Below are 55,454 nucleotides of genomic sequence, written 5' to 3'. Positions count from 1 at the left end.
AAGCGCGGAAGAGACCAGCGCGGAGGTCATCGCCATCAACGCCTATCAGAAGGCCCTCGGCGTAGCGAACTGAGCGAGGGGGGTGATCGCGTGGCGGCTGCCCCCTTGACCGCTGAGGAGATCGACCTCCTCGACCCGATCTACCTCGGCCCGACCTGGAAGCGCAACGAGGACGGCTCCTGGCACCTGCCGGAGAAGACGCTCGGCTGGCAGATCCTCGGCTGGATCTCGAAGTACCTTCGCAACGACGAGGGCACCGGCCCCTGGATCGCTACGCCGGAGCAGGCCCGCTTCCTGCTGTGGTGGTACGCGGTCGACAAGAACGGCCGCTTCATCTACCGCAAGGGCGTCTTCCAGCGCCTCAAGGGACACGGCAAGGACCCACTCGTCGCGGTGATGTGCCTGATCGAAATGGTCGGGCCGAGCCGATTCTCGCACTGGGACGCCGACGGGGCTCCGGTCGGAAAGCCGCACCCACAGGCATGGGTCCAGGTCGCCGCCGTGAGCCGCGATCAGACGCGCAACACCATGACGCTGTTTCCCTCGCTAATGAGCGACAAGTTCATCGCCGACTACGGCGTCAAGGCCGGCGCGGAACTGATCCGGGCGAATGGTGGAAAGGTCCGCCTCGAGGCGGTCACATCAAACTTCCGGTCGCTCGAAGGTGGCCGCGTCACATTCGTGGTCCTGAATGAAACGCACCACTGGATCAGTGGTAACCAGGGCCACCAGATGTACGAAACGATCGACGGTAACGCGACCAAGAAGGACTCGCGTTACCTGGCGATCACCAACGCTTATATGCCCGGGGAAGACTCGGTGGCAGAGCGAATGCGGAACGGCTACGACAAGATCGTCGAGGGCAAGTCGGTAGGCATCGGCTTCCTCTACGACAGCGTCGAGGCCGACCCGCGTACGCCGCTCACCGAGCAGGCACTGCGCATCGTCATCCCGAAGATCCGGGGCGACGCGGTCTGGCTGAACGTCGATGCCATCTTGGCCTCGGTGATGGACTCCACCATCGCCCCGTCCAGGTCACGGCGCATGTGGCTCAACCAGATCGTCGCCGACGAGGACGCGCTCTACGGCCCCGAGCAGTGGAAGCCTCTCGAACTCGAGGGTGCCCAGCTCCGTCCTGGAGACCAGATCGCTCTGGGCTTCGACGGTGGCAAGACGGACGACGACAGCGGCCTCGTGGCGATTCGCCTCGACGACAACGTGGTCTTTGTCCTGGGGCACTGGTCGAAGCCTGACGGGCCGGAAGGCGACCACTGGGAAGTGAACAAGGAGGCGGTCGATTCGGCCGTCAGGGACGCGATGGCGGCCTTCGACGTTGTCGGCTTCTACGCCGACGTCGCGCTGTGGGAATCGTACATCGCGGACTGGGAGAAGGACTTCTCCGAAAAGCTGGCCGTGAAGGCGAGCGAGCGTTCCTCCATCGGATGGGACATGCGGCAGAGCCTTCGGAAAGTCACCCTCGCCCACGAGCGAATGGTGCAGACGATCTTCGACGGGAAGCTGTTCCACGACGGAGATCCCGCGCTGCGCCGGCACGTGCTGAATGTCTATCGGCGCGTCAACAACTACGGAGTGAGCTTCGGGAAACAGTCCCGAGAATCGCCCCGAAAAGTGGACCTCTACGCCGCGATGATGCTGGCTTTCGAGGCTGCCCACGACTTCCGCACGCGCGGCAAGAAGAAGCCGGTGAAGACCGGCCGCTCCTATTGGCTCTGAAAGTGGGTGAGGCCCTGTGGCGATTTCGCCTCGCGCCTACGCGCAGCAGCTCCTCGGCACTCTTCATCGGGACCTGGACCGGCTGCAGCGCATCGACGACTACGTCTCCGGCAAGCACGACGACCCGTACATGCCGGCCAACTCCGACACGGAGTACAAGCTGCTGGCCCGCCGGTCGGTGTCGAACTGGATGCCCCTGCTCCTGAACACGCCGGCCCAGGCGATGTACGTGGACAGCGTCCGCGTGCCCGGCCTGCAACTGGCGATCGGCGAGCAGCCCCCGGTCTGGAAGCACTGGCAGCGCAGCCGGATGGACGCGCGCCAGCTCGCGGTGCACAAGGGCGCGCTGAAGTTCGGCCACGCCTTCACGCTGACCGAGAAGACCAAGAAGGGCGTCATCACCAAGGGTCTGAGCGCGCTGCGGACCGCCGCGTTGTTCGAGGACCCGGCGAACGACGACACCCCGGTGGTCGCCATCACGGTCGTGAAGTTCGCCAAGGACGACACCCCGGGGCAGGCCCGGATGTGGGACTCGGCCTACGAGTACCTGGTCACCTTCAAGACGCTCGGTGATGCCGACAGCGTCAAGGTGATCAGCCGTAAGCGGCACGGCGCGAGCGAGTGCCCGGTCACCCGCTTCGCTGCAGCGGTCGATCTCGAGGGCCGCACGCTCGGCGTCATCGAGCCGATGATCGAGCTGCAGAACCGCATCAACCAGACGGTCTTCGACCTGCTGGTCCTGCAGACCTACCAGTCCCACGAGGTGCGCACCGTGACGGGCATGGCCCCGCCGGTCAAGCGCGACCCGGAGACCGGTGAGGTCATGCTCGACGCGGACGGCCAGCCGATCCCGCTGCCGATCAACTACAACGCCCGGCGCTTCCTGTTCGCCGAGGACGAGAACGTCAAGTTCAGCTCGCTCCCGCCGTCGCCGCTCGACGGCCTGATCGCGTCGCTGGACATGAGCATCCGCCACCTCAGCGCGATCTCACAGACGCCGCCGCATCACCTGCTGGGCCAGGTCGCCAACCTCTCCGCCGAGGCGCTGACCGCAGCCGAGCAGGCCCTGCTGCGCAAGGTACAGGAGTTCAAGAACTCCTTCGGCGAGAGCTGGGAGCGCGTCTTCCGGCTGGCTGCCGAGCTGGAGGGCGACGGCGTCGAGGTCGACGACTGGGTGATCGAGGTGCTCTGGCGCGACGTCGAGATGAAGTCGCTGGCGCAGAGCGCGGACGGCCTGGGCAAGATGGCCGACCAGCTCGGCATCCCAGTACGCGGCCTGTGGCCGCGCGTCCCCGGCGTCACGCGCAACGAGCTGGACGAGTGGGAACGCCTCCGCGAGGAGGACGACGCCGAGGTGCAGCTCGCCCAGTCCATCCGGCGGGCGACGCCCGGCACCCGTAACCAGGCGGTCGCTGACGCGGCGGCCCCGGTCCCGGCATGACGACGGAGCAGCGCCAGCAGGAGGCCACCCAGGCATCGGTGGCCTACCAGTTGGCGCTGACCTACATCGGCGTCAAGACGATCCAGGAAGCCCTCGCCATGTGGGGCGAGGTGCCGACGAACCTCAAGGCCGGCCAGGGCGCGCAGTGGCTCGCCAAGGCCGTGAGCCTGATCATGACGCGCCGCTCCCGCAGCCGGGAGCTGGCGGTCGCGTACTTCCGGCTGGCCCGCGCGCTGCGGACCGGCCGGACCATCGACGACCCCCTCAAGCCGACGCCGCGCGTCGTCACCCTCGACATGCTCCGCGCCGAGTTCGCGGCGCTGATCGCCCCCGAGGCCGGCCTGGAGCCGGCATACCGGCCGGGCGCATCGGCTGCCCGGATCGCGGCCGGCGAGCTGGACGACGAGGACGACGAGCCGGCGCAGCGCCCGCAGTACGACCCGCCGGCTGACGGCGAGGACGACGACGAGATCCCGGTCGAGCGACTCGACGGCTTCACCACCGAGCTGGCCCGCCAGGAGCGGGACGCCGAGGCCGAAGCCGAGGAGTATCTCGAGTGGTTGGGTCTTCGCAACCTCCTCGCCAAGCTCGACGCGGTCGACGACACGCGGCCTGCTCAGGAGGTCGATGCGGCCCGCGACGAGGCGCACCTGCACGCCGGCACCCGCCAGGCTGCGGAGGCCGAGCGGATCGTGATGGACGGCGCGCGAGCCACCACCTGGGCCGCCTCGGACAAGGACGGCCGGGTCAAGGGCTACGCCCGGGTGAGCACCACCGGCACCCCGTGCGGCTTCTGCGCCATGTTGATCAGCCGGGGCGCGGTCTACAAGAGCGCGGCCGGCGCGCAGTACAGCGACGGCGACGCCTACCACCCCAACTGCCACTGCATCGCCGTCGAGCTGTTCGACGAGCAGCAGTTCGCGGCCGATCCCCGCACAGCGCTGAACCGTGAGTACGGCCAGCTCTGGCAGGACGAGATCGCCAAGAAGTACAGCGGCAAGGACGCGGTCAACGCCTGGCGGCGACTGCTCCGAGCCAGAGCCAAAGCCTCTGCCCTGGCGGCGAGGTCCACCACTCCCGCCCTGGAGGCGACCCCCCGTGAGCGACAAGCAGACCAGCAACGAGAACGAGAACGCGAGCGAGTCCGAGTCCGCTGAGGTCGAGACCACGACCGAGCCGGCCGGCGAGTCCACCGAGTCCCAGAAGGACGAGGAGACCCGCGAGAAGGACGAGCTGGACGAGCTGCCCGAGTGGGCGCGTAAGCGGCTGACCAAGGCCAACACCGAGGCCGGGAAGTACCGCACGCAGCTCCGCGAGGTCGAGCAGAAGCTGGCGCAGGCCAAGTCTCCCGAGGAGTACGAGGCTGCGACCAAGGCGCTGCGCGAGGCGAACGCCAAGCTCGAGCGTGACCTGCTGGTAGAGCGGGTCGCCCGCAAGGCCAAGCTCCCCGAGGAGCTGGCCGAGCTGCTTCAGGGCAGCACCGAGGAGGAGCTTCAGGCCCACGCCAAGAAGCTCTCCAAGTTCGCGCCGGCCGACGACGAGCCGGGCGAACTGCGAGGTGGCCTCGATCCGAATGACGAGGACGACTTCGACCCGGTCAAGGTGGCCCACGCCGCCAGGCGCACGCGCTACTGACCGGCTTTCCCCGTAGGCCCGCACCGCTTCTGGTGCGGGCTTTCTTCATGCCCGGAGGCATTCACCAGTGGCACAGCACCAGGTCATCAAGCCCGAGAAGATCGTCGCCACGGCGGCGGTCCTGCTCGAGGAGCAGCTCGTCATCCCCGCCGTCTTCCGGCGCGAGGGCATCGACGCCTACAAGGGCGCGGACAACGACGCCATCAACGTCACGGTCGAGGGCGTCCTGCCCTTCCGGACCTACGGCTGGCGCAACGACCGCTCGGCGGAGATCCAGTTCGACGAGTACAAGGAACGCAAGATCCAGGTCACCTTCGGCGGCGACATCTACAACGCCGTCAAGCTGACCGACGAGCAGAACGAGTTCGACCTGCCCGGCTGGGCGAAGCTCGCCCGCAAGCAGACCGAGGCGATCTCGGCCGGTCTCGAGGCGCAGGCGACCGACTACCTGGTCGACGCCCCGTACGCCGTCACCCTCGGCGTCTCCAGCACCCAGCTCCGCAAGGGCCTCATCCGCGCCCGCGCCACGCTGAACAAGCTGCGCGTGCCGAAGGCGGCCCGGACCCTGCTGGTCGGCACCGACTGGGAGGCCGCGCTGCTCGAGGACGAGAAGCTCAACCTGGCCCAGAACGTGGGCGAGGGCGAGGCGGTGGCCGCGCTGCGCGAGGCGACCATCGGCCGGCGCTACGGCTTCAACATCGTGGTGGCGCAGGATCTGCCCCCGACGATGGCGGTGGCGATGGTCGACTCGGCCTTCATCTTCCTCAACGGTGCGCCGGCCGTGCCGCAGTCCGTGCCGTTCGGCGCGACCTCCTCGCACAACGGCGTGGCCCTGCGCTGGATTCGGGACTACGACTCCCTGCGCTTCCAGGACCGCTCGATCTTCAACACCTGGAAGGGCTTCCAGCACGTCAAGGACATCCTCCTGGGCAAGGACGAGGCCACCAACTTCCAGTACGTCGGCCAGTACGAGCACTTCGTGCGGGCCATCCAGCTCGACCTGGACGGCGAGGACTCGCTGCCCGACGGTGTCGCCGGCCGCCCGGACGAGGGCTTCTCGGCCGCGCAGGACGACGAGCTGGCGAACATGACCGGCCTGGGCACCCCGAAGCCGTGACCCTGATGCGGGCCGCTGTGACAGATCACGTCCAGCGGCCCGCACCGCTTCGTCTGCAAGGAGAACCGCATGGCTTACGCCTCCCTGGACGAGCTGACGGAGCGCCTGGGTCGCACGCTCGACGAGGCCGAGGAGTTGATGGCCGAGGCCGCGCTCGAGGACGCCACCGCGCTGGCGATGGAGTACGGCCGCGAGTGGCCGGAGGACGACCCGCCCCGGCTGGTCAAGACCCTCGTGCTGCGATCGGTCCGGCGCTACATGGAGAACCCGGACGGCTTCACCACCAGCCGGGCCGGTGACGAGACGGTGCAGTGGAGCGACGCCCACGGGCGCGACGCCGGCAGCGTCTACTTCACCCGCGACGAGCAGGCCCTGCTGAAGGGTCTCGCCGGCCGGACACCCGGCCTGATGTCCGCATCGGTCTCCGCCTGGGGGCCGCAGCGCCCGCTGCCGCGTGACGTCACCGCCGGCTACGTGCCGGCCGCCGGCATGCCGCACTCGGAGATCCCGTACTTCGCCCACCCGACGGAGCCCTGGTGAGCTGGCAGCGCAGGCGCGGTGACACCGCGAAGGTGTGGCCGACCACCAAGAAGACCGACGGGCGCGGCAACGACATCTACGTCGTCGACATGGAGGCCCCGCCACACCTCGTGCGCGCCGTCTTCATCCCGCAGCGCAGCGCCCGCGCCGAGGTGCCCGGCCAGCAGCAGATCAACGTGGTCCGCATGCTGGTCGCCGCCGACCTCAAAGGCGTCGACCTGTGGTCGCGCGTCGAGTGGCGCGGCGTCTTCTGGGACGTCGTGACGCCGCCCTCGCTGCACGTCGGCACCCGGCACACCCGGCACTGGTCGATCGACCTGCGGGAGCGTCCCTGATGCCGGTCGAGTGGACGGTCTCGCACCAGCGGATCAACGACGTCGCGTCGAAGCACATCGCGGTCAAGACGCACATGGACCGGCTGACCTTCGCCATGATGGCCCAGGCCGACGCCAACCTCGTGGCGCACCGCCATGACGGGCACGCCCGGGTCTACCGGCTCTACACGCGGGTCGACTGGTACATCATCCTCGAAGACTCCACGACCGGCCGGGGCACGCTCGGCGCGATGTCGATCGAGTACGGCCACGGCGAGTACACCCGGGTGATCAAGCGGGCCGACGGCTCGTCCTTCGAGATCACCGTCGGCGCGTCAGCCCCGACGTACATCCTGACGAACGCCACCAAGATCAAGCGCAAGGGCCGCCCGGTCAAGGTCTCGAAGGCTGCAGCCAAGAGCACCTACAAGGGCCGGATGCCGGACAGCGCGATAGCCAAGATCAACAAGATCAGGGCGATCACCGAGGGGAGGCGCTGATGGCCGGCCTTCCCCCGCACATCCGCGCGCTCGCCGAGCTGAGCCCCGTCGAGGACGTGCTGCTCTACGTGCTGCGCCAGGGCCTGCCCGGCATCGCCGTGCAGTCGCTGGTCGGCTTCGATCAGAAGTTCCCGATGGTGCTGGTGCGCCGGCTCCCCCAGTTCGGCGACTGGGCCGGCGACGACCGGTTCACCGACATCGCCGACATCAGCATCAACGCGTTCTGCGAGGACCCCGACGGGGACACCGACGCAGCCCTGCTCTCCGAAGCCGTGCGTGTGGTTCTCCGCAACGCCTGGCTCGGCTCGATGGTGGTCCCCGGCCGGGGCCACATCACCAAGGTCAACATGACCTCCGCTCCGCGCCGTGCCACTGACTGGGCCACGGCGACCGGACCGGTGCAGTACGCCGACCTGCCGACCGGGGTCACCCGGTACGAGTCGCAGTTCCGCGTCTCGATCCGGAAGGCCCGGACGCCCAACCTCTGATTCCGCACGACATCACCCCGCATAGCGCGGGGCGCTTCGTCGTGCCCACGAAAGGAACTGTCCACAGTGGCACTGAACGACAACGCCACCCTGGTCGTCGGCGCTGGTAACTACCTGACCGCGCCGGTCGGTACCCCCCTCCCCGACGACCTGCTCGCCCCGGGCGGTGCCTGGAACCCGGTCGGCCACACCTCGCTCGAGGACGTCTTCGGCATCACCTCCGAGGGCGGCGAGGCCACCACGCTCGGCTCACTCCAGAACAAGACGCTGCGCACCAAGTACAGCGCCCGGACCGAGACCATGACCTTCACCCTCGTGCAGTTCGACGAGGACGGCCTGCGGCTGTTCTACGGCGCGAACGCCCCGACCCTGCCCAACGGCATGGTGGGCGTGCCGCAGGACCCCCAGCCGACCCAGGCCGCGTTCCTCGCGGTGTTCGTGGACGGCGCGAACCACTTCGCGTTCTACGCCCCGAAGACCGAGATCTACCGCGCGGACGACCTCGCCATCGCCGACACCGAGTCGCTGGCCGGCCTGCCGCTCGGCGTCAAGCCGATGGCGCTGGGCACCAACACCTGGACCTACGCGGTCACCCCGCTCGGCGGCACCCCGGCCACCGGCGCGACCGCTGGCGCTCCGGGCACCTTCACGCCGGCCGGCTCGGCGACGCCGCGCAACCTGGCGGCCCTGGCCGAGGTCGACGCCAGCCCGCTGTCGAAGTGGACCCCGGGCCAGCACGTGATCCTCGGCGACACCACCACCGCCTACTGGGACGGCACGTCCTGGAAGACCGGCGTCGCGGTCGCCTGACAGATCACGTCCCACTGAACGACCCGGCTGCGCGCGTACTGCGGACCTCCGCGCGCAGCCGGGGCTCCACCCCCGAGGCCCGCAATCCCTTGCTCAGCAACGACTTCCGGAGGTTCGCACCCCGTGGCTACCAACATCACCCTCGACGACATCCGCGCCGCCGCCGAGGCGAAGTACGGCTCGACCGACATCGCCATCTCGGAGGACGTCACCGTCCGCCTGCTCAACCCGCTGCGCCTGCCGAAGGCCAAGCGCGACGCGCTCGGCGCGCTGCAGGGCAAGCTCGGCGAGGACGACGCCGACCAGGAGGCGCTGCTCTCCGAGGCCATCCTCGTCGTGGCTGAGTCCGAGGCCAAGGGCAAGAAGCTGCTCTCCGCGCTCGGCGGTGACCTGGCGCTCCTGGCGCAGGTCTTCGAGACCTACAGCGACGGGACGCAGGTGGGGGAAGCCTCGCCCTCTGCAAGCTGATCGACGACTTCGGCGAGGGGCTGTACCCGGACCTGCGATTCCACTACGGCGTTGACCTCGCCGACGTGATCGCGGGCAACGGGCCGGCCCCCGCCCTGGTCCTCCTGATGGTGCAGAGGCTCCCCGACGACTCCCTGACGATGGCCCTCGCGTCCGGCGGCCGAGCCCACTTCGGCTGGGGTGCCGACCGGCACCTGCTCGCCGACCTGTTCGACGCGATCAACCAGAACACGCGGGCCACCGGGAACTGGCAAAAGGGCAAGGTCCCGACCTTCCCGCAGTGGCCCCGGCCCAAGGCCAAGACCGTCGGCAAGACCGACGAGAAGCCCAAGAAGAAGGTCACGGTCGCCGACCTGTGGCGCAAGTTCCAGGGAAGGTAGGGACCGATGGCCGAAGACGTCGTCATTGGACGGATTGCCGTCAAGGTAACTCCGGACACGACGAAGTTCCGGCGCGAAGCCGAGCGCGAACTCAACAAGATCGAGAAGGCGCTCAAGGACCTGACGGTCGGCATCAAGCTCGACGGCGGCAAGGTCGTCCAGGAGGCGCGCAAGCTCAACGCGCAGATCGACCGGGCGCTCAAGGACCAGACGGTCAAGGTCAACATCGACTCCGAGAAGTCGCTCAAGGCGGCCATCTCGCAGGCGAACAAGGCGCTCGACCAGCTCGGCTCCCGCCCGGTCAAGCTCGCCGCTGACGCGCGCGGCCTGAACAAGCAGATCGACGGCTGGGAGCGGCGGCTCAAGAAGATCGCCAAGCTCGAGCTGTCGTACGACCAGGGCAGCGTCGCCTCCATCCAGGGCGCGATCGACCAGCTCGACAAGGAGTTCGACAAGCTCCGCGAGCTGAAGGTCAAGAAGGTCGACCTCAACGAGGCCGAGATCCTCAAGGCCCGCGCCGAGATGCAGGAGATCCTCGAGAAGCAGATCAAGGTCGACGTCTGGTTCGACGACCAGGAGTACAAGGATCTGCGCAAGGACGTCGAGGCCCAGCTCAAGGGCATCACGTTCAAGCCCGAGATGGACCTCAAGCAGATCAACCGCAAGGTCTACGAGGTCGAGCAGCTCGTCGCCAAGATCAACGAGAAGAAGATCGAGCTGGCGGCAGCACTGCGGGCCACGGACAAGCGGCGCATCGACCACGAGATCAACGAGCTGCAGGACAAGCTCGAGAGCCTCAAGGCCGAGATTGGTGTCGACGTCAACAGCGGCGCGTCCCTGCTCGCCAACTCGAAGCTCGCCCTGCTGGCGCGTGACCGCATCGTCAACCTCATCCCCGTGGTGAGCGCGAGCGCCGCGTCCGCAGCCGCGACCGCCCTGGCCTCGCTGTCCGGCGCACGCCTGGCCGGCGACCTGCTCACGAAGCTGTGGGACAGCGTCAAGAACCTCGACAAGGCGGCCCCGATCCTCGGCGGCATGGCGCTCGCCATCGCCAACCTGGGCGCGGTCGGTATCGCCGCCGCCGCCGAGCTGGCGAGCCTGGCGGTCTCCCTCGCACAGATCGCGCCAGCAGCCCTCACGCTGCCCGGAATCCTCGGCGGCATGGCCCTCGGCATCGGGGCCACGGTCGTCGCATTCAAGGACTTCAACAAGGTCATCCCCGAAGTCAAGACCCAGCTCACTGCGCTGGGCGACAAGATGTCCGAGAACTTCTGGGGCGTCGCTGAGAAGCCGATCCGCAACCTCATCGACACGCTGCTCCCGCAGTTCAGCGCCGGCATGGAGGACGTCAGCACCAAGCTCGGCGGCTTCTTCGGCCAGCTCGCCACCGGACTGCAGGGCTCCCTCGACGGGGCGCTTAAGGGCATGTTCGACGACCTGGCGCTGAGCATCGACATCGCCAGTGGGGCGACCGACAACCTGGCCTCGATCATCAAGATCCTCGGCGAGGTCGGCGCTGGCTACCTGCCCGAGCTGGCCGCCTGGTTCGTCCGGGTCACCGAGCGCATCGACGAGTTCCTCAAGAAGAACTCCGAGGGCGGCGAGAATCCCAGCGGCCTGAACAACATGATCGACCAGGCCATCACCAACCTGAAGGCCCTGGGCACCGTGCTCTGGGAGACCGGGGCGGTGTTCGCCGGCTTCGGCAAGGCGGCTCAAGCAGCCGGCGGCACCACGCTGGTCAGCCTCGCCGAGAACATGAAGCAGCTCGCGGCCACCGTCAACGGCGCGAACTTCCAGGCCACCCTCACCGGGGTCTTCGAGTCCGCGTACAGCGCGATGGACAAGCTGGCGAACCAGGCCGGCCCTGCCGTCAGCGAGTTCTTCGGCACCCTGCCCGGCCTGCTCGCGGCGATCCTGCCCGTGGCCGGCGAGGCGATGGGTCGACTGATAGGCGGCCTCGCCGAGCTGATGTCCAGCCCCGTCTTCCAGGGCGGCCTGACCGACATGTTCAACGGGATCAACTCCGCGCTGTCTTCGCTCGGGCCGGCCTTCGGCCCGGTCGGTGACGCGATCGGCGCGCTGATGACCACGCTGGGCGGCTTCATGCAGTCGGTCGGCCCGGCACTCGCCACGCTGTTCGTCGGCCTCTCCGGCGCAGTCACGACCCTGCTGCCCGCGCTCGACCCGCTGATCTCGCTGCTCGGCACCACTCTGCTCGGCGTCTTCTCGGCGCTGATGCCGGCGGTGCAGACCATCGCGTCAGCGTTCGCCAGCTTCGCCACGGCGGCGATCCCGCCGCTCACCACGGCACTGCAGGCCATCATGCCGGTGGTCCAGCAAGTCGGCGGGATCTTCGCCGACGTCTTCGCCGCAGCCCTGGCCGCCCTCGGTCCGGTGCTCGGCCAGATTGCTGGCCTGTTCGCCAACCTCGCGCCGATCTTCGGCCAGCTCGCCGCCACGGTGGGGCCGGTGCTCACGAAGGTCTTCGGCGCGTTGGGGCCGGCGCTGACCACGGTCATGTCCGCCCTGTCCCCGCTGATCACCAAGCTGATGGAGCTGGTCTCCAGCATCGTCGGCCCGGTCGTCACGGCCATCGGAGACGTCATCGCCGACGCGCTGCCGCACGCCGCCAAGGCGTTTGCCGGCCTGGCCGACGCGCTCATGCCGGTCGTCTCGGCGATCCAGGCGGTCGTCAACTTCCTGATGCCGGTCCTCGTGCCGGTCCTGAAGTTCGTCGCCAAGGTCATCATCGACTCGCTCATCGCGGCGGTCAACGGCGTCAAGGACATCTTCGAGGGCCTGGTCACGTTCCTCGGCGGCATCGTCGATGTCTTCGCCGGCATCTTCACGGGCGACCTTGGTCGCGTGTGGGACGGCCTGGTCAACATCGTCAAGGGCGCGTGGGACTTCATCGTCGGCATCATCATGGTGGTCCTCAACGCCACCATCCTGGGCGTCGTTAAGAAGGGCTTCGCTGCCGTCAAGGCCATCTTCACCGGGGCCTGGGAGGCGATCAAGACCACGTTCAAGCTGGCGATCGAGGTCGTCAAGGCGAACTGGAAGACGTGGCTGGACAACCTGCTGGGCTGGCTGAAGCCGGTCTGGGACTCCATCCTCAATGTCCTGCGGGGCGCATGGGAATGGATCGTCAACGTCTTCAAGTCCAGCGGCACCGCCGTGAAGTCCGCGTGGGACACCGTGTGGAACGGCATCAAGGCGGCCTGGGACTTCCTGTGGAACGGCATCAAGACCGTCTTCCAGGCGACCTGGGAGTGGCTGGTCCAGCAATTCATGACCGTCCTCCAGGGCTGGCAGGTCATCGCCAACACGGCGTGGAACCTGCTCAAGGCCGGCTGGGAGCTGCTGTGGAACGGCATCAAGACGTTCTTCACGCTCATCTGGGACGGCCTGGTCGCGGCCTTCAACACCTACCTCACCGTCGTCCGGACGGTCTGGGAGACGGTGTGGAACGCGGTCAAGGCGCTCTGGGACCTGGTCTGGACCGGCATCAAGGTCGTCGCCGAGGCGGTCTGGGGCTGGCTCAAGTCAGCCTTCGAGCTGTGGGTGCAGGGCGCTCGCACGATCTGGACCACGGTCTGGAACGGCGTCAAGGCGCTCTGGTCGACGGTGTGGAACGGCATCAAGACCGTCGCCAGCTCGGTATGGAACTGGATCAAGTCCACGTTCAGCTCGATCTTCAACGGTGTCAAGTCCACCGCCGAGTCGGTGTGGAACGCGATCAAGTCGACGACCTCCTCGGTCTGGAACGGGATCAAGTCCACGCTGTCGGGCGTCTGGAACTGGGTCCGCGACACGTTCGGCTCGGTCTTCGGCACGCTGAAGAACACGGCCACGACGGTCTGGAACAACGTCAAGACGGCGTTCTCGAACGGCGTGACCGGCGCGGTCGACTACGTCAAGGGCCTGCCCAACAAGGCCAAGGCAGCGCTCGCGGGCGCAGCCACCGTCCTGGTCGACATCGGTCGCAAGATCATGAACGGCCTACTCGACGGCATCAAGGCCGGCTGGGAGAAGGTCAAGGGCTTCCTCAACGGCATCACTGACAAGCTGCCGTTCGAGAAGGGTCCGCCGGCCAAGGACAAGGTACTGCTGTACGACGCCGGCCAGCTCGTCATGGACGGCTTCCTCAACGGCCTCGAGTCCCGCTACGACGCGGTGCGCAAGAGCCTGAACGGCATCACCTCCGAGATCGGCGGCATGACCGTGGACGCCCCCGGCGTCGGCGGCATCTCCGGCTCACTGTCCTCGGCGGTCTCGGCCGCACTGGGCGAAGCAGCCGCCGGCTCCGGCGGCACCCAGAAGATCCTCAACTACTACGCGGCACCCGGCTCGTCGATCGACAGCGAGAAAGACCTCTTCGCCGCGACGGACCGGGCCAGGATGGTGGGCTGGTAATAGTGCACATCACCCTCGTGAGCAGCACGGACGTCCTCAACCTGGACGACGTGCTGAACTTCGGGACCGGCGCGCAGGCTCTTGCCGGCGCGACCGGTCTCGGTCTCCCCGAGGTCAGTGCGCAGTGGATTGAAGGCGCGGGCGACGGTGCTGTCTACCGTGGCTCGCGCCTCCGCTCGCGCGACATCGACCTGCCGATCTATCTCGCCGCGAAGGATCGGCCGCGCCTACAGGAGCTGCTGGCCCGGCTGGAGAAGATGCTCGCCTCCGGCGAGTTCGCCATGCGGTGGTACGAGGACGACGGCACGTACTGGTCGACCAACGTCGCCTGGCAGGCCGGCGGCGGCTGGACGTACGGGCTCGACACCACGGGCGAGACAGACCTCGCCACCGTGGTCACCCTGCGGGCCGGCTCGCCGTACTGGACCTACTCGGTCAGTGCGACCGAGGTGGTGCGCAACTCCGGCTCCGGGCGCGGCCTACTCAACGGGTCGCTGACCAGGATGCGGCTGAGTGCGTCGCAGGCCATCGGCACCATGACGCTCAACAACGACCGGGCCACCGCTCCGAGCTATCCCGTGTGGACTGTGCAAGGTCCCGGCTCCAACTTCATCGCCCGTTCGCCGTCGGGCCAGCAGCTCCGTTGGACCGGCACGCTGGCGACCGGCGAGCGGCTGATCCTCGACGCCCGCAAGGGCACAGCGGTCGACGGCACCGGTGCCAACCGGTACAGCCAGCTCGCGCCGGCCCCGAAGTTCTGGCCGGTGTTGCCTGGCACGACGACGGCAACCGCCTCGCTCGAGGGAACGACCACGGCCAGCTCGATCTCGTGCACGTGGCAGCCACGCCGAAGGGCGGTGATCTGAGTGCGTCTCGATGATTTGACGGTCGAAGTCCGCGACCGCAACCTCAACCGGGTCGGGCAGATCCGCCCGGAGGAGTTGGACCTCGAAGCCGAGGAGGACTTCAACAACGTCGGCACCTGGACGCTGAAGCTCGCGGTGGAGCATCCCCTCGCGGGGGTGCTCCGCACGCCGGGCTCCGGCATCATCGTGACCGGCCCGACCGACGTGCTGTTCTCCGGCCCGGTCACGCAGCCTCAGTCCGAGGCGACCGCGACCGATCCTCGCGGCACGCTCGCCATCAACGGCGTCACCGACTCCATCCTGCTGATGGACTCCCTGGCGTATGCCGCGCCCAGCTACGACCCGTCCGACATCATGTTCCCCATCGCAGTGGGCGCAACGGAGGACAAGCGGACCGGCCCGGCCGAGTCGCTGATGCACGCCTTCGTCAGCTCGAACATCGGACCGAATGCGCCGGCATCACGCCGGGCCGGCACGCTGCTCGCCAAGCTCACGATGGGCGCGAACGGTGGGCGCGGCGCGAGCACCACCAAGAGCGCGAAGTACACGAAGCTCGGCACGCTGCTCTCCGAGCTGGCCGCGCCCGCCGGCCTGGGCTTCCGAATCATCCAGCGTGGCGCGGTTCTGGTCTTCGAGACCTTCGCCGTAGCTGACCGCAGCGCCACGATCCGGCTTGACATCTACAACTCCACGCTCGCCGGGCACAAGGTCGTCGTCGGCCCGCCGTCTGCAACCCGGGTCTTGGTGCAAGGCAAGGACATCGTCGACAAGGTCACCGATCCCGACCTGGCGCAATTCCCTCCCATCCGCAACTTCGTGTCCGCCTCCAGCACCTCGAGTCTCGCGGCCGAGTCTGAGTGGGGCCGCCGGATCGAAGTCTTCAAGGACGACAGCTCCCACGACACCCGGGCCGAGCTTCAGCAGACCGGGCTGGAGGAGCTGGCGGAGAAGGGCCTGACCACGCTCAGTGTTCAGGCCGTCCCGATGGAAGACAGCTCGATGCCATACGGCGTCACATGGAACCTGGGCGACAAGGTCGCAGTCGTCGTTGAGGACCAGGAGCTGAGGGCCACGGTAACCGGCTTCGTCCTCAAGGCGAACGCGGACGGCACCAAGCTTGGTGCGCTGATCGGAGACCCGACCGGTTTCTCCCGGGCGCGGGGTGTAGTCAAGCGGATCACCACGGTCGAGAGTCGAGTGCTCGCCCTGGAAACCCGTGTCGCGGCACAGGCGTCCACGACCGCCGTGCAGCTCGCCTCGATGACGGCGACCAACACGTCTGGCTGGATTCCGCTGACGATCGACTCCGGATGGAAGGCGTGGAATTCCACATACCCACCCGCCTACAAGATCATCAATGGAGTCGTCTACTTGCGTGGCCTGTTCCAACGCGGCCCGACCGACCTGGCGATGAGCGCGGGCAGCAGCTACATCCTCGGCTCCCTACCGAACGCAGCGCGACCCGTGGGCGGCAGCGGAGCGGAGTGGTACTTCCCAGCCAATACCTCGTCCGCCGTGCTGCACGACGTCGTCATCTGGCCGGGCGGCGACGTGCGGCTGCGTGCCAAGGCCGCAGTGACGGCAAGCGCCAACAGCACCTGGATCTCTCTTGCCGGGCTCTCCTGGCCTCTCTGATTTGGAGGACGCCTTCGTGGCGATTACCGCATTCCCCTTCGACGACCAGGACACGACCGAGTCGCAGTTCTCCCAGTGGGCGCGTGAGCTGCAGGACTCTGGCGTCGCCGACGCGGCCGGCGGCACCGGCTTCCGGGTGACCGGCGGTGGCGGCATGGCAGTCCAGGTGCAGCCAGGCGTCGGGTTCCTGCGCGGCCACCTACTCGTCTCGACCGCCATCGAGACCGTCGCCATCGAGGCGGCCGGCACCTCGCAGCGCGTCGACCGCATCGTGCTGCGCATCGACCCCACCACGAACGCCGGCACGCTGGCGGTACTCAAGGGCACGGGCGGCAGCTCGGCTGCGGCGAACCTGACGCAGAGCGCGGAGGGCGTCTTCGAGGTCAGCCTGGCGCTGGTCACCGTGCAGGCCAACGCGACCACGATCGACGCCGCGATGGTCACCGACAATCGCAGCTTCACCGGCAGCCGCACCGGCTCCTGGTCGACGTCGACCCGGCCGACCAGTCCGCGCCGGCACAAGCTCGGCTACAACTCGACGAACAGCTCCTGGGAGTTCTGGACCGGCTCGGCCTGGCAGAACCTGGTCGCCAGCACGGCGGAGAACTCCAGCCAGTGGGGCGGCTTCGAGCTGATCGTCTCGGTCAACCAGCCCTCGGTGACGCCGCTGGCGAACCGCATCTGGATTCAGCCCACCACCTGATCGGAGGTCCACAGTGGCTATCACCTGGGGCTCCTACAACGGGAACCTGCGCTTCGGCATCGACCTCTACACCAGCACGCCGAGCACCAGCTCCACCAGCGTCACGGTCACCGCGAAGCTCTACATCCAGTGCTCCGACGGCTGGCGCTTTGACGACACCCAGACCTATTCCTGGCAGGGCGGGTCGGCCAGCTTCTCCAACACCCTGTCCGACGGCGCGAGCAAACTGCTCGACACGGTGACCTCCACTCGGGCCATCGACTATGACGGCACCGGCTCCGTCACCTACTCGGCCAGCCTGAGCGGCGCGTACAACGGCGCGAAGCCGACGCACTCCCGGACCATCACGCTGCCCAAGCGCCCACCGTCGGTGCCGTCCGCGCCGCCCGCTCCGGACGTCAGCTCGATCACCGCGACCTCGGCGTACTTCACCTGGGGCACGCCGGCCACCAACGGCTCGAGTCTTACGGGCAACGCCGGCCAGGTGAGTACCAGTTCCTCGTTTATCTCTATCGCCACGAGCTGGTCGGAGTCCGGCTGGAACGGCCAGAGCGTCACCGGCCTGGCGAAGGGCACCGTCTACTACGTCCGCGTCCGGGCGCAGAACGGCGTCGGCTGGTCCGGCTGGTCCGGTGCTCGGCAGTTCGAGACCGCCAGCACCACGGCATCCGCGCCGGGCCTGAACGCCATCTACGACATCGAAGCGCAGGCCGCCTGGTGGTCGTGGAGCGCGCCCAGTGATGCCGGCGGCGAGGCCATCACCGGCTACGAGATCCAGCGCGCGACCGACTCCGGCTTTACGCAGAACGTCGTCAGCTTCATCGACGCGGCGACGCCCGCGAAGATCTCTGGCCTCGTGCCGGGCACCACCTACTACACCCGCATCCGCGCGCGTTCCGCCGCCGGCTCGGGTGCCTGGTCGAACGTCCGGAGCTTCCGGACGCTGTCCGCGCTGTGGATTGGCAACGGCTCCGCCTGGAAGCCCGCGCTGGTCTATGTCGGCAACGGCACGAGCTGGGTACTCGCAACGGTCAAGGTTGGCGACGGGACGAACTGGAAGTGACTAACCTCGTGGAAATCCTCGCCCTCGAAGCCCCCGTCCAGGCGGCCATCGTAACGACCTTCGGCACCATCGCGGTCGCCCTGATCGGCATCATCCTGGAGCTGCTGCGCCGCAACCACAAGAAGCTCGGCGCGGTGAAGGACCAGGTGCAGAACAGCCACTCGACGAACCTGCGCGACGACATCGACGTGGTGATCGCCGAGCTGCGGGGCCTGCGCACCGAGGTGCGCCAGGAGCGCTCCGAGCGGTTCGACTACGAGCAGCGCACCAACGAGCGCCTGACCCGGATCGAGCGCTCCCTATGACAGATCGCGTCCGACCGTCTTGGGACGACTACTACCTCGGCATAGCCGGGGCGGTCGCGGCGCGAGCTGACTGCACGCGCCGCCAGGTCGGCGCGATCGTCGTGGCCGACAACGTCGTGCTGTCCACCGGCTACAACGGTGCGCCCTCGGGCCAGCCCGGCTGCCTCACGGCCGGCGCATGCCCGCGCGGCCGGCTCTCCTACGACGAGGTCGCCGCCGGGGACAGCTACTCCAGCGGGGCCGGCACGTGCATCGCGGTGCACGCCGAGGCCAACGCACTGCTCCGGGCTGGGCTCGCCAGCCGGGGCGCGACTTTGTACCTCACCGACGCGCCGTGCGACGGCTGCTCGCGCCTGATCGCGGGGGCCGGGATCGCCCGCGTCGTCTACCCCAAGGGGGACTGATCGTGGCCTACCCGTCGAGCCTGCGCACCGTGGTGGTGCGGGGCCGCTTCATCACGCACCCGGACGGCACGCCGGCCAAGGGCAACATCAAGATTGTCAACGCCTACTTCGTGCAGGGGCCGGGCGTCGACATGATCCTCACCCCGTTCGAGGCCAAGGCCGCACTGGACGCCACCGGCTCGTTCTCGCTGACGCTGCCGGCCACCGACGACCCGGACTGGACGCCGGCCGGCTGGACGTACGCGGTCACCGCGATGGTCAACGGCAAGTCGCTCAAGGCCCGGCTCGCCCTGGCGCACGACGGGCCGGCCCAGGTCGACCTGGCGGATGTGCTTAACGCCGAGCCGGTCGACGAAGCGCCGACCTTCTACCTGGTCGCCAGTCTGGCCGGCGCACCTGGTGGTGTCGCGCAGCTCGGCGCGGACGGCAAGGTGCCGGCGGCGCAGCTCCCCGATGTCCTGGCTGGCGAAGTCGCCTGGCCCGACGTGACCGGCAAGCCGGAGTCCTTCCCGCCAGCCGCTCACAGCCACGCCTACGGCTCACTGATCGGCACCCCTTCCTCGTTCCCGCCCGCGCCGCATTCGCACGCCCAGGAGCAGATCACCGGGCTGACGGAGGCGCTGGCGAGCAAGGTCGACGACGCCGAGCTGGAGGCGCTGGTCGACGACCTCGACGAGGTCCACACCGAGCTGCGCGCCGGGATCGCCAGCAAGGCCGACGCCGGCCACAGCCACTCCTTCGCCAGCATCACCGGCAAGCCGGCGACCTACCCGCACGCGACGATCCAGTGGTCCGAGATCGAGGGCCGGCCCAACCTCGAGCCGACCGACGTCACCTGGGACGACGTGCAGGGCAAGCCGACCGCGTTCCCGCCGGCCGCGCACGGGCACGCTACGAGCGAGGTGACCGGTCTGGACGCCGCGCTGGCCGACAAGGCGAGCACCGGCCACAGCCACGCCTACGCCGACATCACCGGCAAGCCGAGCACCTTCACGCCGGCCGCGCATGGGCACGCCACCTCCGAGGTGACCGGCCTCGACGCCGCGCTGGCGGCCAAGGCCGACGCCTCGGCGCTGTCCGCGTACGCCACCACCAGCTCGGTGACCACGAGCCTGGCCGGCAAGGCGAACAGCTCGCACACGCACGCGGCCGGCGACATCGGCTCCGGCACCCTGGCGACCGCCCGGGGCGGCACCGGCCTGTCGACGTTCACCGCCAGCTCGTACCTGCGGGCGGCGTCGACCACCGCGCTGGAGTTCCGCACGCCGGCCCAGGTGCTCTCCGACATCGGCGCGGCGGCCAGCTCGCACACGCACACGGCGTCGCAGATCACCGACCTGTCGACCACGCTGTCGAGCTACGCCACCACCAGCTCGGTGACGAGCGGCCTGGCCGGCAAGGCGAACACCAGCCACACGCACACCCGGTCGCAGATCACCGACATCGGCCCGGCCGTCATCGTGCTCGGCCCCAGTGACGCGGTCCCGGCCGGCACGGCGGCGGGCACGGTGATCATCCGGAGGGCGTCGTGAGCAACATCTTCGGCAACGAGGTGCCGGCCACCCCTGATGGTGCCGACAGCTCGCCGTACACGCTGGGCACCCGCTTCCGCGTCACGACGCCCGGCAAGATCTCGCACATCCGCTGGCGCGTCCCAGTCACGTCCCAGGCCGAGGGCATTCACATCGCCCTGTTCGACGAGGACTGGACGGCGCTCGGCTTCCGGCGTGGCATCTCGACGTCGGGGACCGAGGGCACCTGGGCGGAGTTCGCCCTCACCGCCCCGATCTCGGTGGTGACCAACCGGCTCTACACGGCTGCGGTCTACACCCCGAACCGCTACCCGGCGACGAACGCCTACCCGTGGCCGAAGACGTCCAGCGACGGCTACCTGGTGACCGACGCTCCGATTGCGGGCTTCTACAACGGGTCGTGGGACCTGGCCTACCCGACCGACAGCTACCAGTACACCTCGTACTTCGTGGACGTTCGGTTCACCGCTGACTCGGTGACCCCCGCTGGCCCGACAGTCTCCGTCTGGAACGGCACCGCTGAGGTCGCCGCATCCACCCGTGTCTGGACCGGCTCGGCCGAGATCGCCGGCTCCATCGCCATCGCCTGATCAATTTCCCGGCCCCGCTCACATCACGGTGGGCGGGGCCTTCGTCATGCCCAGGAGGCATCACAGTGGCTAAGTCCCAGAACGGCTGGTCGGCCGGCACCGCATCGCAGATCGGCGGCCTCGACAACTCGTACATCCCCGGCACCAAGATCAAGTTCCCGCCCGGCGTTCGCAAGGGCGATGTCGCGGTCGTGCTGTTCTACGTCGCCGAGCGGTTCCACAAGACGGTCGAGCCGCTGCGCCCCGGCTGGAACTGGGGCCACAACTACCGCGTGATCCGGGGCGCGACCGCCCTGAGCAACCACGCGTCCGGCACCGCGATCGACCTCAACGCCCCCGAGCACCCGCTCGGCAAGGCGAACACCTTCTCGGCCAAGCAGGTCAAGGCCATCCGCGTGATCCTCGCCTTCTGCGAGGGCGTCGTCCGCTGGGGCGGTGACTACAAGGGACGCAAGGACGACATGCACTTCGAGATCGTCAAGAACGCCGCAGCGGTCAAGAAGGTCGCCGACAAGATCCGCAAGCTGCGCGCCCCGAAGCCGCCGGCCGCGCCGGCTCCCGCCCCCAGCAAGCCGAGCATCCCGGCCAAGCCTGCGCCCGCGCCGGCCAAGCCGGCACCCGCCAAGCCGGCGAAGCTCAAGGAGGACGGCGTCCTCGGCGCGACCACCATCAAGCGCTGGCAGCAGGTGATGGGCACCAAGGCGGACGGCAAGATCGACAGCCCGAGCGAGCTGGTCAAGGACGTGCAGCGCCACCTCAACGCCAAGGTCAAGGCGAAGCTGGTGGTCGACGGCAAGGGCATCGCCCAGAACAGCAAAGCGACCAAGACCATAAAGGCCCTGCAGCGCTACCTGGGCGTGAAGGCCGACGGCAAGCTCGACAAGCCGACCTCCGCAACCGTGAAGGCGCTGCAGAAGCGTCTCAACTCCGGCAAGTTCTGACAGATCACGTCCAGAGAGAAGGTCTCCACCCCAGTGAACGACTCCACCAAGCGCATCATCCGCACCGCGTTCCAGTCCGTGCTCGCCGTCGCCACCGTCCTGCTGGCGATCGTGCCGCTGATCCTGGACGCCTTCAAGGCGGCGCTGTCCGCCGAGCAGTACGCCGTCCTGGCCGGCGGCGCGGCGGCCGTCGTCGGCGTCGCCAGTGCGGTGGCCCGGTTCATGCAGAGCCCGACCGTCGTGGCCTTCCTCGACACCTACGCCCCGTGGCTGAGCACCAGCGTGCCGGTCGAGGACCACATCGGCGACGACATCGACCCGGACGCGACCGTCATCATCGAGCCGGTCGACGAGCTGGCTGGCGACGAGCAGCGCGCCTGACCTGCTGAAGTAAAGAGCCCCGCAGCCATCTGGTTGCGGGGCTCTTTCGCTGTCACTGGGTCTTTCGGGGGATCTTATCCGGGTCCGTCACGGTGATGCCCCGACGTCGCGGCGCGGTCTTCTTGGCCGCCGGCTCCGCCTTCGCCCCGGCCGCTTTCTTCGCAGGCGCAGCCTTCTTGGCGGGCTGTCGCGGCGTCGTCGCAGGTTGTACGCTCAGACTCTCGACAGCCGGCGCAGTGGCAGGCTGAGCTGCGAAGAACGGACGCAGAGGCTTGTCGTGCTCATCACACAGCACTGTCGTCACGCTCTGTTCGCCGTCGTCCAGCGTGTACGTCTTGACCTTGCGGAAACGATCTTGGCAGACGTCACAGACGGTGATAGTCAGCTCCACCATTAAGGCCCCTTTAAGGAAATGACCGGTCGCTCACTTGACAGATCACGTGTCTAAACAGGTGTTCCTGTTGACCACAGATCACGTCCGACCTACCTTGGTACGTGTCAAGCGAGACCGTGTAAACGGTGCCAAGGGTACCCAGGGGTGGGAGAGCACGATGCCGAAGAGTCTGGTCCAGAACCACCAGGAGCTGGACGAGTGGATCACCTCGGGGATGCTCTACAACGAGATCATCGAGATCTACCGCGAGAAGTACGGCATCGAGCTGAAGCCGGCCATGCTGGCGAACTACCGCAAGCGGCGCGGCCTACCGTCGCGCCAGGTGCGTAGCAACCTGGTGCCTCGCAACCTCGAGCCGGTACACCGGGGCCGCTACATCCTCGACATGCTTCGCCTTGTCGCGCGCGACCGCGCACTCAAGGACGAGAGCCTAAGCGAGACGGACCGTAAGTTGGTCAAGCCGCTGAGCGAGCGCGAGCAGACCCGGATGGACGCCTTCCTCGAGAACCTCGCGGCGGCCGACGCGGTCGTCACCTACGAGGCCGACACCGAGGACGGCTTCTACTACGTTCCGCGCACCGAGGCGGACCAGGACATCGTCCGATACGTCGGCATCCATGCTCCGGTCGACGAGTGAGCCGGCCCGGCCGGTGCTGGCCGGCGCAACACGAAAGCCCCCCGCTCTGCATATCGCAGCCGGGGGGCTTTCTCGTGGCACCACTATGCCGCCAGCTTCGCGGCGGCCATCGCCAGCACCTGGCGGTCACTCGACCAGGCTGACCAGCCGTCACCTTCAATCTGGTGCGCGCCGACCAGGTCGGTCGCACGCGGGCCGCTGTCGCCCTGCTCCTCTTGTGCGTCATCGCTGAGCCAGACCGACATGGCCGATTCCTGCACCTCGTTCGGCCGGTCATCGGCGTAGAAGCCGAGCGTCACGTAGTCGATGCGGTCCTTGTACGTGTACGCCGACACGTGCACGGCGGTTTTGTCGTCATCCATCAAGCACGCCTGCGTTGAGCCGGACGGCCCGGTCACGCAGGTCCACCCGGTTGTGAGTTCGCGGTACGTGGCGTTCTGAAAGGGATCTGCGGCGAGCGCCGCCGTGGGAGAGAAGAAGGCGACGCACAGCGCCACCACGCCGGCAATCATCGCCGCCATGAGGGAGGCAACCTTCCGCCGGCCCCGCTGCAGGGCGCGACTCAGCCGCGACGGCTCCGGGGGAAAGGCAGGCGATGCGCTCAGCGCCCACCGATGGATGTCGGAGGGCAGCTCCCCCGGCATGGCGTTCCACAGCCTGTTGACGGCCTTGCGGTAGGACAGCTCAGGGTCGATGAACGCGATCCCCTCCGCCCTTATGACGATGACCTCCGCACCCGTCTTCACCCGTACGATCTTCACCTTTGGTCCGTTTCCCCGTTCTGGCAGCGCAGCCGGCCTCGTCGTGTGAGGCTGCGCCTGCGTCCTCCTGCCCTGGTGAGCCGACCTTCGGCACACAAGAGCCGTTCTGAAGATCTTTTACTGAACCGGTCCACCGGGGTGGCACGGAACAGCCGAACGGCCAGCGGAGTCTATCGAACGTATGTTCTAATGAGTGTCGCGGTGCTGCTTGAGTAGATGCTCGACCAGCGCGCTAACGCTCGCCTGCTGGTCAGGGGAGAGCTGCTCGAAATGGGAGATCAGAATGCGTGTGCCGTCGGGCGTGTCGACCTCGGCGACGTGGTACCCAGCAGCCTGCTGTGCAGCCCGGGTCACCGTGGTGATGTCGGCGCGCATGCCAGCGGCTAGCTTCTGAAGACTCTCCGGCTTGGGCATGGCGGTCAGCGGCTTGGCGACGTACTGTCCGACGGTCGCCTTGGGCAATCCGCCACGCTTGGCGATGTCTGCGTAGCTCTCGCCAGTTCGTTCCTGGTATTCCCGAATCAGACGCGCCAAGGCATGAGTCTGTTCCGCCACTGTCTGTCCCGATCCGGTGGTGAGAGCCCGCTGACGGTAGACCTTTCGGTCAGGCCGCACCGTACCTGAGTTCATTCCCGTCTGTCAGGAGCATCTCACCGTCTGTTCGCGCTGGACGATCACGTGTTCGAGAGATAGCGTTCACGAGCCGCCTCGAGAAGATCACATTGAACCGAGGTTTGCCCACCCCACCAGCAGTATCGCCTGGCGTGAGCTACAACTGGACGCCGGACGTGATTACACGGGAGCTTGAGTGACGCGACGGACCGCTACCACCGACGGCCTGGCCGAGCTGTTCATCGACCACGAGGAGTGGGACCTATGGGTGGACGTCTCACCTAACGCGACCGCGAAGACGTGGGCCGAGATCACCTTGACCGCCGGGCTGCAGGGCCTGTGCCTGCTCAACCCCGACACGGAGATGCGCCCCGAGCACATCGAGGGAGGACTTGTCCGCCACTACCTGGGCTACACGGAGGTAACCGACTCGTGCCCCTGACCATCATGAGCACCACCGAACTGCGGACGCCGCCCAAGGACGAGCCATTCGTTCCGGGCGGCGTCCCGCGTGACGGCCACGACCGCCCCGTCGTCGTGCCGGAAGAGGGCGGCAAGCCGATCGCCCTGACGCGCATGACCACCCGCATCGGGTCGCTGGAGGAGAAGTCCAACCTCGAGCGTTACTACAAGCGGATGGTGCTGCGCGGGGCCAGCTTCATGCAGGCCGAGCTGAACCAGGTGCGCCGACTCGACCCGGACGACCCCAAGGACAAGCGCGAGCTGAACCGGCTCGCCGCCAAGGCCGAGGAGCTGTCCGGCGCGAACGACAAGCGCGAGCGCGGCACCTGGCTGCACGGGCTCAGCGAGCACGTCGACCGGGGCGAGGAACTGCCGGCGGCGGCCAGCGAGTCCGACCACCGGGACATGGCCGCGTACAAGGCGGCGACCGCGATGCTCAAGGTGATCCACATCGAGGAGCTGACGGTCTGCCGCGCGCTGACCGCATCCGGCACCCCAGACCGCGTCTGCTTCTACGACGGGCTGGACCCCGACGGCGAGCCGGCCGGCAACCTGATCACCGACCTGAAGACCGGCAGCGTGGAGTGGGGCGAGCTGAAGATGGCGATGCAGCTCGCCGGCTACAGCCGCTCGAAGTTCTACGACCACCGCCGCTTCATCGTGCCCGGCTACGACGACGAGCAGGACCGGGCCAAGCGCCTGGCCGCGCTGTCGAAATGGAAGACCCGGACGACCTTCTCCGCCGAGGAGGCCGCCGCCGCGTACACCGATCTGCCCAACGTCAACCAGCGCTGGGGCCTGATCATGAACCTGCCGGCCGGCACCGGGGTGTGCACGGTCTACTGGATCGACCTGACCAAGGGCTGGAAGGCGGCGCTGCTCGCCGACCAGGTCCACGAGGTCCGCAAGACGAAGGTGCTCCAGCCCTTCGCTGCCTGAGTTGACAGATCACGTCCTAAATGAGGCCGAGGCCACATTGACATGGGAAGCGTGGACGCGATCTGTCACCGAGCTATCGTTGGGGCATGAGCCACGGAGAGGGGAACAGCGCCGAGTGACCACCACGGCAGAGCAAGACGGAGCGCCCGGAACGATCGGCTACACGATCAAGTACGGCAAGGGCTACGAGGACACCTGGTTCAACGCCAGGGGCACGGTCCCGCAGGTCCGGCAGATGGTCATCGACACCTTCGGCATGAAGCCCGAGGACGTCGAGGGCCTGACGCTCAGCGAGATCGTCACCAACGCAACCGCGCTGGCCCACGCCAAGGGCAACCTCGGCAAGGGGCTCGGCGGCCAGGTGATCAACACCGGCCACGCGAGTCGCGAGAGCGCCGCTCCGGCCCGCTCCGCGCCGGCCCAGGCTCAGGCCGAGGAGCCGCCCTCCAAGGGCCTCATCGAGGCGCTGGGTAAGGCGGAGACGGTCGACGAGCTGAAGCGGCTCTGGGCTGAGAACCAGCCCCTGTTCAGCGAGCCGGGCGTCATGGACGCGTACAAGGCTCGCGGCGCGAAGCTCACCGGCAAGTGAGGCGCGGCGGCGTCGAGCTGGCGGTCGCGGTCGTGATCGTCCTGCTGATCGGCTTCGCCTTCTGGTCGCGGGCGTTCGCGCCGTGCGGCTTCTTTAACCTGACGCCCGTCAAGGACGTCCCGGCGCGCTGCCTGATGCAGCGCTGAGAGAGGAGCACCACCATCTCTTCCCTGTTCGCGGGCCTGATCTCCAAGGAGCAGCCGGCCCCCATCCAGACCACCGAGAACCTGCTCTACGACGCGGCGGCCGGCGCTCACGCGCTCGCCGACTACGCCACGCAGGGCTTCTCGGAGGCGGTCGCCAGTCTCGAGGCGGCGGCCGACCAGCAGGACCAGGTCGCTGCGGACGCGCAGGCGACCATCGACGAGCTGACCGAGCTGCGCGACGACGCGATCTCGGACGGACGTCGGAACCGCGAGCGGGCCGCCAAGCTGCGCGACCTGCTCGCCTGACACACCGAACCACCCGCAGTCGGACGTGACAGATCACGTCCACAAGCCAGACGTCAGACAACTGAATCGCAGGCCATAGCGAGCCTGCAGAAAGCGAGTCTCCCAGTGGGTCTCAACATCGTCGCCCCGTCCTCGTTCGCCGGTGGTTCCGTCTTCAAGCCGAAGGACCACATCTCCGACGTCGCGTTCCTCATCGAGCCGAAGTCGATCGCCCGCCAGCAGCCGAACACCTACCAGGGCAAGACGACCTACCGTGACGAGGTCACGGCGGACATCACCGTCTTCCGCACCCTGGAGTCGCTGGAGAAGGGCGTCCCGGACGAGGTCATCAAGGCCACCCGGGTCGTGCACGGGATGCTGAGCGACACCCTCGAGAAGGTGCTCGCGGCTGGCCCGGACAACGCGGTCGCCGTGCGGCTGGACAAGGTTCCCACCCAGTCGGGCGCGGGCTTCGTCTGGCGCGACCTGGACGCGGAGAAGGCCGGCCTGGTCGGCGCGTACGCCGAGAAGCGGGAGGAAGCCATCAAGGCTGCCGTCGCTGAGGCTCCGTCCTTCTGACAGATCACGTCCTGAGTGGGGCGGCTCGCAGCTCGCGGGCCGCCCCTGGTCCTTCGCACTCAGTAGGGAGGGAAACACCGAGTGCTTACCGCAGGACGCAGCTTGGCTCTGAACGCTGAGTCAGGCAAGGAGCTGCCCCGGGTGCCGGCGCTGGAGTCGCTGTACCGCCGGGGCGTGAAGTTCCGCCAGGGCATGGTCGTCATGATCGCCGGCCGCTCCGGCACACAGAAGTCCGGCCTGGCCCTGTTCCTCACCGCCCAGATGGGCCTGCCCTCGCTGTACTTCAGCGCGGACATGAGCGCCTTCACGGCGTCGAGCCGGCTCGCCAGCATGGCGACCGGCGACCTGGGCGAGGTGGTCGAGGCGGGCATGGCCGGCGAGGGCCGGCAGAAGTACATCGACGCTCTGGCCGACTCCAACATCCAGTTCAGCTTCGGCTCGCCGATCACCTGGAAGCAGGTCGACGAGGAGCTGGAAGCCTACGTCGAGCTGTGGAATCGCTTCCCCAGCGTGATCGTCTTCGACAACCTCATGGACTTCGAGGGCGCGGAGAGCGACTACACCGAGCAGATGGCCGTCATGCAGTCGGCCACCGAGCTGGCCCGCTCGACCGGCTCGACGGTGATCCTGATGCACCACGCCAGCGACAAGACGTGGGAAGCCAAGCAGGACCCGTGGATGCCGCCGTCGCGTGACCAGGTCAAGGGCGGGCTGAGCGAGAAGCCGGAGCTGGCGCTGACCGTGGCGCTGGACCCGCACTCGATGGAGTACCGCATCGCCTGCGTCAAACAAAGGATGGGGCCTTGCGACCCCACCGCGAGGAGCTACGCCGTCGTCTGGTGTGAGCCCGAGCTGACCCGCTTCCACGCCACCTCCCCGATGAACCGGGGCAACGTGATCGGACTTCCCCGGTGAACGAACGAGATCTCGCAGAGAAGCTGATCCGGCTGACCGGGGAGAACCCGCCGTCCGGCCTGGTCCAGCAGGCGGTCAAGCACTTCGGCCTCAACGAGGAGCGGGTGTTCCGGCTGATCAGCCTCGCCAAGGTCAAGGTGACCTGGGATGAGTAGCCCGGCGGCGAACAAGCGCAAGGGCGCGGCCTTCGAGATCGAGCTGATGAAGGGCTTCCGCGAGGCGGGCTTCGACATCGAACGGCTGCGGCTTGCCGGCAAGGACGACGAGGGCGACCTCGTGATCCGGGGCGGCAACCTGGTCGTCCGCTACACGGTGATCGAGGCCAAGTCGGGCGCGCTGCACCCGGCCGAGTTCGTCCGCGAGGCGCGTACGGAGCGGCTCAACTTCGCCAAGCACCGTGACGTCCCGGACGACAACGTGCAGGCCATCGTCATCGCCAAGGCGCGCGGCAAGAACTGGCGCGATGCCTACGTGCTCACCACGGTCCGCGACTACTTCCGGCTCGACGAGCTGTGAGCGACGAGCGTCCGGACCTCGCTGCGGTGCTCGAGCACTACGAGGTGTTCGTCCACGCAGGACGCAACTTGCAGATGGTCAAGTGCCCGCTGCACGAGGACCGGACGCCGTCCTGCTCGATCAACCTCACCCGCCAGCTATGGAACTGCCACTCGTGTGGCAAGGCCGGGTCCGCATGGGACCTGATCATGGAGAAGGAGCAGACCGATTTCCGAGGAGCGCGAGCCTTTGCGGCCTCTCAGCGATTCGCAGAGGGAGCAGCTCGAGGAGGCGACGAGCAGGTATCAGGCAGCGCTTACGGCGGACGCCGCCGCGTGGCTGGCCGCAAGGGGACTAAGTCCGCAGGCGCAGGCTACCGCCCGTCTTGGCGTCGTTAGCGATCCCGTCCCGGGTCACGGCCACCACGTGGGCAAGCTCGCCATCCCGTACCTGGACCGCGACGGCATGCCCCTGCAGATCCGGTTCCGCTGCCTGGTCGAGCACGACCACCGCGAGGCCGGCCACGGCAAGTACATGACGCTGGCCGGCGAGCCGGTGCGGATGTTCAACGTCGGCGCGATCCACCGGGCCGGCGACGAGGTCCACGTCTGCGAGGGCGAGCTGGACGCGCTGATCCTCGACCGCGTGCTCGGCCTGCCGGCGGTCGCCATCCCCGGCGCGAAGAACTACTTCGCCCGGCACCGCCGGATGCTGGCCGGCTTCTCCCGGGTGTGGGTCTGGGGCGACCCGGACGACGCCGGGGCCGAGTTCAACAGCAAGATCGTCCGCTCGCTGCGCCAGGCCAAGCAGGTCAACCTGCGCGAGGGCGACGTGACGGACACCTACCTGGCGAAGGGCCTCGACGGCATCTTCGCCCTGATCGGCAAGGAGGCACCGACACCGTGGTGAACAGTCACCGGGCTGGCCGCAAGGACCGACTCGTCAACGTCCCGCGCGAGGAATACCTGACGGTCGACGTCGAGGAGCTGACCGACGCCGCCAACGAGGAGCTGGAGCACGGCAACCTCGCGCTGGTCAAGATCAAGGCGCTGGGCGACGGCATCGAGCTGGCCCGCTACGTCAGCCGGACGACGGCCGGCGGCGAGACCGAGGGCGAGTTCGAGTTCTTCGGCACCGCGCTGACGCACACGATCGACCAGGTCGAGGTCGTGCAGAAGGTGGCCGCCGTATGGGTGTAGCGACCGCCCCGCTCTACGGCAACGCCGGCCCCAAGCTGGCTGCGGCCTGGGCCGCGATGTCGCTCGACGAGCGCGACGCGTTCTGGGCGCACCTGGCCGGCGACACCTCGGCCGAGTGGCTGTCCGACCTGCTCACCCGGCACGGCACCCCGGTGTCGGCCAGCACCATTCGCGCGTACCGGCGGTCCCTGCCGCCAGAGAAGAGGCAGTAGTGGACACGCCCCCCAGCTTGCTGAGCGAGCTGCTGAGCAAGCCGGTCGGCCCGGCCACCCCCGCCAGGCAGACGGTCCCCGAGCGAGACTTCACCCGCCAGGTCGAGGTCACCGGGGACAGCGCCGAGGTCGTCATCAACGCGCCGGTCAAGGTCGGCGAGGACGCGGCCACGGCCACGCTGATCGAGCAGGATCTCGACCCCACCGAGTGGGAGGCGGTCGGCTTCAAGGTCAGCGAGTGGACGCGGCCGAACGGCGAGCCGGGCGTGTCGACGAAGTTCGCCTTCAAACGCCGGGGCAGCGTGACAGATCGCGTCCGGTTCCCGCTGGACGAGCTGCTCGCCACGATCAGGACGCACGAGCCGAGCGGCGCGCGGCCGGCCGGCGACCACGGCGCGGTCATCCTGATCGGCGACACCCAGTTCGGCAAGGCGGACGGCGACGGCGTGGAGGGCACGCTCACCCGGGCCATCGACTGCATCAACAAGGCGGCCGACCGGCTCGAACAGCTCTCCGACTTCTACTCGATCGGCCACGCGCACGTCGTCTTCCTGGGCGACCACGTCGAGGGCTTCGTCAGCCAGGGCGGCGCGAACGTCTGGCGCACCCCGCTGACGCTGACCGAGCAGATCCGGCTGACCCGCCGCATGATGCTGCACGGCGTGCTGACCTTCGCTCCGCTGGTCAGCCTGCTCACCCTGGCCGGCGTGCCCGGCAACCACGACCAGGCCGTGCGGATCAACGGCAAGGGCGTGACGACCTACGACGACAGCCACGACGTCGAGGCGCTGATCGCGGTCTCCGACGCGGTGAAGCTGGCCGAGTCGCGCGGCCTGGACCACGTCGAGTTCTACGTCCCGCAGACCGACGAGCTGACCGTGACGCTCGACGTCGCCGGCACCGTGGTCACCGCCGCGCACGGGCACATGTGGCGGCCCGGCCGGCACTTCGACTGGTGGAAGGGCCAGGCGTTCAACCAGGCCAGCCCGATGCACCAGACCGACCTGCTGGTCGCCGGCCACCTGCACCACCTGGTCGTCGACACCGACGGGCCGCGCACATTCATCCAGGCCCCGGCCCTCGAGTCCGAGTCGACCTGGTTCCGCCATTCCACCGGCACCACGGGTGCCCCGGGCATCGTCCTCGCCCTCACCAAGGACGGCCAGACCAACCTCATCGAGCACATCCGCTAGGAGCGCAGCATCCGTGGCACCCACAACTGAATACCCCGCAGCCGACACCACCATCGACTGGTCCGTCATCACCCCGCTAGTCGAGGAGAAGGCGCGTCAGGCCGCCGCCCACTGCGCCGAGCAGTACGGCAAGCAGACGCTGCTCGACCGTGACGACCTGTTCCAGGAGGCGCTGATCCTGTGCGCCGGCAACGCGGAGCGGGTGCGCGGGTATCTCTCGGCCGGCGAGGTGAACCACCTCTACGTCTGGCTGCGCGGCAAGATCCAGGACAAGGCCCGCACCGAGTACCAGCGCGCCAGCCGGTCGATCTCCTACGAGGTCGCCGTGGAGGCGTGGAGCGAGTGAGCTACACCCGCGAGCTGGTCGAGCGGCTGCTCCCGGCGGTCTGGGACCGGTGGTTCGTCTACTCCGGGCTGGACAACCCGTACAAGCCGGACCCGGACATGCCGAAGGTCAAGGCCAACCCGAAGACCGGCAACACGATCTACGCGTACCTCACCGACATCCACGCCGGCTGGAAGTACGCGCCCCTCTCCCTGGCCGAGCGCCGAGCGCTGTTCCTGCGCTTCGGCCTCGACCTCACGTTGGTCCGCGTCGGCGACCAGCTCGGCATGCGTAAGCAGAGCGCGGCCGAGCTGGTCGATGCCGGCGTGGGCCGGTTGGCCGCCTACCTCAACGGCGACGACGAAGACGACGAAGACACGGAAGCGAGCACCACCGCGTGACCAGCACACACAACTTCATCGACCTCGGCCAGACCGTCGAGCAGGCCCCCGAGTGGGCGTTCGGCCCGTCCGGCGAGGTCGTCTTCCAGCGCACCTACGCCCGCGAGCTTAAGGACGGCAGCCCGGAGACCTGGCCGGACACCGTGCGCCGCGTCGCCGAGGGCAACCTCGCCCTGGTCCACGGCCCCCGCTCGACCTGGCCGGCGAAGGTGCACGAGGAGTACGAGCGCCTGCACCAGTTCATGCTGCGCATGGCGTTCATTCCCGCCGGCCGGCACCTCTACGCCACCGGGGTCAAGGGGCGCGAGTTCCTGTTCAACTGCCACGTCGCGCCGTGGGGCGAGAAGCTCAGCGAGCACTTCGACTTCGTGCTGAACCGGCTCGCTGAGGGTGGCGGCGTCGGCGGGAACTACAGCTCGCGCTTCCTGGAGCAGTACGGTTCGCCGCGCCGGGCGCTGAAGGTGCACGTGGTCTGCGACCCGACGCACCCGAACTACCGGGACATGCTCGACGCCGGCCTGCTGTCGACGGAGTACAGCCCGTCCTGGGTCGGCAGCTTCGAGGTCGAGGACAGCCGGCAGGGCTGGGCCGACGCGGTCACCGAGCTGGTCGACACCTACATGACCGACGACTACGTCCAGCACGAGAACCGCGTGTTCGACGTGACCAAGGTGCGGCCCAAGGGCGCGCGGCTCAAGACCTTCGGCGGGGTCGCCTCCGGCCCGCAGCCGCTGGCCGAGATGCTGCACAAGTTCAACGGCATCCTGAACCGCAGCTACGAGCGCGACCAGCTCATCGGCGAGGACAGCTCGTTCTGGTGGATGGACCACGTCACGCCGCTCGAGGTGATGGAGCTGGACCACGCCCTGGCCGAGTGCGTGATTGCCGGCGGCAAGCGTCGGTCCGCCCGGATGGCGATCGTGCACTGGACCGACCCGCAGGTCCGCGACTTCATCACGGTGAAGCAGGACTCCGGCCTGCACTGGACGACGAACCTGTCGGTCGAGATCGACGGGGCCTTCATCCAGGCGCTCAAGGACGGCGACGAGTACGCCACCGAGGTGCACAACCTGGTCGTCGCCAACATGGCCGCCAACGGGGAGCCGGGGTACTGGAACTCCGAGCTGAGCAACGTGGGCGAGGTCAATGAGATCATCGCCACCAACCCGTGTGGCGAGATCCCGCTGCCCGAGCGGGGCGCGTGCGTGCTCGGCGCGGTCAACCTGGACTACTTCGCCCCGAGCCGGCGCGGCGGGCCGGTCGACTGGCTCGGCCTGTTCGAGGCGCACCGCCTGGCCGCCCGCTTCCTGGTCCGCGCCACGTTCGGCACGATGAACGACGCCGGCCAGAAGCACATCATGGAGATCGAGCGCCGCATCGGCGTCGGCCACATGGGCGCGCAGTCCTTCTACAACAAGCAGGGCCAGCGCTACAGCCAGGTGCACAAGTCCCGCCGCGAGCGGGAGAAGCTGCGCGAGCTGGCCCAGGTCGTCGAGGACGCGGCCCGCGAGATCGCCAGCGAGCTGCGCATCCCGGAGCCCATCAAGACCCGGACCGAGGCGCCGACCGGCTCGACCTCGATGCTGCCCGGCGTCCCGGCGTCGATCCAGGAGCTGTACGCTATCTACTACTGGCGTCGGGTGCGATTCAACAAGAACGTCCCGTTCGAGCTGGGCGAGGTCGAGATGGCCCGCGCCGCCGGCCTGCCCGTCGAGGTCGACGTCTACGACCGGAGCGGCAACACGCTGGTCGTGGCCTACCCGACCCGGGTGAACCTGCTCGACGAGATGGTCGCGCTCGGCTGGTCGGAGGCCGAAGCCCTCGAGATCATCGAGAGCCAGGACCAGGTCAGCCTGGCCGACAAGCTCGCCACGCAGGCCATGTTCCAGACCGAGTACGTGGACGGCGGGAAGGGTCGCGGCAACGCGATCTCCTACACCTGCAACATCGACCCGGACACCGACCCGGCCGAGCTGGACGCCGCGCTCCGCGAGTACCTGCCGTACCTCAAGGGCACCACGGTGATGCCCGACCAGGGCCGGCCGCAGATGCCGCTCGAGCGCATGAGCCCGGAGGAGTACGCGATCTACGCGTACATGGCCGAGCAGGGTGTCGGCTACGACGAGGCGTGCGCGAGCGGGGCCTGCCCCGTCCGCTGACCTGCGGCAATGCCCCTTCCGCTTGACAGAATAGGGAGGGGCATTGCCTGTTCTTTCTAGAGCCTGGTCTAGCGCAATTCCGCTAGAGCCCGAGACTACGTTTACACGCCATTCCGTCAAGCGATTCTTTGCAGCCATGACTGCAAGGTGACCAGCAGGAACACCCGTTTAAACGCCCTACTTGGTACCAGCTAGAGCCAACCTTTGACTGCTGCTCAGAATGGTGTACCGTCGTGGCTCGGGAATGGCGGCAAGATCGACGCCAGACCATCAAGAGATAACCAGGCTCTGCGTGAGCTGTGTCACTCACGCCGGGCACTTGGAGATGATGTGTCCGCATTTAGGCCACGCCATATCCACAGGACCCGACTGCTCCAACAGTGACGTGTCTGAGAGCTGTCGTAGCGTCATTGCACCGGTCCACGAGGGCCTGTGAGCAGGGGGTACGCCGCATGGCGGACTCCCAAGGGGGAGGTAGCGAGTGAGCACGGAAGCACGGGAGATCGTCGACTGGATCTCGGCGGACGGCCTGGTGCGGTTCCTGCCGGTACCCGAGGACAGCACCGGCGGGATCTGGTGCGCGCCCGGCTTCCGGCCGGCGGACGTCGAGCTGGCTCGCAAGGCGGCCGAGGCCGCCGGCTACAGCGCGGCCGACGAGGACGGAGCCGAGGTCGGCTGGGACGACCCGAGCGTCTTCGAGTTCGCCTGCTGCCCGCCCGACATCGACTACGACGAGCAGCTCGCCGCCGGCCGGGACGAGACCGAGTTCCTGGAGTGGTGCACCGTGCTGGTGCCGATCGACCGGTAGATACAGCGAAGCGCCCCACCCCTGCAGCGATGCGGGGTGGGGCGCTCTCTGCGTTGCGGGGTCAGTCGAGCAGACCCTCGTTCTTGACGCCCTCGACGAACGCCGCCTTCTCGGCCGGCGTGAACCAGAGCGCGGGGCTGAGCGGGTTCTTGGAGTCGCGCACCGCGAAGCCGCCGTCCGGGAGGTCGGCCACCTCGACGCAATCGCCGCCGTTTCCGTTCGACCGGCTGCCCTTGCGCCATGTCAGCGTGTTGGGGTCGATATGTCCGTACCCCTTGGTCGGGTCTTCCATCACTTCATCTCCTCGGCTGCCGCCATGATCATCCTGATGGACTCCTGGTGCGGCGCGGCCTTCCCAAGTACGTCTTCCCAGGCATCTCGGTACTGCAAGACCTCACCCTTATCGTCCACGTACAGGGTCCGAGTGAGGAGGTCCACGCACACTACTTCCCCGGCCGCAGTGTCGGCGAAGCGCAACACCTGGAAGCCGCCCTCCTCGGGGGTGTAAGCGCCGGCCGAGTACGGGAGGACTTGCACCTGCACGTTGGGCTGCTCTGCAACCTCGGCCAGGTGAGTCAGTTGCTCATGCATGACCTGCCTGCCACCGACCATCCGATGCAACGCACCTTCGCCGATGATCGCTTGCAGCAGGGGCGCATTCGGTCCTTGCAAGATTGCCTGGCGCTCCATGCGGGCCTCAACGAGTCGAGTCGCCTCTTCCTCATTCTTGCGCTGACGGTGCGCAAGAACCAGCCCTCGTGCATACCCTGCGGTTTGCAGTAGGCCCGGGATGACGTTCGGCTGCCATGCAAGCAGGGCCTCAGCCTCCGCCTCCAGGCCCAGGTACGCGGTGAACTGCCGAGGCAGGACGTCGCGGTAGTCCGTCCACCAGTTCCCCCGCCGGCCGCCTCGGGCCAGGGTGAGCAGGGCCTCGGTCAACTCGGCGTCCTCGACGCCATAGAACGCGAGCAGGGCACGGATGTCCCGAGGTGCGGCGGCAGTCAAGCCCCGCTCGATCCGGCTCAGTTTCGACTTATGCCCATCGAAGCTGGCCGCAGCCTCGTCAAGGGTCCATTGCGGGTTGCGCTCGTCGCCTTCGCCGACCCGCAGCTTGCGCAAGGCCGTGCCGAGGCTCCTTGCACTTGCAGTCCCCATCGCCACCTCCTGTGCAGGGTGTGCCCAGTGTTGCAAATTACGGACACCCTCGGCCCATTGCGTCCCCCGTGCAAGTTGCATACTCCGTTTGAGTTGCACGTCGTGTCTCGTTGCACACAAGAGTTGCACGGCGTACGGTGTTGCACACGAGAGAGTGACGTCCATCCATGATCACCACCCGATCGTGAGTGCTCGTCAGATTCCCGATTGCAAGGGAGGACCGATGCACGCGAGACGCCCACGTAAGTGGTGGAAGCCCTTCGGTCGGACTCGATGCGAATGCGGTCTTCCGTGGGAGTGCATCGAGATCCGTTTGCAGGCAGCCAGAGCACGGCAGGTTGATCCGGCATGGTCGGCTCCAACGCAGCGGCTGTCCGTCGTCGAGCGCGACCGCCAGGTGCAGCGGACCGACTGGCTCACGCCGGCACAGCGCTATCGCGGGAACGGTGGGCGGTGATGTTGGTACCGCGCACCGAGCATCAGCCGGACGACTCGACCTGGGATTGCAGGGCGTGCCACCAGACCTGGCCGTGCGCTCCAGCGAAGGTCGAGTTGGCCGAGCAGTACGGCACGAAGACCACCTCGCTGACGCTGTACCTCATGTCGATCGTGATGGACATGATCAACGCCGAAGTGCCGGGCGACCTGTTCGAGCGAGTGCTCGGCTGGACCGACACGATTAACGACTCCGCGAACGCGGCCTGACGTTAGGCCCCGAGACACCCGGCCCGATCGCCTCCCGTCGAAAGCAGACGACCGGACCGGGGTGCAGGTGCACCACCGGCGCGGGGACCGAATCCCCGCATGGCAGTACCCCTTGAGAGGAGATCGTCTCATGACGGCTCAAGACCTGTACGCCATCGACGCCTCCGGAGTGAACCTCCGGAAGCTCTGTGGCGGCGGCATCACCAACACGATGGAGTCGTGCGTGGCCGCAGCCATCCTGCCGGGCGACGAGGACGCCATCATCATCGGGGACTCGAAGCTCGGCGCTGACTCGCCGACGCTGCGGTTCACTCGCGGCGAGCTGAAGAACTTCTTCGACGCCTTCGAGTCCGGCGACATCTGATCGACGAGGGGCTGGCCGCGCTGCGATGTGCGGCCAGCCCGCATCAAGGGGAGCAATGGCGACTGGAGTGCAGCACTGGCATGGGTACGGGCCGTGGACCGGGCCAGACGAGACCTTCTTGATGAAGAACGACTTCGTGCGACAGCCCGAACACCCGGGATTCATCAGCTCAGAGGTTCCGCCGGTGGCTACCGGGAATTACCTTCTGCGAAGGCGGCAGACCACGCGCCAGACAACCTGGACCGAGGTTGACGAGGCGATGGCCTGGCTGGTCATGAACTACGAGTCGCGCCCGCCTAACCCGATCCTCACCTATGAGCCACTTCAGGCCAAGGTCGAGCACTCGCGCGATGGGCTGCTCAACGGAGCTGACGCGGTGTGGCACTACGCCTTAGCCGGCTGGAGTGTGCTGGTCATGGCCGTGATCTGCTGCCCGCACCGGCACCACACCACGACGCCGTGCCCCCTCCCACCGAACTGACTTCGCCCCTGGGAGAGACCCATGTCCTTGCATATGCTCCTCGATCCCGACACCGTTTCAGAGATGCTGCGGAGCTGGCCGGAGCGTCCAGCTACACACCCGCTCCCGGACAGCAGCCCGCTCGGAAAGCGGCTCAGTGCGCAGACGATCCTCGGCTTCCTCGACGCCGGCTGCGCGCCGGGTGACTACGTCAACGTCTTCTACAAGGGCGAGGGCCTGCACCCCTCCCGGTTCGTGGTCGACGACCGCGTGGCTCCGGCCTCCGTCAACCTGCTCCTGGAGCAGGGCTGCACCTTCCAACTGCGCGAGATGAACCGCTGGCATCCGCCCTTCAGCGCCATCTGTGCGGCGATCCAGGCGGAGACCGGGTACCCGACGTACGTCTCGGCGTTCGTCACGCCGGCCGGCGAGCAGGGGCTCGAGCACCACTGGGACCAGTATCTCGGGCTCGTCGTGCAACTGCAGGGATCGAAGACCTGGGAGCTGTTCGAGCCGAAGGCCGACGCCCCGCATCGTGACCACGCCATGTCCACCAGCATGTGGAAAGACGAATGGGTCGACGAGTGGAAGGGGCGCGGCCCGGACATCACGGTCGAGCTGACCGCCGGCCAAGCCCTCGTGCTGCCTCGCGGATGGGTGCACAACCCCCACTCCAAGAACGCGACCGAGACCAGCGTCCACGTGACCTTCGTGCTCAAGGAGCGCTCACCGCTCTGGGTAGCCGAGCGCCTCATCGCCAGCGCCATCAACGACGACCGGTTCCGCGCGGTCATCCCGCCAGTAGACCTGGAGCCCGGAGAACTGCCGGAGGTCGTCAAGGACGTGCGCTCACTGATGATCGACTACCTCGACCGGCTCGACATCGACGAGATCACACGGGCACTGCGGCACGCGACCGAGAAGGAGACGAGCCACAACCTCCTGTGATGCGGCTCGTCTCCCTGGATCACGCCGCGAGGCTCAGGTTCGTCTTACCTGACTCCGCGCGGCTGACGGTCGCGGTGCTGCACCCGACCTTCTTCGCCACTTCCGACTGCGTAACCTTCCGACCCAGCTCCGCCTCCAGCTCGTGGCGGACGGCGCGGATCTTCGCAGCGGTCTGAGCCCGCGACGCCGACCTGCGAGGTCGACTGTCGCCCGACTTCTTCGCCGCTGGCGAGGTCGGCGTCGCGCTCACGTCCGGCTCGGCAGCCACTTCCCCCGTGATGGCGGCCGAGCCGGACCCCGACTCCCGCCCGTCGTTTGCCGACACGCCCCAAGCGGGCGGGGTGGCGACCTTGGTGACGGTCGCCGGGATCGGGCCGAGCTGCACAGCGGCGTGCGGCTCGGCCTGCTCCACCTCGTGGCCGCCCATCACCAACTTGATCAGCGCCATGAAGGCGAGCGTCGGGAAGGCCGCGACGGCGTAGCCGGCGACGCCCGGGTCGGCCGTGGCGATCTGCGCCCACAGGCTGAAGCCGCCGGCCAGTAGGAGCAGGGCGATGGCCCACCCGCTGAAGCGGCCCTCGAGCCGGGCATGCACCGCGACACCCAGGGGCATCAGCTCGGACACAGCGGCGACGATGATCCCGGTGGACGGGTGCGTGCCGGCGGCACTGTGCTCCATGACGAACTCGTAGACGTGGCCGAGCGAGATCCAGCCGGCCCCGACGCCGAGCGCCAAGATGATGACGAACCGGCCGACCTTCCAGGCGCTCATGCTGCGCTCCCTTCCAGCCGGTCGGCCAGCTCGTTGATCAGCCGGAGCATCTCCGGGTCCTCGCCGGCAGCCAGCAGCTTGGCCTCGGCCTGCTCGCGCAACGCCACCTGGCGGTCGACCTTGCAGCCCCCGCAGTTGTGCTTGAGGTAGCCGAGGTGAATCACGCACTTCTCGCCGTCCGGCACCGGGTCGGCACCGCGCCGCTCGTTCTTCGGGGCTTGGTCCTGCCACGGCTTCCTGTCGGCCCGGGACGACGCACCCTGACCCTTCGCCCCCGGACGTGATCCGTCACCCGCAGCGGGCTGCTGAGCGGGCTGGCCGATGGGCGCAGCCGGCCGGCCGGAGACCGGACGCTTCGGGGGCTGGACGACTCCGCCGTCCATGCGCCGCTCGAGGGCGAGGTCGTAGACGACGGGCCGGCGGTCGGCCGGAATGTGCGCGACGTGGCGCTGGTCGCCGAGCCGGATCACGCCCTTCTCCAAGAGGGAGGCGAGGTCGCGCTGCACGGCGCGGTCGCCCTTGCGGGCGTAGCCGGCGAGCTTCGGGACGGCTGGGTAGGCGGCGGTGCCGTCAGCGTGGGCGTGGTTGGCGAGTCCGATCAGGGTCGGCAGCTCGTGGGGAGCGACGTCCGGGGCCTGCTCGAGCGCCCAGGCCAGGGCCTCGATGCTCATGCCGCCACCTGCGTAGATGAGGTACGATTGGTGCTCACGATCGCTCCGTTTCAGCGGTCGAGGCCCGGCGCTTAGGTGGTAGGACACCTGCCGGGCCTGTTTGTTTTTAGGAGGCATCACCTCCGTCGTAAGCTCGCCGGGAGCCGCAGACGTCGGCGACCGAACAGCGACGAGGCTGCCCGTCTTGCAGCCCTCGGACGGTGAGGGTTTCGGATGGCGGGTGTTTCGCCGACACCTTGCCCTCGGTCCCGTCGGCGAGGGTGACCCGCTGTCCCTGATGGAAGTCGTTTGTGCCGCTTCCGGAATACAGCGGGTGTTCGTACTTGAGGCAGCACATCAGGCGGCCGCACGCGCCGGAGATGCGCAGCGGATTGAGCGGCAGGTCCTGATCCTTGGCCATCCGGATGGTGACCGGCTCGAAATCGGTCAGGAACGTCGCACAGCACAGGTCACGGCCGCACGAGCCGATACCGCCCTGGACCCGCGCCGAGTCGCGGGCGGAGAGCTGACGCAGCTCGACCCGGCAGTGCAGGGTGGCGCCCAGGTCGCGGACCAGTGACCGGAAGTCGACACGGTGCGGCGCGGTGAAGTAGATCGTGGTGCGAGCGCCGCCGTTGCCCGGCGCATCCAGCACGTGATCGACGGCGACGACCTTCATCGGCAGCTCGTGCGCCTTGATCAGCTTCTTCGCGGCCACCTTGGCCTCGGCCTTGCGTTTCCGCAACGTCTCGTCCCGGTGCAGGTCCTGGTCGTCGGCGATCCCGACGACCTTGGGGAACCCGTCGGTTTCCTCGTCGACCCATTGCGGCGCCCAGACGCACTCCGCCACCTCGGGACCGTCATCGGTCGGCACCAGCACACGGTCGCCGACAGCCGGCGTGAAACCGGCGGGATCGAGGTAGTAGAGGCGGCCGTACCGGTTGAAACTGACCGCGCACAGCATGCCCATGCGATCAACCCTACGACGGCTGGCAAGCCGTACCAAATGCCGGATTTGAACTACCCGCGAGGGTTGTCGCATAGATGCCCCGCAACCGGACTTATCGACCCTCGTTGGCCAGTCCCGTAGACGTCTACGCCTCGAAAGGACCAGCCATGACTCGCGCCCGCTCGGTGGCCGCCAGTGTCGTAGCGCTCGGGTTGGCGGGGGCGGTGATCGGCCCTTCGCCGGCGTTCGCGGTGTCACCTTTCGATGCTTTCGTCCCATCGGCCGCTCCCCCGCCCTGCGAGCGGCCGAAGCACTACGCCGCCCAATCCTCCGCCGAGTTCCTCCGGATCGATCGACTCGATCTCCTTTCCGCCGGCAAGCCGGCAAACCGCCAGGCAACCTCATCCGGTACGGGCGAAGGCGCCTCCTCCGGCAGGGGCGCACCCGGCTCCTCCGGTACGGCCGCACCCGGCTCCTCCGGTACGGGCGCACCCGGCTCCTCCGGTACGGCCGCACCCGGTCTGGAGGGCGGAAAGCCAGACTCGGCTGTCGGTGGGGTCGGGCTCGGTGACGTCCGGACCGTGGTGATCGCGGACGGGCCGGTGAACTCGGCCGGCGCCGCCCGGACCCTCAACGGCAAGGTCACCGGATCCAAGGAGCGGGGCGACATCGCCATCCAGAAGGCGCCTCCGGTCAACCCCAAGGCGGACACCAGGCGTACCGGATCGAAGAAGTTCGGCCCGATGCAGGTCGGCGCCGGCAGTCTGAGCGCCCGGGCGGTCTGGGCCCACGGCATGGCCTGCGGAAAAGCGGTGGGCGACACCTCTTCGGCATCGGCCGGGATCAGCCGGGTCACGATCGCCGGAGGCGGCAGCGCATCACTGGTCCGGATACCGGAGAAGATCACCAGCCGCAGCGGTACGGCCCTGCGGCTCCGTGGCGGCGTCCAGCAGTCGGTCGGTTCCGCAACCATCACCGCTGGACGGATCAGCCTGGCCGACAACGAGGTCCGCCTCCGCCTGCTCCGGGCCCCGGAGTTGCGGGTGAGCATGACCGCGACCGGTCAGAGCCGGGTCGAGTACCAGCCGCCGGTCGTCGAAGTCACCGGCAAGGACGGCAAGAAGACCCGGCTCAGCACTGCGGGTGACCACATTGAGATCACGCTCAGTGATGACACTCGGACCCTGGAGTCGCTGCCGACACGACTCGACCCGATCGGCGACCCGCCACTGCCGAAGGTTTCCGGACTGCCGGCGCTCGGCAGGACGGAAACCACTCCTACGCCGGACGGCAAATCCGGCTCGACGCTACGAATCACCCTCGGCGACGTACGCCAGGCGAGCAAGAACAACGCCGTCGCAGCCCGCGTGACGGCGATCCGGGTGACGTTGACGCGCAATGTGGACAGAGGTCCCGGTCCGGTCGCCGCCGGTCCGTCCAGTGTGGTCGCCGACCTGGGCTTCGGATCGCTTTCGGCTGCCGCAGTAGCCCCGACCGGCAAGATCATCGGCCGGTACTCGTCCCAGAACACGACCGCCAAGGCCAACGCGTCGAGTCAGCGCTCCGGCACGACATCCGGCCGGGGCATCAACTCCGGCTGGGGCGACGCATCCGGCCGGGGCGTCAAATCCGGCACCGGCACTACGCCCGGCCAGGGCACCCCGCCCGGCACCGGCACCACGTCCGGCCAGAACGCCGCATCCGGCACCGGCACCACGTCCCGCCAGAACGCCGCATCCGGCACCGGCACCGCGCCCGGCCAGAACGCCGCGTCCGGCGATGGCAGCGTGTCCGGCAGGGATGGCGTATCGGGGATTTCCGGGCATGACGACACGCTTGGACAGGGTTCGTCGGGTTCCGGCACGGGTCTGCGCACCGCCGCCCTGCCGGTTACCGGCCCCCGAGTGGTCTCCCTCCTGATCGCGGGCGTCGCCATGATCGCCGCCGGAGCCGCAGCCGTGTACCTGACCTCCCGCCGCCGCAAGCGCACATGACCTCGGCGCGAAACCAAGTCACCGTCCCCTGAAGGCCACATTGGACGCAAAACGTGCACCCGGCTGAGGAGCGGGAAGAAAGAAGCCAGGCGGCAGAGGTGGGCGCTCGACCCCCGCGCGCCTCTGCCGCCGCCCGAACCCCCTGGCCCGCCGGCAAAGGCAGCGCCGGGACAGCCGAGCGGGACGGCAGCCCGAGGGCGGACGGCAGACCGAACACGGACGTCAGACCGACAAGGGTGCCTGTAGGTCGGCGGAGCCGGTCAGGAGGTCTTCGGCCTCGTCGTAGGCGTCGGCGACGGTTCGCAGGAGGCGGGCGCCGATCGCCGCGGCCGCGTCTGCCTGGTCGGATGGTGGGTGGTCGCCGGTGGTCAGGACGATCGTCTCGGTGGAGAGCATCGCCTCGGCCAGGACCGCGGCCACACTGGCACGGGTGCGGAGCATCCAGCCGGTGAGCGAGTCGGCCAGGTCGGCGGTTGCCGACATGCGGTGGCCGAGGCTGTCGGGGCCGCCGTTGAGATGTTCGGCGGCGGTGCGGCGGGCCGTCTCGTAGGCTTCGGCGGCCTCACCGGTCCAGTCACTGGCGAGGGGCAGCGCGTCGGCGAGATCAGCGTAGGCGCGAGCGTCGGCACGGAGCTCGGGTGCCGCGTCGAGGATCGCGGTGGGATGCAGGGCGGCCACCGCACGGGCGGCGTCTCCAGGGAGGAGCCGCACCCGGCGCAGCTCACGCCAGACGTCGTGGCCACCGGGCGCGCCGATCTCGGACAGCACCCGGTCGACCCGTTCGAGCAGGGCGCCGGCCACGTTCAGCAGTTCGTCGAGGCGATCCATCAGCGACCTCGCCGAAATCGGGTCATGGGCCGCTCGGGGTGGTGGGCGCCCAGGTCGGGCATCAGAGACCTCGCTGGAAGCGCCGTCGGACCAGCTCGTCGGTTTCGGTGTACGCGCTGGCGCCGGATCGGACGGATCGGGCCATCTCGGTCAGCTTCGACGAGGCGTCAGCGGCCTCCCGGGCACGGGCGGCCAGGGTCGCGGACCAACCGGCGTAGAGGGCACGGCCGATCCGGCCCGGGCGGCCGGCGTCGTCGGCGGCGAAGTCGGCGGCGCCTGGCAGTAGCTCTGGCACCCGACGGTCCATGATGGCCAGCGCCGCGGCGGCATGGTCGATCTGGTCGGCGAGTCGGTCCACTTCAGTGCTCCTCCAGGGCGCGGAACGATCCGAACACCTCACCGTGCAGTTTCTCCCGGGCCCAGCGGGCGGCCTTGGCCGCGCTGGTGACCACGGTACGAATCTCACGGGCGAACTCGGCCGGCTGACGATGTTGCAGTGATCCGTGTACACGAACGTCCACGATGTCTCCCGCGGCGGTCACGACCACCTCGATCGACTGGTCCGGAGAGTGCACCGACACGGTGTGGGTGGCGACCGCCTTGTCGAAATCGGCACGCATGTCTTCGATGTGCCGATATCGCTCGATCGCCTCGTCGATCCACGCCTCGTCGATCTCGCGGGCCATCCATGGCTCCTCACCGCGCGTCATGTCGCCGTCGCGTTCCGGGTTGAGACCGTACCCGCTTCGGTCGCTGTCCCGCTACGGCCGATGTGTCCCCTGTGGATAACTTCCGACAGCACCACAGAGCGTCACGGAACGCCCATACTACAACTACCTTGCGTGATCAACACTAACCGGTGGCGCTTTCTGTCGGAGCCTGGCAATACCATCGTCGGGTGACTCCGCATGACGTCTTCTCCGAGCTGGTGGGTCAGGACGAGCCGGTCGAGACCCTGCGCCGGGCCGCCGCATCCGCCGCCCGGATCGTGGCCGGCGAGCCGGCGGCCGGTGGCGGCATGACCCACGCGTGGATCTTCACCGGCCCACCGGGGTCACGGCGCACCGTCGCCGCCCGGGTGTTCGCCGCGGCGCTCCAGTGTCAGCGTGACGGGGCCGGGTGCGGCGAGTGCCACGGCTGCCACACGACGCTGGCCGGCACCCACGCCGACGTGCAGGTGGTGACGACCGAGGGTCTGACCATCAAGACCGAGGAGACGCGTGGGGTGGTGCTGCGGTCGGCGAGCGCGCCGACCGGTGGCCGCTGGCAGGTGGTGATCATCGAGGCGGCCGACCGGCTGCACGAGCGGGCGAGCAACGCGCTGCTCAAGGCGATCGAGGAGCCGTCACCCCGGACGGTCTTCCTGCTCTGCACGCCGTCGGTGCATCCGGACGACATCCTGGTGACGATCCGGTCCCGGTGTCGGCTGGTGTCGCTGCGGCAGCCACCGTCGGCCGCGGTGGCCGACTTCCTGGTGCGGCGGTTCGATGTCGCGCCGGAGCAGGCGAGCTGGGCGGCGGCGGCCGCACAGGGTGACGTGGAGCGGGCCCGTCAGCTGGCCGCCGACCCGGAGGCACGGGGCCGCCGCGAGGAGGTGCTGTCCGTTCCGCGGCGGCTGACCAGCATCGGCGCCTGCTTCGACGTGGCGGCGAAACTGGAGGCGGCGACGAAGACCGAGGCGGCGGGCGCGGTGGCCGAGCTGGATGTCGCCGAGCGGGCGGCCCTGGAGCGGGCGCTGGGCGCGGGTGGCACCGGGCGGGGCGCGACGGGCGCGATGCGGGGCGCGGCCGGTCAGCTGAAGGAGCTGGAGCGCAATCAGAAGCTGCGGGCCACCCGGGCCCAGCGGGACGCGCTGGACCGGGCTCTCCAGGATCTGATCGGCTTCTACCGGGATGTGCTGGTCACCTCGATGCGGGCGCCGGTGCCGGTGGTGCACGGCGACCTGGCGGCGGTGTCGTCGGCGGCCGCGGAGAAGTGGTCACCGGAGAGCACGCTGCGCCGGCTCGAGGCGGTGCTCACGTGCCGCGAGGCGATCGACAAGAACGTGAAGCCCCAGGTCGCCCTGGAGGCGATGATGGTCACCCTCTGGCGGGGCTGAGCGGGCGCCGCGGCCGCGCCGGCGGACGGGCCGGCGCGACCACGACGCGGTCAGCGGGCCAGCTGGAAGGTGTGGAAGAGCGCCTCACGAGCGGGTTTCGGCTGGAAAGCCTCGGTGTACGGGGTGGCCGCCCCCTGACCGTCGAACCATCCGGGCACCCACGAGTACTTGTCGGTGAATCCCCAGACCGTGTAGGACACGCAGTGCCGCGCGAGCAGGCACGCTTGCAGGAGAGTGCTGAACCCGTACGCCTGAGCCTGCTCCTTGGTTGCATCGACGGGCAGGATCATGCGCACGTCGACCTCGGTGAACGCGGTCTGCACCCCGAGTGCGTCGAAGCGCCGCACGTTGTCGAAGACGCTGCCCGGGAAGCCGTACTGCACGCCGAGGTGGCCCTGCATGCCGTACCCGTGGATCGGCACGCCCTGTGACCGCAGCTGCTTGGTGAGCGCGTAGTAGGCGTCGCTCTTCGCGTTGACGCCCTCGTTGTTGTAGTCGTTGAGGTACAGCTTGGCCTTGGGGTCGGCCTCGTGCGCCCAGCGGAACGCGTCGGCGATGTAGCCGGGCCCGAGGTTGCGCAGCCAGATCGTGTCACGCAGGGTGCCGTCGTCGTTGAAGACCTCGTTCACCACGTCCCACTGGTAGACCTTGCCCCTGAAGTGGCGGACCTGGGTCTTGATGTGGTCGCGCAGGATCTGGCGGAGTTGCTCCGGGGTGAAGGCGGCCTCGGTGAGCCAGGACGGGTTCTGGTTGTGCCAGACCAGGGTGTGTCCGCGGACGACCTGCCCGTTGGCCTTGGCGAAGTCGACGAGGCGGTCGGCGGGGGCCCAGTTGTACTGCCCCTGCTGGGGCTCGATCGATTCCCACTTCATCACGTTCTCGGCGGTCACCGAGTCGAACTGGGCGGCCACGAGCGCCCGGTATTCGGCGTCGTCGGCCAGGGCGGTCATGTCGACGGCGGTGCCGATTCGTACACCGCTGCCGCGGGCGGCGGCGCGCAGGGTGTCGTTGTCCGAGCCGGCGACGGCCGGTGCGGCGCTGCTCACGGCGGTGGCCAGCGCCAGCGCCACGACAGCCAGGACGTTACGTCGGGTAGCCATCCAACCCTCCCGAAAGTTTCGGAGTTGTTTCGGTGTCAGGGCGCAACGCTAGGCACACACACCGACGTCGGTCAATGGTTGACTGCGGAAGAACGTCGATTTACGTTACGGGCACTCGACCGCCCGGTTTCCGAAAGTTCCGGAGTGAAGAAAAGTTCCGGAGTGAAGAAAAGTTTCGGAGTGAAGATGTCGACTCGACGCGAGATTCTGGCCCTGGCATCCGGTGCGGCGATCACCGCCGCCGCCTTTCCCGAACCGGCCGCCGCGAACGGCCGTGACGACGGCTGGACCGCGACGTGGGCGGCCGCGCCGACCACGATCCCACCCGGCCCGCCGCTGGAACTGGCCGGCCAGACGGTTCGCCAGGTGGTGCACACCAGCGTCGGCGGCGAGCAGCTCCGGATCCGCCTGACCAACGAGTTCGGCGCCACTGCGCTGCACGTCGGTGAGGTGCACGTGGCGATCCGGGCCGGCCGTGGGGCGAGCACCGACGCGAAGCCCGGAACCGATCGGCGGGTCACCTTCGGCGGGCACCGGTCGGCCACCGTCCCGGCCGGGGCGCCCCTGGTCAGCGATCCGGTCGGGCTGGCCGTGCCGCCCGGCGCCGACCTGGTGATCAGTATCTGGCTGCCGGACCGCACCCCGGTCACCACGCTGGCCGCCTTCGCCTTCCAGGAGAACGCGATCGCTGCCGGCAACGTCACCGGCGCCGCCCGGATCACCCCGACCAGCACGATCACGCAGTACCTGTTCCTGTCCGGGGTCAGCGTGAGCGGCGAGGTGAGCGAGGGCGCCGTCGTCACGCTCGGCGACTCGATCACCAACGGGGCCAACACCGAGACGAGCGCGAACCACCGCTGGCCGGATCTGCTGGCCGCCCGGTTCCGGACCGCCCGGATCAACCTGGGCGTGGCCAACGTCGGTGTCTCCGGCAACCGGCTGCTGCACGACCCGAACCCGCCGGCCGGCGAGCCCGCCGAGACGTTCGCGGCGTACTTCGCGCAGAGCGCCCTGCGCCGCTTCGACCGGGACGTGGTGGCCCAGCCCGGCGCCACGCATCTGGTGGTGCTGCTCGGGGTGAACGATCTCGGTCATCCCGGAACCGTCGCCCCGCTGAGCGAGGTGGTCACGGCCGATGACCTGATCGCCGGGCACCGGCAGTTGATCGCGCGGGCCCGGCAGGCCGGCCTGCGCACGCACGGTGCCACGATCCTGCCGTTCAAGGGCGACACCCTGGGCTTCTACACCCCGGAGAACGAGCGGAAGCGGTCCGCCCTGAACCGCTGGATCCGGACCTCGGGCGAGTACGACGAAGTGATCGATTTCGACGCCGCGGTCCGGGACACCGCCGACCCGCTGCGCCTGGCCGCCGCCTACGACAGCGGCGACCATCTGCACCCCAACGACGCCGGGATGGCCGCGATGGCCGCAGCGGTACGCCTACGCGGGTTCCAGCACCCCTGACAGCCGCTCCTGAACCGCCTCGGCGATCTCGTCGACCGGCCGGGCGGCGTCGAGCACCAGGTAGCGCTTGGGGTCGGAGGCGGCCAGGTCGAGGAACGCGTACCGGACCCGCTCGTGGAAGGCCCGGGACTCGCTCTCCAGCCGGTCGGCGCCCTCGCCCCGGGAGTCCACCCGGGTCAGCCCGACGCCCGGGTCCACGTCGAGCAGGACGACCAGGTCGGGCTTGAGACCGCCGGTCGCCCACGCGGACAGCCAGGAGACCTCCTGGACCGGCAGGGTCCGCCCGGCGCCCTGGTAGGCCAGCGAGGAGTCGACATACCTGTCGCTGATCACCACGGCGCCCCGGGCCAGGGCCGGCCGCACCACCGTGGCGACGTGGTGCGCCCGGTCGGCGGCGTAGAGCAGCGCCTCGGCCCGCGCGGACGGGGCCTCGGTCTTGTCCCGGTCGAGCACCAGGCCCCGGATCCGGGCGCCGATGTCGGTGGCACCCGGCTCGCGGGTGACGACCACGTCGCGGCCCTCCGCCTTGAGCGCCTCGGCGAGCCGGGTGACCTGGGTCGACTTGCCGGCGCCCTCACCGCCCTCGAAGACCACGAAGACGCCGGAGCGGGCGAACTCCTCGGGCGGGGAGAGCGGGCGCCCGCGCAGTGAGCCGATCAGGTCGGCCAGCACCGGCACACCCGGTTTGTCGTCCATCTGGCGGAACGAGCCGATGCCCACCCAGATGCCGATGGCCCCGGCCACCAACAGCAGCACCCGGGTGGAGGAGATGTCGATGTGGAAGGCGCCGAACTCGATGCGGCGCGAGCTGCCCAGACCGACCAGGATGCCGGCGAGCGTGATGGCGAGCAGCAGCACGGTCCGGACGCCGATCTGCACGACCGCGAAGACCCGGCCGCGGATGGCGTCGTCGATCTCGCCGTAGAGCATCGTCGTGCCGGCCAGGAAGGCCATGCCCGCGCCGGCGCCGACCATCAGCGCACCGAACAGGGCGATGGACAGGTGGAAGGCGAGGCCGAGGAACATCACCGAGCCGCTGGCCAGCACGATGCTCATGCCGAACCAGCGCCGCCGGGACAGGTCCTTGACGATCATCGGGCCGAGGCCGATGCCGAGCGCGAGGCCCAGGAAGATGAAGCCGAAGAGCAGCGAGAAGGCGGCCTCGCCGGCGCCCAGGGAGTAGGCGAAGGTACGGGCCGCGCCGATCACCACGCCGCCGGCCGCGAACGCGCCGAAGATGCCCAGCACCAGGCCCCGGACCAGCGGGGTGGTGCCGATGAACTTCCACCCCTCCAGGAACTGGCGGGTCATGCTCTGCTCGGCGGCCTTCTCCCGCTCGGGGCTCTTGCCACCGATCTCCCGGATGCCGAAGAAGACCACTATCGCGGTGGCGAGCCGGGAGAAGGCGTTGATGTAGAGGGCGATCGACACCGGCTGGGCCCAGTCCGGCAGGGAGGCCCCGGTCTGCTGGAGACCGGCGGAGAGCGCGGCGAGCGACAGCGCTGCGAGGATCGGCGTGATCCCGTACGTCGTGATCAGGGTCAGCTGGTTGGAGACCTCGATCTGGGATTTGGGGATCAGGTTGGGGACCGCGGCCTCCTTGGCCGGGATCCAGATCAGGGTGATCGTCTCGCCGATCAGGGTGGCGAAGGTCGCCCAGGCCGCGGTCTGGGTCGGGGTGGCGCCGAACACCGGGGCGAGCGGGATCGAGCCGTAGATGACGAACCGCAGCAGGTCGACCGTGACCATGGTGTAACGGCGGTCGAACCGGTCGGCGAAGACGCCCGCGATGGGGCCGAGAAGCAGGGCCGGAAGCAGCCGTACGGCAATGGTGCCACCGAAGGCCGCGCCCTGGGCCGCCGTGTTCTCGAACTGGGCGGAGGCGAACAGGGCGGTGGCGAGCAGGCCGATCCAGTCGCCGAAGGAGGCGGCCGCCAGCACCAGCCACAGCCGGCGGAAACCGCGCAGGCGCAGAACCGAGCGCAGGGCGGCCACACCGCTGAGGTCGGCGGGCCCCGGGTCCTGCTGCGTGTCCGTGTTGATGGCCCTACCTCCCGTGGTCAGTGCTCGGAGCACTGTAACCGGCCACTACCAAGGGTTGGGGGCAACCACGATCGGGTGGAGCAGAGATGAATGTCTTTCGCGTTACCCAGGTCACGGGATACCGTGCTCGCGTGCTCACTGACCGCGTCAACCTGCGCCAGCGACTCGACAAGGCCACCGGCCACCTGGAGACGCCGGTCGCCGTGGTGGATCTGGCAGCCTTCGACGACAACGCGGAGCGCCTGACCGCGCGCGCGGGCGGCAAACCGATCCGGGTGGCGAGCAAATCGGTGCGCTGCCGGACCCTGCTGGAACGGGTCCTGGCCCGCCCCGGCTGGCACGGCGTGATGGCCTTCACCCTGCCCGAGGCGATCTGGCTGGTCCGCTCCGGCGTGACGGACGACGTGCTGGTGGCTTACCCCACCGTCGATCGCGCCGGGCTCCGGGAGCTGACCACACACCCGGAACTGGCCGCCGCGATCACTCTCATGGTGGACCATCCGTCACATCTGGACGTGGTGGATCAGGAGACCGCTCCGGGCGTTCGTCCGGCCGTACGCCTATGTATCGATCTTGATGCTTCCTGGCGGCCCGCCGGGCCGTTGCACATCGGGGTCCGCCGGTCGCCTGTTCATTCGGCCGCGCAAGCGGGCGCCCTGGCCCGCAGGATCGCCGAGCGCGAGGGCTTCCGGCTGGTCGGAGTGATGTGTTACGAGGCGCACATCGCCGGTGTCGGTGACGACCCGCCCGGTCAGGCGCTGCGCGGCCGGGCCATCCGCCTGATGCAGAGCCGGGCCTTCCCCGAGCTGCGGGCCCGGCGCGCCGCGGCGGTCCGCGCCGTCGGCGAACACGCCGACCTGGAATTCGTGAACGGTGGCGGCACCGGCAGTGTCTCCGCCACCAGCGCCGACCCGGCCGTCACCGAGGTGACCGCGGGATCCGGCCTCTACGGCCCCACCCTCTTCGACTCCTACCGCAGCTGGCGGCCCACCCCGGCGGCCTACTTCGCGCTGTCGGTGGTGCGCCGCCCGGCCCCGCGGATCGCCACCGTGCTGGGCGGCGGCTGGATCGCCTCCGGCACACCCGAGGCGTCCCGCCTGCCCGTCCCGTGGCTGCCCGAGGGACTGAGGTTCAAGGCCGACGAGGGCGCCGGCGAGGTGCAGACCCCGCTGCTGGGCGCCGCCGCCGAAGACCTGCGACCCGGCGATCGGGTGTGGTTCCGGCATGCCAAGGCCGGCGAGCTCTGTGAGCACGTCAACGAGCTGCAGCTGGTCGACGGTGAGACGAGCGCGCCGGCCCTCACGTACCGAGGAGAAGGCCGTGCCTTCCTGGGGTGATCGGGCCTCAGGCCGACACGTGGCGGTGCAGATACTCTCTTATCAGCGCTTTCGCCTCGGTGAGCACCGAGTCGTCACCCCCGGTGTCACGGCGGAACGCCAGCTTGATCAGCGCGTCCGCCGCCTCGACCGAGATCTGCAGCGCGAACCGCAGACGGCCCCGGTCGGCCAGCTTGAACTGCTCGATCAGCAGCTCGGCCAGGCGCTCGGCGATGACCGCGTTGTTGTCGCGGTCGGAATCCAGCAGATGCAGATCGACGACGTCGCCGAAATGCAGCGTCCGGAACCCGGGCACACTGCGGTGCATGTGGATGTACGCGTCGATCGCCGCATCGACCGCGTCCCACCAATGGGTGAAGGTCTCGCTGGCGAAACGATCGGACAAGCTCTGGAGATAGGCGTCCATGTTGCGCAGCGCAAGCGCCTGGACGATGGCTCGCTTGTCCGGGAAGAACTGGTAGACCGAGCCGATGGCGACCTCGGCGCGCTCGGCGAGCAGCGTCGTGGTCAAGCCCTCATAACCGACCTCGTCCACCAGCTCAGCGCATGCGTCGAGCATGCGCTGCACCCGGGCAACGCTTCTGCCCTGCACCGGAACCCGCCTCAGCGGTCCGGTGCTGACGGTTGGTGTCGACACGCGTCGCCACTCCCTCTCAGCAGTATTAAGAAGAACGTTACTCGGATCAACGAGCGAGGCGCATCGACGGGACGCCGGGTGACGGTGTCCGCTCGGACGGAGGACAAAGGCCGGAATGACTACACCCGTTAACGCCCGCCGGTGGACCAACTGGGGCCGCAATCAGGAGTCGATCGCCGAGGTGCTCACCCCCGGCACCATCGACGAGGTCGCCACCCAAGTGAAGCAGGCCGCAGAAAGTGGCCGGCGGATCAAGGTCGTCGGCAGCGGGCACTCCTTCACCTCCATCGCGGTCGCCGATGACCAGCGGATGTTCGTGCACCGGATGGCCGGGCTGGTCTCCGTCGACGGCGAGCTGGTCACCGTCCAGGGCGGGATGACCCTGTCCGCACTGAACGCGATCCTGGCCGGGCACGGGCTGGCCATGCCCAATCTCGGTGACATCGATGCACAGACCATCGCCGGGGCGATCTCCACCGGCACGCACGGCACCGGCATCGCGTACTCCACGATCGCCTCCTGCGTCGAAGCGGTGACGATGGTGACCGCGGCCGGCGGGGTCGAGCGGTACACCCCCGCCTCGCCCGAGTTCCCGGCCGTCCGGGTCGGGCTCGGCGCGCTCGGCGTGATCGCCGAGGTGACCCTGCGCTGCGTGCCGGCGTTCACCCTGCTCGCCGACGAGCGGCCGATGCTGCTCCCGGACGTGCTGGCCGGGCTCGACGAGTGGATCCCGGAGAACGACCACGTCGAGTTCTTCTGGTACCCGTACACCGATCGCGCGCAGCTCAAACGGAACCGGAAGGTGACCGAGAACGATCAGCCGCTGGGGCGGTTCCGCGGCTGGTTCGACGACGACTTCCTCTCCAACACCGTCTGGCAGGGCGTCTGCGGGCTGGGGCGGCGCGTGCCGGCGACGGTTCCGGCGTTCAACGCGATCTCGGCCCGCGCGCTCAGCGCGCGGACCTACACCGGCCGGTCCGATGAGGTCTTCTGCTCACCGCGCAAGGTCAAATTCACCGAGATGGAGTACGAGGTACCGCGCGCCGCTCTACCCGAGGTTCTGGACGAGCTCGAGAAGATCTTCGCCAGGCTCCCGTTCAAGGTGCAGTTCCCGGTCGAGGTGCGGTTCACCGGGCCGGACGACATCTGGCTGTCGCACGGGTACGGCCGGGAGTCCGCCTACATCGCCGTGCACCAGTACCGGGGCGCTCCCTACGAGCCGTACTTCCAGGCCCTCGAGGAGGTCTGCACGGCACTGGGCGGGCGTCCCCACTGGGGCAAGCTGCACTACCGGGATGCCGAGTCGCTGCGGGCGGCGTACCCCCGTTTCGACGACTTCCTGGCCGTGCGGGACCGCCTGGACCCGAACCGGGTCTTCACCAACGACTACCTGAAGCGGGTTCTCGGGAGCTGAGCGGACTCAGCTCCCGAGCACGATCACTCGGCGGCGGTCGCCGCCTTACGCGGGGCCGCCTTCTTGGCCGGGGCGGCCTTCTTGGCCGCGGCCGTCTTCTTCGCCGGGGCGGCCCGCTTGGCCGGTGCCTTCTTGGCCGGGGTCGCCTCGCCGTCGGCCTTCGGGGCGGCCTTCTTGGCCGGCGCCCTCTTCGCGGCGGTCTTCTTCACCACCGGCCCCTTGGCACGCTTGTCGGCGATCATCTGGGACGCCTCGGCCAGCGTGATCTCCTCCGGCTTCTGGTCGCGCCGCAGCGTCGCGTTGAACTCCCCGTCGGTGACGTAGGCCCCGAACCGGCCCTCCTTGATCACCAGCGGCTTCTCGCTGACCGGGTCGGGACCGAGCTCACGCAGCGGCGGCTTCGCCGTCCGGGCCTGGCGGGTCTTCGGCTGCGCCAGCAGGGCCAGCGCCTCCTCCAGGGTGATCGTGAGCAGCTGGTCCTCGCTGCCGAGCGAACGCGAGTCCTTCTCCCGGGAGATGTACGGCCCGAACTTGCCGTTACGGGCCACGATCTCGTTGCCCTCGGTGTCCTTGCCGACGATCCGGGGCAGCTTCAGCAGGTCGAGCGCCTGCTCCAGGGTGAGGGTCTGCGGCGACTGGCTCTTGAACAGCGACGACTTGCGCTCGCCGGCCGACACGTACGGCCCGAAGCGGCCCGACTTGACGGTGACCTCGTCACCCGTGGCGGGGTCGTCGCCGAGCACCCGGTCGCCGTTGCCGGCCAGGAACAGCTCCTCGACCCGCTCCGGGGTCAGCTCGTCGGGCGCCACCCCGTCCGGGAGCGACGCCTTGTCCTCGGGCGCGTCCTCGCCGCCGTCGACGGCCTTGCGCTGCAGGTACGGCCCGAACTTGCCGACCCGGACGACGACCCGGCGGTTCTCCCCGTCGACGAAGAGCGGGATCGAGTTGACCTCGCGGGCGTCGATCGCGCTGAGGTTCTCGGTGACCATCTTCTTCAGGCCGCCGGCCTTGGCGATGTCGTCGTCCGCCCCGGCCTCCTGGCTGCCGAAGTAGAAGGACGACAGGAAGGCGAGCTGGGTGCCGTCACCGGCCGCGATGTCGTCGAGCTGGCCCTCCATCGCCGCGGTGAAGTTGTAGTCCACCAGCCGCGGATAGTGGC

Annotated in this window: 65 protein-coding genes (2 of these 65 running past the window's edge); 49 read left to right on the top strand and 16 right to left on the bottom strand. The window is 68.6% G+C overall.

Annotated features, from left to right (window positions below):
- The 24 genes from AB0E94_RS04545 to AB0E94_RS04430 all read left to right on the top strand — a co-directional run.
- A protein-coding gene (locus tag AB0E94_RS04545) for a hypothetical protein (RefSeq protein ID WP_360322468.1) crosses the window boundary here: on the top strand, positions 1 to 73 show its final stretch. 374 nt of this gene lie to the left of the window's left edge; only the last 73 of its 447 coding nucleotides appear in the window; its start codon lies beyond the left edge, outside the window; the stop codon is at positions 71 to 73.
- Between the two features lie 32 nt (positions 74 to 105).
- Positions 106 to 1,734 (top strand): terminase, encoded by a 1,629-nt coding sequence (locus AB0E94_RS04540; protein ID WP_360322465.1) that lies wholly within the window; start codon positions 106 to 108, stop codon positions 1,732 to 1,734.
- Positions 1,735 to 1,750: 16 nt separating this feature from the next.
- Positions 1,751 to 3,175 carry a phage portal protein gene (locus AB0E94_RS04535; RefSeq protein WP_360322462.1) on the top strand — a complete coding sequence of 475 codons (1,425 nt, stop codon included), beginning with the start codon at positions 1,751 to 1,753 and terminating at the stop codon, positions 3,173 to 3,175.
- Positions 3,172 to 4,332, top strand: a complete 1,161-nt coding sequence (locus tag AB0E94_RS04530) for a hypothetical protein (RefSeq protein WP_360322459.1) — start codon at positions 3,172 to 3,174, stop codon at positions 4,330 to 4,332. The genes AB0E94_RS04535 and AB0E94_RS04530 overlap by 4 nt, the downstream gene beginning before the upstream one ends.
- A complete protein-coding gene (locus AB0E94_RS04525; RefSeq protein ID WP_360322456.1) occupies positions 4,274 to 4,810 on the top strand; it encodes a hypothetical protein in 537 nt (178 codons plus the stop codon). The genes AB0E94_RS04530 and AB0E94_RS04525 overlap by 59 nt, the downstream gene beginning before the upstream one ends.
- A 67-nt stretch (positions 4,811 to 4,877) precedes the next feature.
- Positions 4,878 to 5,927: a hypothetical protein gene (locus tag AB0E94_RS04520; protein WP_360322453.1), complete on the top strand. Its 1,050-nt coding sequence runs from the start codon at positions 4,878 to 4,880 to the stop codon at positions 5,925 to 5,927.
- A 69-nt stretch (positions 5,928 to 5,996) separates the two neighbouring features.
- The gene (locus tag AB0E94_RS04515; RefSeq protein ID WP_360322450.1) at positions 5,997 to 6,467 is read left to right on the top strand and encodes a hypothetical protein; all 471 of its coding nucleotides are present in this window, start codon (positions 5,997 to 5,999) and stop codon (positions 6,465 to 6,467) included.
- The gene (locus AB0E94_RS04510; RefSeq protein WP_360322447.1) at positions 6,464 to 6,802 is read left to right on the top strand and encodes a phage head-tail adapter protein; all 339 of its coding nucleotides are present in this window, start codon (positions 6,464 to 6,466) and stop codon (positions 6,800 to 6,802) included. The genes AB0E94_RS04515 and AB0E94_RS04510 overlap by 4 nt, the downstream gene beginning before the upstream one ends.
- Positions 6,802 to 7,281 carry a hypothetical protein gene (locus AB0E94_RS04505; protein ID WP_360322444.1) on the top strand — a complete coding sequence of 160 codons (480 nt, stop codon included), beginning with the start codon at positions 6,802 to 6,804 and terminating at the stop codon, positions 7,279 to 7,281. Before AB0E94_RS04510 ends, AB0E94_RS04505 begins: the two co-directional genes overlap by 1 nt.
- Positions 7,281 to 7,769: a hypothetical protein gene (locus tag AB0E94_RS04500; RefSeq protein ID WP_360322441.1), complete on the top strand. Its 489-nt coding sequence runs from the start codon at positions 7,281 to 7,283 to the stop codon at positions 7,767 to 7,769. The genes AB0E94_RS04505 and AB0E94_RS04500 overlap by 1 nt, the downstream gene beginning before the upstream one ends.
- A 66-nt stretch (positions 7,770 to 7,835) precedes the next feature.
- Positions 7,836 to 8,579 (top strand): hypothetical protein, encoded by a 744-nt coding sequence (locus tag AB0E94_RS04495; RefSeq protein WP_360322438.1) that lies wholly within the window; start codon positions 7,836 to 7,838, stop codon positions 8,577 to 8,579.
- Between the two features lie 123 nt (positions 8,580 to 8,702).
- Positions 8,703 to 9,047 carry a phage tail assembly protein gene (locus tag AB0E94_RS04490; RefSeq protein WP_360322435.1) on the top strand — a complete coding sequence of 115 codons (345 nt, stop codon included), beginning with the start codon at positions 8,703 to 8,705 and terminating at the stop codon, positions 9,045 to 9,047.
- 65 nt (positions 9,048 to 9,112) lie between these two features.
- The gene (locus tag AB0E94_RS04485; RefSeq protein WP_360322432.1) at positions 9,113 to 9,427 is read left to right on the top strand and encodes a hypothetical protein; all 315 of its coding nucleotides are present in this window, start codon (positions 9,113 to 9,115) and stop codon (positions 9,425 to 9,427) included.
- 6 nt (positions 9,428 to 9,433) lie between these two features.
- Positions 9,434 to 13,846, top strand: a complete 4,413-nt coding sequence (locus AB0E94_RS04480) for a hypothetical protein (RefSeq protein ID WP_360322429.1) — start codon at positions 9,434 to 9,436, stop codon at positions 13,844 to 13,846.
- Positions 13,847 to 13,863: 17 nt separating this feature from the next.
- Positions 13,864 to 14,712 (top strand): phage tail family protein, encoded by an 849-nt coding sequence (locus AB0E94_RS04475; protein WP_360322426.1) that lies wholly within the window; start codon positions 13,864 to 13,866, stop codon positions 14,710 to 14,712.
- Positions 14,713 to 16,347 (top strand): hypothetical protein, encoded by a 1,635-nt coding sequence (locus AB0E94_RS04470; protein WP_360322423.1) that lies wholly within the window; start codon positions 14,713 to 14,715, stop codon positions 16,345 to 16,347.
- A gap of 16 nt (positions 16,348 to 16,363) precedes the next feature.
- Positions 16,364 to 17,050: a hypothetical protein gene (locus AB0E94_RS04465; RefSeq protein WP_360322420.1), complete on the top strand. Its 687-nt coding sequence runs from the start codon at positions 16,364 to 16,366 to the stop codon at positions 17,048 to 17,050.
- 13 nt (positions 17,051 to 17,063) lie between these two features.
- A complete protein-coding gene (locus AB0E94_RS04460; protein ID WP_360322418.1) occupies positions 17,064 to 18,113 on the top strand; it encodes a fibronectin type III domain-containing protein in 1,050 nt (349 codons plus the stop codon).
- The gene (locus AB0E94_RS04455) at positions 18,110 to 18,418 is read left to right on the top strand and encodes a DUF2746 domain-containing protein (RefSeq protein WP_360322415.1); all 309 of its coding nucleotides are present in this window, start codon (positions 18,110 to 18,112) and stop codon (positions 18,416 to 18,418) included. Before AB0E94_RS04460 ends, AB0E94_RS04455 begins: the two co-directional genes overlap by 4 nt.
- Complete coding sequence (locus AB0E94_RS04450) at positions 18,415 to 18,822, top strand: deaminase (protein WP_360322412.1); 408 nt, start codon at positions 18,415 to 18,417, stop codon at positions 18,820 to 18,822. The genes AB0E94_RS04455 and AB0E94_RS04450 overlap by 4 nt, the downstream gene beginning before the upstream one ends.
- Positions 18,823 to 18,824: 2 nt before the next feature.
- Complete coding sequence (locus AB0E94_RS04445; RefSeq protein WP_360322409.1) at positions 18,825 to 20,354, top strand: hypothetical protein; 1,530 nt, start codon at positions 18,825 to 18,827, stop codon at positions 20,352 to 20,354.
- Positions 20,351 to 20,944 (top strand): DUF4082 domain-containing protein, encoded by a 594-nt coding sequence (locus AB0E94_RS04440; protein ID WP_360322406.1) that lies wholly within the window; start codon positions 20,351 to 20,353, stop codon positions 20,942 to 20,944. Before AB0E94_RS04445 ends, AB0E94_RS04440 begins: the two co-directional genes overlap by 4 nt.
- Before the next feature lie 65 nt (positions 20,945 to 21,009).
- Positions 21,010 to 21,885, top strand: a complete 876-nt coding sequence (locus AB0E94_RS04435) for a M15 family metallopeptidase (RefSeq protein ID WP_360322403.1) — start codon at positions 21,010 to 21,012, stop codon at positions 21,883 to 21,885.
- A 33-nt stretch (positions 21,886 to 21,918) separates the two neighbouring features.
- Positions 21,919 to 22,266 carry a hypothetical protein gene (locus AB0E94_RS04430; RefSeq protein ID WP_360322400.1) on the top strand — a complete coding sequence of 116 codons (348 nt, stop codon included), beginning with the start codon at positions 21,919 to 21,921 and terminating at the stop codon, positions 22,264 to 22,266.
- A 52-nt stretch (positions 22,267 to 22,318) separates the two neighbouring features.
- Here the strand turns inward: AB0E94_RS04430 and AB0E94_RS04425 are convergent, their stop codons facing one another.
- Positions 22,319 to 22,660, bottom strand: coding sequence for a hypothetical protein (locus AB0E94_RS04425; protein WP_360322397.1), 342 nt, complete (start codon positions 22,658 to 22,660; stop codon positions 22,319 to 22,321).
- Between the two features lie 157 nt (positions 22,661 to 22,817).
- On the opposite strand from AB0E94_RS04425, the gene AB0E94_RS04420 reads away from it, so the two are divergent.
- Entirely contained in the window at positions 22,818 to 23,297 is a 480-nt protein-coding gene (locus tag AB0E94_RS04420) for a hypothetical protein (RefSeq protein WP_360322394.1), read from the top strand.
- Positions 23,298 to 23,380: 83 nt separating this feature from the next.
- Here AB0E94_RS04420 and AB0E94_RS04415 read toward each other — a convergent pair whose 3' ends face one another.
- Positions 23,381 to 24,058, bottom strand: coding sequence for a hypothetical protein (locus AB0E94_RS04415; protein ID WP_360322387.1), 678 nt, complete (start codon positions 24,056 to 24,058; stop codon positions 23,381 to 23,383).
- A 186-nt stretch (positions 24,059 to 24,244) separates the two neighbouring features.
- The gene (locus tag AB0E94_RS04410) at positions 24,245 to 24,592 is read right to left on the bottom strand and encodes a helix-turn-helix transcriptional regulator (protein ID WP_360322384.1); all 348 of its coding nucleotides are present in this window, start codon (positions 24,590 to 24,592) and stop codon (positions 24,245 to 24,247) included.
- 274 nt (positions 24,593 to 24,866) lie between these two features.
- Here AB0E94_RS04410 and AB0E94_RS04405 point away from each other — a divergent pair, with 274 nt between their 5' ends.
- The 16 genes from AB0E94_RS04405 to AB0E94_RS04330 all read left to right on the top strand — a co-directional run bounded on the left by AB0E94_RS04405 (position 24,867) and on the right by AB0E94_RS04330 (position 35,377).
- Entirely contained in the window at positions 24,867 to 25,112 is a 246-nt protein-coding gene (locus AB0E94_RS04405) for a hypothetical protein (protein WP_360322381.1), read from the top strand.
- Positions 25,103 to 26,071 (top strand): hypothetical protein, encoded by a 969-nt coding sequence (locus AB0E94_RS04400; RefSeq protein ID WP_360322378.1) that lies wholly within the window; start codon positions 25,103 to 25,105, stop codon positions 26,069 to 26,071. Before AB0E94_RS04405 ends, AB0E94_RS04400 begins: the two co-directional genes overlap by 10 nt.
- A 115-nt stretch (positions 26,072 to 26,186) precedes the next feature.
- Entirely contained in the window at positions 26,187 to 26,660 is a 474-nt protein-coding gene (locus AB0E94_RS04395; protein WP_360322375.1) for a hypothetical protein, read from the top strand.
- 557 nt (positions 26,661 to 27,217) lie between these two features.
- A complete protein-coding gene (locus AB0E94_RS04390) occupies positions 27,218 to 27,670 on the top strand; it encodes a hypothetical protein (protein WP_360322372.1) in 453 nt (150 codons plus the stop codon).
- A 102-nt stretch (positions 27,671 to 27,772) separates the two neighbouring features.
- The gene (locus tag AB0E94_RS04385) at positions 27,773 to 28,585 is read left to right on the top strand and encodes an AAA family ATPase (RefSeq protein ID WP_360322369.1); all 813 of its coding nucleotides are present in this window, start codon (positions 27,773 to 27,775) and stop codon (positions 28,583 to 28,585) included.
- Positions 28,582 to 28,740, top strand: coding sequence for a hypothetical protein (locus AB0E94_RS04380; RefSeq protein ID WP_360322366.1), 159 nt, complete (start codon positions 28,582 to 28,584; stop codon positions 28,738 to 28,740). The genes AB0E94_RS04385 and AB0E94_RS04380 overlap by 4 nt, the downstream gene beginning before the upstream one ends.
- Positions 28,733 to 29,101, top strand: coding sequence for a hypothetical protein (locus AB0E94_RS04375; RefSeq protein ID WP_360322363.1), 369 nt, complete (start codon positions 28,733 to 28,735; stop codon positions 29,099 to 29,101). The genes AB0E94_RS04380 and AB0E94_RS04375 overlap by 8 nt, the downstream gene beginning before the upstream one ends.
- A complete protein-coding gene (locus AB0E94_RS04370; RefSeq protein WP_360322360.1) occupies positions 29,098 to 29,478 on the top strand; it encodes a CHC2 zinc finger domain-containing protein in 381 nt (126 codons plus the stop codon). The genes AB0E94_RS04375 and AB0E94_RS04370 overlap by 4 nt, the downstream gene beginning before the upstream one ends.
- A gap of 28 nt (positions 29,479 to 29,506) precedes the next feature.
- Positions 29,507 to 29,989, top strand: a complete 483-nt coding sequence (locus AB0E94_RS04365) for a toprim domain-containing protein (RefSeq protein WP_360322357.1) — start codon at positions 29,507 to 29,509, stop codon at positions 29,987 to 29,989.
- A complete protein-coding gene (locus tag AB0E94_RS04360) occupies positions 29,983 to 30,279 on the top strand; it encodes a hypothetical protein (protein WP_360322354.1) in 297 nt (98 codons plus the stop codon). Before AB0E94_RS04365 ends, AB0E94_RS04360 begins: the two co-directional genes overlap by 7 nt.
- Positions 30,270 to 30,491, top strand: a complete 222-nt coding sequence (locus AB0E94_RS04355) for a hypothetical protein (protein WP_360322351.1) — start codon at positions 30,270 to 30,272, stop codon at positions 30,489 to 30,491. Before AB0E94_RS04360 ends, AB0E94_RS04355 begins: the two co-directional genes overlap by 10 nt.
- Complete coding sequence (locus AB0E94_RS04350; protein WP_360322348.1) at positions 30,491 to 31,684, top strand: hypothetical protein; 1,194 nt, start codon at positions 30,491 to 30,493, stop codon at positions 31,682 to 31,684. The genes AB0E94_RS04355 and AB0E94_RS04350 overlap by 1 nt, the downstream gene beginning before the upstream one ends.
- 13 nt (positions 31,685 to 31,697) lie before the next feature.
- Complete coding sequence (locus AB0E94_RS04345; protein ID WP_360322345.1) at positions 31,698 to 32,030, top strand: hypothetical protein; 333 nt, start codon at positions 31,698 to 31,700, stop codon at positions 32,028 to 32,030.
- Positions 32,027 to 32,410, top strand: a complete 384-nt coding sequence (locus tag AB0E94_RS04340; RefSeq protein WP_360322342.1) for a hypothetical protein — start codon at positions 32,027 to 32,029, stop codon at positions 32,408 to 32,410. The genes AB0E94_RS04345 and AB0E94_RS04340 overlap by 4 nt, the downstream gene beginning before the upstream one ends.
- A complete protein-coding gene (gene nrdJ, locus AB0E94_RS04335) occupies positions 32,407 to 34,569 on the top strand; it encodes a ribonucleoside-triphosphate reductase, adenosylcobalamin-dependent (RefSeq protein WP_360322340.1) in 2,163 nt (720 codons plus the stop codon). Before AB0E94_RS04340 ends, nrdJ begins: the two co-directional genes overlap by 4 nt.
- A gap of 481 nt (positions 34,570 to 35,050) precedes the next feature.
- Positions 35,051 to 35,377, top strand: a complete 327-nt coding sequence (locus AB0E94_RS04330; protein WP_360322337.1) for a hypothetical protein — start codon at positions 35,051 to 35,053, stop codon at positions 35,375 to 35,377.
- 61 nt (positions 35,378 to 35,438) lie between these two features.
- Here the strand turns inward: AB0E94_RS04330 and AB0E94_RS04325 are convergent, their stop codons facing one another.
- From AB0E94_RS04325 to AB0E94_RS04315, 3 genes are all read right to left on the bottom strand, one after another.
- Positions 35,439 to 35,669 carry a DUF397 domain-containing protein gene (locus tag AB0E94_RS04325; RefSeq protein ID WP_360322334.1) on the bottom strand — a complete coding sequence of 77 codons (231 nt, stop codon included), beginning with the start codon at positions 35,667 to 35,669 and terminating at the stop codon, positions 35,439 to 35,441.
- The gene (locus AB0E94_RS04320; protein ID WP_360322331.1) at positions 35,669 to 36,496 is read right to left on the bottom strand and encodes a helix-turn-helix transcriptional regulator; all 828 of its coding nucleotides are present in this window, start codon (positions 36,494 to 36,496) and stop codon (positions 35,669 to 35,671) included. The genes AB0E94_RS04325 and AB0E94_RS04320 overlap by 1 nt, the downstream gene beginning before the upstream one ends.
- Positions 36,497 to 37,011: 515 nt before the next feature.
- Positions 37,012 to 37,134 (bottom strand): hypothetical protein, encoded by a 123-nt coding sequence (locus AB0E94_RS04315; protein WP_360322328.1) that lies wholly within the window; start codon positions 37,132 to 37,134, stop codon positions 37,012 to 37,014.
- A 233-nt stretch (positions 37,135 to 37,367) separates the two neighbouring features.
- On the opposite strand from AB0E94_RS04315, the gene AB0E94_RS04310 reads away from it, so the two are divergent.
- The 3 genes from AB0E94_RS04310 (at position 37,368) to AB0E94_RS04300 (ending at position 39,009) form a co-directional block, all read left to right on the top strand.
- Entirely contained in the window at positions 37,368 to 37,601 is a 234-nt protein-coding gene (locus AB0E94_RS04310) for a DUF397 domain-containing protein (RefSeq protein ID WP_360322325.1), read from the top strand.
- A gap of 121 nt (positions 37,602 to 37,722) precedes the next feature.
- The gene (locus tag AB0E94_RS04305; protein WP_360322322.1) at positions 37,723 to 38,082 is read left to right on the top strand and encodes a hypothetical protein; all 360 of its coding nucleotides are present in this window, start codon (positions 37,723 to 37,725) and stop codon (positions 38,080 to 38,082) included.
- A 63-nt stretch (positions 38,083 to 38,145) separates the two neighbouring features.
- Complete coding sequence (locus AB0E94_RS04300; RefSeq protein ID WP_360322319.1) at positions 38,146 to 39,009, top strand: cupin domain-containing protein; 864 nt, start codon at positions 38,146 to 38,148, stop codon at positions 39,007 to 39,009.
- Between the two features lie 19 nt (positions 39,010 to 39,028).
- Here the strand turns inward: AB0E94_RS04300 and AB0E94_RS04295 are convergent, their stop codons facing one another.
- The 3 genes from AB0E94_RS04295 to ricT form a co-directional block, all read right to left on the bottom strand.
- Complete coding sequence (locus AB0E94_RS04295) at positions 39,029 to 39,781, bottom strand: helix-turn-helix domain-containing protein (protein WP_360322316.1); 753 nt, start codon at positions 39,779 to 39,781, stop codon at positions 39,029 to 39,031.
- Positions 39,778 to 40,452, bottom strand: coding sequence for a hypothetical protein (locus AB0E94_RS04290; protein WP_360322313.1), 675 nt, complete (start codon positions 40,450 to 40,452; stop codon positions 39,778 to 39,780). The genes AB0E94_RS04295 and AB0E94_RS04290 overlap by 4 nt, the downstream gene beginning before the upstream one ends.
- A gap of 106 nt (positions 40,453 to 40,558) precedes the next feature.
- Entirely contained in the window at positions 40,559 to 41,401 is an 843-nt protein-coding gene (gene ricT, locus AB0E94_RS04285; protein WP_360322310.1) for a regulatory iron-sulfur-containing complex subunit RicT, read from the bottom strand.
- A gap of 560 nt (positions 41,402 to 41,961) precedes the next feature.
- On the opposite strand from ricT, the gene AB0E94_RS04280 reads away from it, so the two are divergent.
- The gene (locus tag AB0E94_RS04280) at positions 41,962 to 43,374 is read left to right on the top strand and encodes a hypothetical protein (RefSeq protein ID WP_360322307.1); all 1,413 of its coding nucleotides are present in this window, start codon (positions 41,962 to 41,964) and stop codon (positions 43,372 to 43,374) included.
- 222 nt (positions 43,375 to 43,596) lie between these two features.
- Here the strand turns inward: AB0E94_RS04280 and AB0E94_RS04275 are convergent, their stop codons facing one another.
- From AB0E94_RS04275 to AB0E94_RS04265, 3 genes are all read right to left on the bottom strand, one after another.
- Entirely contained in the window at positions 43,597 to 44,202 is a 606-nt protein-coding gene (locus AB0E94_RS04275; RefSeq protein ID WP_360322304.1) for a hypothetical protein, read from the bottom strand.
- A 61-nt stretch (positions 44,203 to 44,263) separates the two neighbouring features.
- On the bottom strand, positions 44,264 to 44,560 hold the full coding sequence (locus AB0E94_RS04270; RefSeq protein WP_360322301.1) for a hypothetical protein: 297 nt from the start codon (positions 44,558 to 44,560) through the stop codon (positions 44,264 to 44,266).
- 1 nt (position 44,561) lies between these two features.
- Entirely contained in the window at positions 44,562 to 44,888 is a 327-nt protein-coding gene (locus AB0E94_RS04265) for a YbaB/EbfC family DNA-binding protein (protein ID WP_360322298.1), read from the bottom strand.
- Positions 44,889 to 45,100: 212 nt separating this feature from the next.
- Here AB0E94_RS04265 and AB0E94_RS04260 point away from each other — a divergent pair, with 212 nt between their 5' ends.
- Positions 45,101 to 46,300: a DNA polymerase III subunit delta' gene (locus AB0E94_RS04260; RefSeq protein ID WP_360322295.1), complete on the top strand. Its 1,200-nt coding sequence runs from the start codon at positions 45,101 to 45,103 to the stop codon at positions 46,298 to 46,300.
- Positions 46,301 to 46,350: 50 nt separating this feature from the next.
- On the opposite strand, the gene AB0E94_RS04255 is transcribed toward AB0E94_RS04260, so the two are convergent.
- Positions 46,351 to 47,400, bottom strand: a complete 1,050-nt coding sequence (locus AB0E94_RS04255) for an endo-1,4-beta-xylanase (protein WP_360322292.1) — start codon at positions 47,398 to 47,400, stop codon at positions 46,351 to 46,353.
- A gap of 186 nt (positions 47,401 to 47,586) precedes the next feature.
- On the opposite strand from AB0E94_RS04255, the gene AB0E94_RS04250 reads away from it, so the two are divergent.
- Positions 47,587 to 48,864, top strand: coding sequence for an SGNH/GDSL hydrolase family protein (locus AB0E94_RS04250; RefSeq protein WP_360322289.1), 1,278 nt, complete (start codon positions 47,587 to 47,589; stop codon positions 48,862 to 48,864).
- On the opposite strand, the gene tmk is transcribed toward AB0E94_RS04250, so the two are convergent.
- Complete coding sequence (gene tmk / locus AB0E94_RS04245) at positions 48,841 to 50,928, bottom strand: dTMP kinase (RefSeq protein WP_360322749.1); 2,088 nt, start codon at positions 50,926 to 50,928, stop codon at positions 48,841 to 48,843. The two genes, AB0E94_RS04250 and tmk, sit on opposite strands and share 24 nt — an antisense overlap.
- Positions 50,929 to 51,038: 110 nt before the next feature.
- Between tmk and AB0E94_RS04240 the strand changes: the two genes are divergently transcribed.
- Complete coding sequence (locus AB0E94_RS04240) at positions 51,039 to 52,244, top strand: amino acid deaminase/aldolase (RefSeq protein ID WP_360322286.1); 1,206 nt, start codon at positions 51,039 to 51,041, stop codon at positions 52,242 to 52,244.
- Between the two features lie 7 nt (positions 52,245 to 52,251).
- On the opposite strand, the gene AB0E94_RS04235 is transcribed toward AB0E94_RS04240, so the two are convergent.
- Positions 52,252 to 52,881 carry a TetR family transcriptional regulator gene (locus tag AB0E94_RS04235; protein WP_360322283.1) on the bottom strand — a complete coding sequence of 210 codons (630 nt, stop codon included), beginning with the start codon at positions 52,879 to 52,881 and terminating at the stop codon, positions 52,252 to 52,254.
- A 115-nt stretch (positions 52,882 to 52,996) separates the two neighbouring features.
- Between AB0E94_RS04235 and AB0E94_RS04230 the strand changes: the two genes are divergently transcribed.
- Positions 52,997 to 54,295: a D-arabinono-1,4-lactone oxidase gene (locus tag AB0E94_RS04230; RefSeq protein ID WP_360322280.1), complete on the top strand. Its 1,299-nt coding sequence runs from the start codon at positions 52,997 to 52,999 to the stop codon at positions 54,293 to 54,295.
- Between the two features lie 23 nt (positions 54,296 to 54,318).
- Here the strand turns inward: AB0E94_RS04230 and topA are convergent, their stop codons facing one another.
- On the bottom strand, positions 54,319 to 55,454 hold the end of the coding sequence (gene topA, locus AB0E94_RS04225; RefSeq protein ID WP_360322277.1) for a type I DNA topoisomerase. 1,672 nt of this gene lie beyond the right edge of the window; 1,136 of the gene's 2,808 nt are visible here — the last part of the coding sequence; the start codon falls outside the window, past its right edge; its stop codon occupies positions 54,319 to 54,321.

It is taken from the genome of Actinoplanes sp. NPDC026670 (genome assembly GCF_040638175.1).
Taxonomy (GTDB): domain Bacteria; phylum Actinomycetota; class Actinomycetes; order Mycobacteriales; family Micromonosporaceae; genus Actinoplanes.
This window is presented reverse-complemented; position numbering and strand designations above follow the sequence as displayed.

Excerpts from the sequence above, each read along its gene's own strand:
- AB0E94_RS04295 (WP_360322316.1), bottom strand. The coding sequence starts at position 39,781 with ATGAGCGCCTGGAAGGTCGGCCGGTTCGTCATCATCTTGGCGCTCGGC.
- AB0E94_RS04310 (WP_360322325.1), top strand. The coding sequence starts at position 37,368 with ATGACGGCTCAAGACCTGTACGCCATCGACGCCTCCGGAGTGAACCTC.
- AB0E94_RS04375 (WP_360322363.1), top strand. The coding sequence starts at position 28,733 with ATGAGTAGCCCGGCGGCGAACAAGCGCAAGGGCGCGGCCTTCGAGATC.
- AB0E94_RS04420 (WP_360322394.1), top strand. The coding sequence starts at position 22,818 with ATGCCGAAGAGTCTGGTCCAGAACCACCAGGAGCTGGACGAGTGGATC.
- AB0E94_RS04425 (WP_360322397.1), bottom strand. The coding sequence starts at position 22,660 with ATGGTGGAGCTGACTATCACCGTCTGTGACGTCTGCCAAGATCGTTTC.
- AB0E94_RS04300 (WP_360322319.1), top strand. The coding sequence starts at position 38,146 with ATGCTGCGGAGCTGGCCGGAGCGTCCAGCTACACACCCGCTCCCGGAC.
- AB0E94_RS04255 (WP_360322292.1), bottom strand. The coding sequence starts at position 47,400 with ATGGCTACCCGACGTAACGTCCTGGCTGTCGTGGCGCTGGCGCTGGCC.
- AB0E94_RS04265 (WP_360322298.1), bottom strand. The coding sequence starts at position 44,888 with ATGGCCCGCGAGATCGACGAGGCGTGGATCGACGAGGCGATCGAGCGA.
- AB0E94_RS04325 (WP_360322334.1), bottom strand. The coding sequence starts at position 35,669 with ATGGAAGACCCGACCAAGGGGTACGGACATATCGACCCCAACACGCTG.
- AB0E94_RS04530 (WP_360322459.1), top strand. The coding sequence starts at position 3,172 with ATGACGACGGAGCAGCGCCAGCAGGAGGCCACCCAGGCATCGGTGGCC.
- AB0E94_RS04355 (WP_360322351.1), top strand. The coding sequence starts at position 30,270 with ATGGGTGTAGCGACCGCCCCGCTCTACGGCAACGCCGGCCCCAAGCTG.
- AB0E94_RS04305 (WP_360322322.1), top strand. The coding sequence starts at position 37,723 with ATGAAGAACGACTTCGTGCGACAGCCCGAACACCCGGGATTCATCAGC.
- AB0E94_RS04450 (WP_360322412.1), top strand. The coding sequence starts at position 18,415 with ATGACAGATCGCGTCCGACCGTCTTGGGACGACTACTACCTCGGCATA.
- AB0E94_RS04515 (WP_360322450.1), top strand. The coding sequence starts at position 5,997 with ATGGCTTACGCCTCCCTGGACGAGCTGACGGAGCGCCTGGGTCGCACG.
- AB0E94_RS04290 (WP_360322313.1), bottom strand. The coding sequence starts at position 40,452 with ATGAGCATCGAGGCCCTGGCCTGGGCGCTCGAGCAGGCCCCGGACGTC.
- AB0E94_RS04230 (WP_360322280.1), top strand. The coding sequence starts at position 52,997 with ATGACTACACCCGTTAACGCCCGCCGGTGGACCAACTGGGGCCGCAAT.
- AB0E94_RS04250 (WP_360322289.1), top strand. The coding sequence starts at position 47,587 with ATGTCGACTCGACGCGAGATTCTGGCCCTGGCATCCGGTGCGGCGATC.
- ricT (WP_360322310.1), bottom strand. The coding sequence starts at position 41,401 with ATGGGCATGCTGTGCGCGGTCAGTTTCAACCGGTACGGCCGCCTCTAC.
- AB0E94_RS04505 (WP_360322444.1), top strand. The coding sequence starts at position 6,802 with ATGCCGGTCGAGTGGACGGTCTCGCACCAGCGGATCAACGACGTCGCG.
- AB0E94_RS04480 (WP_360322429.1), top strand. The coding sequence starts at position 9,434 with ATGGCCGAAGACGTCGTCATTGGACGGATTGCCGTCAAGGTAACTCCG.
- AB0E94_RS04275 (WP_360322304.1), bottom strand. The coding sequence starts at position 44,202 with ATGGATCGCCTCGACGAACTGCTGAACGTGGCCGGCGCCCTGCTCGAA.
- AB0E94_RS04500 (WP_360322441.1), top strand. The coding sequence starts at position 7,281 with ATGGCCGGCCTTCCCCCGCACATCCGCGCGCTCGCCGAGCTGAGCCCC.
- AB0E94_RS04315 (WP_360322328.1), bottom strand. The coding sequence starts at position 37,134 with ATGAGGTACAGCGTCAGCGAGGTGGTCTTCGTGCCGTACTGCTCGGCC.